Here is a 57,671-nt window from a genome sequence, read left to right as displayed (position 1 = left end):
CGACCGGAAATTTCTGCGCTATCGAATGGTGAGGAGGCGGAAGCGATGTACGACCAGTACGTGGCACGTGAACAGCGGGACGAACCCCAGGCTCACCTCAGCGTAGTCAGCGACGCGTCGCAGACCGATTCCCGAGTACGCGCGGCACGAGGCGACTACGGGAACCGTATGAACGACAAGACTTTTGCGACACATGTAGATAGCGGCCGCTCGGATGCATTCGCTGTCGGTGTAGCTGCAGCGGACGAGGACCTCGGCCGCGATTCTGTGGTGCAGGGGTCGGTAGATTCCGACGATCGGGCCGATTCCGATTCAGGTTCAATGGTTTCCAGCGCTTGCGGTGCCGATCGCGATTCCGTGGCGCTTGTCTCCGCGGACGTGGATTTCGAGGATGAAGACGACTCGGTGGGGGAGGGAACGGCTCTGCCAGTTCGTGTTCCGGAAAAGCCGTTCCTGAGCGCAGTCGCCGGATTCGATCGAATGTTCGAGGAGATCGAAGATCAGTGGCAAGAGCGTGCGCTGTGCGCGCAGACCGATCCTGAGGCATTTTTTCCCGAGAAGGGTGGATCGACTCGGGAAGCAAAACGTATCTGCCTCGGTTGCGATGTCAAGGGCGAATGCCTCGAGTACGCGCTTGCCAAGGATGAGCGTTTCGGAATCTGGGGAGGACTGTCGGAGCGGGAGCGTCGTCGGCTCAAGCGGGGTATCGGCTAGATCGAAATTCGTGCCGAATCCTTCGGCTAACGTTCCTCTTCCATACCCGGGTCGATGATGTCGGGGTCGACCCCTAGGTAGGTCGCAACCTGTTCGACAAGTACCTCGTAGAGAAGATCCTCCAGATCCTCCGGGTGCTTGGCTCTTCGCTCCAGCGGGCGCCTGAACAATACGATCCGTGCGCGTGTCGAATCACCGCGCTTGTCGATGCCGGCCGGTACCAATCTGGACAACGGAACGGGCCCCTCTGCTACCACTTCGGGAGGCCACGTGACCGATTCGGGATCTATGGCCCTGATTTTGGGTACTTCGTCGACCGCGATGTCCAGCCTCTCCAACCGCTCGTGCCACTTGTGGTCGATGCGAGCAAATGCCTCCAGCACCACGCGGTCGAATTTGTCTGCTCGCGATCGGTGCCCCGGGACGTTCGAGGGAAGCACCGGGCCGCGAACTCCGCGGCCGCGCCGGTCCGCAGATCGGGAGGTCGGTTGTCGTCCGGAGCCAGTTCGAGCCATGCCCAAGGTTATCGTCCGACCCTTCGCGGTGTGTCGGGCGGCGTGCAGTCTGAACCGAGGGATAGTCTCTTGCTCGTGAGATCACTGCGTGGATGCTGCCGGCCCGGGTGTAGTCGTTCGGCCGTCGCGACGCTCACGTATGTCTACTCGGACTCGACTGCCGTAGTGGGACCGCTTGCCACCGTCGCCGAACCCCACTCATGGGACCTGTGTGAAGTACACGCTGTGACCACCACTGCCCCCAAGGGCTGGGAAATGGTTCGCTACGAGGGTGGCTTCACCACGACGACGCCCGACGAGGACGACTTGACGGCGCTGGCCGAAGCCGTTCGCGAAGCAGGCCGCGGCGATCGTGTCCGACGCGAGGATACCGAGTCGGTGGACCGAGTTCGAGAACGGGACATCCGCGCTGACGTAGTCGGAGATCGTCGGACGTCTGTGCCGGCACGGACCGGCCGACGGGGTCACCTGCGGGTGCTTCCGGATCCCACTTCCTGACTTGTTGGTGAATCCCCGCGTTCTACCCGGCTGTTCGGCCTTTTGTTCCGTTCGCTGTTCCGTCGTCGTACGCGGCGATTGTTTCGTTCCGTCCGGTCGCATGGGGTCGGTCACAACTGGTCGGTTTTCTCGCGCTCCTCGCATCGAGTTGTGACAGATTCGACTCGAGAAGACGATGTCCGAAGGGCAAGGGCTTGGCCACAGTGCCTCGCTTCTACCGCTCACCCCACCGAAATTCCGAGGAGTCGTTCGTGGCACGAACTGCCGAGTCCGTCAATGCAGTCATCAAGGCCTATGACGTACGAGGGTTGGTGGGCGAGCAGATCGACGCAGACTTCGTGCGAGACGTCGGCGCATCGTTCGCGCGATTGGTCCGAGAGAAGTCCGTCTCCCAGGTCGTGGTCGGACACGACATGCGCGCATCGTCACCGGAGTTGTCACGGGCATTCGCGGACGGAGTGACCTCACAGGGCCTCGACGTCGTCCACATAGGTCTTGCCTCGACCGATCAGCTCTACTTCGCATCAGGTGTCCTGGATTGCCCTGGTGCCATGTTCACCGCAAGCCACAATCCTGCGGAGTACAACGGCATCAAGCTGTGCCGCGCGGGAGCCAAGCCGGTAGGACAGGACACCGGACTCGGCACGATCAAGGCAGAGCTGGTCGACGGTGTTCCGCAATACGATGGGACACCTGGAACCACATCGGATCGTGATGTTCTGGTCGAGTACGCCACTTTCGTGCGTGAGCTCGCCGATCTGTCTCAGATATCAGGTGTCAAGATCGCAGTCGACGCCGGAAACGGGATGGGCGGGCATACCGTGCCTGCTGTGTTCGATTCGCTGCCGGTCACCATCTACCCCCTCTATTTCGAGCTCGACGGAACCTTCCCCAATCACGAGGCCAACCCGCTCGACCCGAAGAATCTCGTCGACTTGCAGAAGTTCGTGCGCGAAACCGGTGCCGATATCGGATTGGCATTCGACGGCGACGCGGATCGGTGCTTCGTCGTCGACGAACTCGGTAATCCCGTCTCTCCTTCGGCCGTGACCGGGCTGGTAGCCGAGCGCGAGCTCGCCAAAGAACCCGGCGCGTCGGTGATTTTCAATCTGATCACCTCCCATTCGGTTCCGGAGTTGGTGACAAGACTCGGTGGTACACCAGTGCGAACCAGGGTCGGCCATTCGTTCATCAAGCAGCAGATGGCAGAGACCGGTGCTGTTTTCGGCGGTGAGCACTCCGCCCACTACTACTTCCGCGATTTCTGGGGTGCGGACTCGGGGATGCTCGCGGCGCTGCATGTCCTGGCAGCTCTCGGCGCTACAGACCGACCGCTCTCGGAGTTGATGAAGTCATACGAGTCGTATTCTGCGTCCGGGGAGATCAACTCGACGGTCGATGATGCTGCCGAGCGCACGAGCGCAGTGCTCGTGGCCTTCGCGGACCGTACGGTATCGGTCGACCGGTTGGACGGTGTCACCATCGACCTCGCAGACGGTGCCTGGTTCAATCTCCGGGCATCGAATACCGAACCGCTGTTGCGCCTGAACGTCGAGGCCCGCACCAGCGAAGATGTCGACGCTTTGACCTCCGAGATATTGGGCATTGTGCGAGGACAACTGGAATAGTGGACTACGAGACGCTCGCACTCACGAATGCACTCGGTCGGTGAGTGGACGTCGGTAAGGAAAGGACGGTGCAGACAGCCATGACAGCTCCGTCGTCTCTGCTGAATTTGGATGACACTGCCGCACTTGCCGCCGCCGATACCGACGGGGCCCTGCGCAGCGCCGCATTGGCAGGCGCGCAGGTCCGTGCGACCTATGCAGCCGTCGAGGAGTCCGTATCCGAACGGCTGGGCGATCTTCGTCCTCGCAGCGTTGTCTTCGTCGCGGGTCAAGGTCGCGCGGGTCGGGCCGCATCCATGCTCATCGCCGCGATCGGTGCACGCATCGGTTTTCCACTTGTGCACGCCGCGACGACGCCGCTGTGGGTCGGTCCGCTCGACGTAGTTGTGATCTCCGGCGACGACGCCGGTGATCCACGGCTCGCAGAATCTACATCCGCAGCCGTTCGCCGGGGCGCCGAAACTGTTCTCGTCACCCCGGACGAGGGACCGCTGCGCTCTGCTGCGGCAGGCCGCGCTGTGTTCCTTCCCCCGAGGGTCGCTGTGCGCGAGCACAACACGTTGATGCGTTATCTGGCTGCTGGAACGGCGGTTCTCGCTGCTGTGTCCGATGGCGCCTATCGATCTTTGCTCCCCGATCTGTCCGAAGTCGCAGATCTTCTCGACGCCGAGGCGGCTCGAAACCATCCGTCGCACGAGGTTTTTCGGAACCCGGCGAAGTCGCTTGCCGCTCAGATCTCGGGCAGCAGGGTTGTGCTGTCCGGTTCGGCAGCCGTCGACGTCGAATTGGCCCGACACGGTAGTGAGGTTTTGCTGCGCGCTGCCGGCGTCGTGGCGGGGGCGAGTGAACTCTCCGATGTCATCGCCGCCGTCGTGTCCTCCGGTCGCACGAACGGTGCAGCACCCGTCGAATACGATGCCTTCTTCCACGACGAGGAGTTCGACGGGCCCCGGCCCGAACAGGCGATTCGAGTAGTGGTCTTGGCATCCGATTCTTCCGCCGCGTCGGCCGAACGTCGGACGGCTGCGCTACCGGACTCCGTTGTGATCACGGCGGGCTTACCCGAGTCCGATCGGGGGAGCATCGATTTCGGATCGTTTTCGGAGTCTGTGGACGGCGCCGGAGGTTACCGGCGAGAAGCTCGGGGCGGTGCAGGAAACAACACGCACTCTGCCGGTGAAATAGGGGCAACGGCAGTATTGGCGACGCGGCTGGAAATGGCTGCCGCGTATCTACATTTGATGGGCGGTAAATAGTGCAACCACTGCTCGGTGCAGTCAGGTCGTATGCGTGGGGATCGAGAACTGTTCTTGCAGCTTTGCAAGGCCGGCCGGTTCCGTCCGAACATCCGGAAGCCGAAATCTGGCTCGGGGCGCACCCGGCAGATCCAGCAATGATCGCCGACGGCACCTCGACGAGGTCGCTGCTCAGCGTCATCGATGAGAACCCGGCTTTCGAGCTTGGAGCCGATACGTCCGCGACGTACCAGGGAAGGCTGCCCTTTCTGTTGAAATTGCTGGCCGCCGACGAGCCGCTGTCGCTGCAGGCCCATCCGAGCGCGACCCAAGCCGCCGAGGGATTCGCGCGCGAAGAGTCAGCACGGATTCCGATCGATTCGTCATTGCGGAACTACCGCGATGCGAGCCACAAACCCGAGCTGATCGTTGCGTTGACCGAGTTTCACGCACTTGCCGGATTCAGGTGCCCGCGGCGAACGGTCGAGTTCATCGACGCGCTGAACGTGGACGCTTTGTCCGGGTACCGATCACTTTTGGCCGATCAGCCTGACGATGCAGGATTGCGGACAGTATTCACCTCCTGGATCACCTTGCCCGGACCTGCCCTCGATGCATTGTTGCCGCTGGTCGCCGACGGGTGCATCGAGTATCTCTCGACTCGTGCGCAGTCCGACGGGGGCGAATTCGTCGCGGAGGCAAGAACACTTCTCGAACTCGGCGAGTCCTATCCGGGTGATGCGGGAGTGCTGGCGGCGTTGCTACTCAACCGAGTTACGTTGACCCCCGGCCAAGGTATTTTTCTCGACGCGGGCAATCTGCACGCCTACCTGACCGGTACCGGTGTGGAGATCATGGCGAACTCCGACAATGTGTTGCGCGGCGGACTGACCACCAAGCATGTGGATGTGCCAGAACTGCTCCGGATACTGGATTTTCGGCCGGCGGAGGTGAGGATCCTCGAAGCGAAGCCCGACATGACAGACACCGTCGCCGGGTACGAGACGCCGGCGCCGGAGTTCGCGCTGAGCCGTGCCCTCGTGTCGGACGGGTCTTCGGTGAAGTCGGACAGCGACGGGCCGTCGATCGTGCTGTGCACCAAGGGGCGGGTCGTTGTGGACGACGGTGACCGCGAGTTGGTGCTCGAGCAAGGATCGGCTGTGTGGATATCTGCGGCGGATCCAGCGTTCACCGCCGCGGCGCGATGGGGAGACGCCGAGATATTTGTCGCAACCGTCGGGTAGCCTTTCGCCCGATACTGGAACCGTCCGCGTCAGAGCTCCATTCCCTTAGGGTGTTACCACAGGGGCTCCAAGGGGCGTGTGAACAAGTCGCAAGCCCGATACCGTCAGTGACCCGATCTCGACAGGTGGAACACACGCGATGACCGAAGATCGGCCGAAGAAGAGTCCGCGAACGACAGGGCTGTTCAGGACCAAGTCCGTAGAGCAGTCCATGAAGGACACGGACGAGCCGGACACCAAACTTCGGAAGGATCTCACTTCGTGGGACCTCACCGTGTTCGGCGTGGCTGTCGTCATCGGGGCAGGAATCTTCACGCTCACCGCGCGCACCGCAGGAAACGTTGCCGGTCCCTCGGTGTCGTTGGCATTTCTTCTCGCTGCAGTCGCGTGTGGGCTGGCCGCTCTCTGTTATGCCGAGTTCGCCTCGACCGTCCCGGTGGCGGGAAGCGCGTACACCTTTTCGTACGCGACCTTCGGCGAGTTCGTAGCATGGATCATCGGGTGGGACCTCATCCTCGAGTTCGCGCTGGCGTCGTCGGTGGTAGCGAAGGGGTGGTCGCTGTATCTCGGTGAGGTCATCGGGTCGGCATCGCCGATCGTGAAGATCGGTTCGCTCGACTTCGACTGGGGTGCGTTGGTTATCGTTCTCATCATCACGGTCCTACTTGTCAGCGGTACCAAGTTGTCGTCTCGGGTGTCGTTGGTGGTCACCGCGATCAAGGTCGCTGTCGTGTTGCTCGTGGTCGTTGTCGGGGCGTTCTACATCAAATCGGAGAACTACTCTCCCTACATTCCTCCCTCCCAGGGTGGCTCCACCGAAGAGGGCATTCACCAGTCGCTGTTGTCCTTCGTCACGGGCGCGGGAAGTAGCACCTTCGGGTGGTACGGGTTGCTGGCCGCTGCCAGCCTCGTCTTCTTTGCCTTCATCGGGTTCGACGTGGTCGCCACGACAGCGGAGGAAACCAAAAACCCACAGAAGGCTTTGCCTCGTGGAATTCTCGGGTCCCTTGCCATCGTGACGGTCCTCTACGTCGCGGTAACGCTCGTGCTGACCGGGATGGTGAACTACACCGAACTCGCTGGTGACGACTCCACTCTGGCGACGGCATTCGAACTCAACGGCCTCGATTGGGCGAAGAACATTATTTCGTTCGGCGCACTGGCCGGATTGACGACGGTAGTCATGGTCTTGATGCTCGGGCAGACGCGAGTGCTGTTCGCCATGTCGCGTGACGGTCTCGTCCCACATTCGTTGGCACATACGGGCTCGAGGGGTACCCCGGTAAGAATTACGCTGCTCGTCGGCGGCGTGGTCTCGGTTCTCGCCGCATTCTTTCCGATCGGCACCCTCGAAGAGATGGTGAACATCGGCACACTGTTCGCCTTCGTCCTCGTGTCGATCGGCGTGGTGGTACTCCGGCGGACGCGTCCGGACCTTCCCCGCGGATTCAAGGTTCCCCTGATGCCATTGATTCCGATTCTGGCGGTGGCCTCGTGCGTGTGGCTGATGGTCAATCTCTCGGTCGAGACGTGGATCAGGTTCGTCGTATGGATGGCGATCGGCGTCGTAATCTACTTCGCCTACAGCCGGAAGAACGCAGACGAGACGATCCGGGCGCGCGAAGCGGCCAACGAACGCGACTCGACATAGCCCGCCAGAGCGCTCAGAGCTCATTTACGGGGCAGTAGGAATGTTATAGGCTGCTCGAGCCAACTTCGGGTCGAGTTTTAGGGGTGTGGGTTGAGTCAGGCCGACCGTAACTGCGCGGTTGTCGACGGAGTCTCCGTCGGTAGCGTCCCTCCCCGCGTAGCCCTACGTCCCGAGCGCGACGCATCGCGTGCGTCCATGCCGGCGAGCGAGGTACCGTCGATCACCGCCGCGCAGCCTGTAACAGCTGAAAACCGGCGAGGCTACAAGCGGTATTTATGGCTGCTCGGTCTACTTGCGCCCGCTTCGGCTTTGTTGCCTTCGCAGTTGGTCCTGTGGACCGGCATGCCGATATTTTGGTGGAGCGGCTTGATGGTCTTCTTCGTCATCATTCCGGTCCTCGACAAGGTGGCCGGTGAGGACGGTGACAATCCGTCCGACACCGATGTGTCGTCGATGCAGGAAGACAAGTTCTATCGATGGTGCACCTATGCCTTTTTGCCCATTCAATTTTTCACGTTACTGGTCGCGTGCTGGATGTGGTCTTTTGGAGATTTGACGATCATCGACAGGATCGGTCTGGCTGCCACGGTCGGCCTCGTCGCCGGAACTGGGATCAATGCGGCGCACGAGTTGGGCCACCGGGTCGAAAGGCACGAACGTTGGCTTGCCAAAGTTGCCTTGACGCAGACCTTCTACGGACATTTTTACGTCGAGCACAACCGCGGACATCACGTCAAAGTGGCAACTCCCGATGATCCTGCCAGTTCACGGCTAGGGGAGAATCTGTGGACGTTCCTGCCTCGCACTGTGGTTCTGGGGTTGATATCGGCGTGGCATCTGGAAACGCAGAGGTTGGCTCGCGAGAGCATCCGACCTTGGAGTATCCGTAACAACCTTCTGCACTCATGGTTGATGAGTGCAGTGCTGTTCGCGCTGCTGGCGCTGGCGTTCGGGCCCGCAATTCTGCCGTACCTCGTGCTGCAGGCCGTCGTAGGTTTCTTGTTGTTGGAAACAGTCAACTATGTCGAGCACTATGGATTGCTTCGGGAAAAGAACGCTCGGGGGCGTTACGTCAGGTGCTCGTCACGGCACAGCTGGAACAGCGACCGATTGTGCACGAACATATTTCTCTATCACCTGCAGCGGCACAGTGATCATCATGCCAATCCGTCCAAGCGTTATCAGGTCCTTCGTACCTGCGACGAGGCGCCGCAGTTGCCGGCCGGATACGCAACGATGGTGATGATGGCCGCGTTCCCACCACTGTGGCGTCGGGTCATGGACCCGCGGGTCATTGCCCACTACGGCGGCGATGTGAGCCGAGCGAACATCCTTCCCCGTAAGCGCGAGAAGATTCTTCGGGCATACGCAGCGCCCGGATGCGTGCAGGCTCGGATGACCAAATGTAGGTAGCGCGAACCCTCGGCGCGTCGACCCGATAGCCTCAATGAGAACTTCACGCAATCAGGAGAGGCAAGATGACCACCTCAGTAACGCCGGATGATCGTTCGGCCACAGGATCGGCACTCACCGCGGACAACCTCGGTGGAATCGACTTCAAGGTCGCAGACCTGTCTCTGGCGGAGTTCGGCCGTAAGGAGATCCGCCTCGCCGAGCACGAAATGCCCGGTCTGATCGCACTCCGTCGCGAATACTCCGAAGTGTTGCCGCTCGCGGGCGCTCGGGTATCGGGATCGCTCCACATGACCGTGCAGACTGCCGTTCTGATCGAAACTCTGGTCGCCCTCGGCGCCGAGGTTCGCTGGGCGTCGTGCAACATCTTCTCTACCCAGGATCATGCGGCCGCGGCCGTTGTGGTCGGACCCCACGGAAGTGTCGAGGAGCCCAAGGGCGTTTCGGTCTTCGCGTGGAAGGGCGAGACCCTCGAGGACTACTGGTGGGCCGCTGAGCAGATGCTGACGTGGCCTGAAGCCGCTGACGGAACCCCACAGCCCCCCAACATGATTCTCGACGACGGCGGCGACGCGACGATGCTCGTGCTTCGTGGCGCTCAGTTCGAGAAGGCAGGCGTCGTTCCGCCCACCGACGAAGATCAGGATTCGGACGAGTACCAGGTGTTCCTCGGCCTGTTGCGCCGCTCGCTCGAAGAGTCGAAGACCAAGTGGAGCGAGATCGCAGCATCGGTCAAGGGCGTCACGGAAGAGACGACCACCGGAGTGCTGAGGCTCTACCAGTTCGCTGCCGCCGGCGAATTGACCTTCCCGGCGATCAACGTCAACGACTCGGTCACCAAGAGCAAATTCGACAACAAGTACGGCACTCGTCACTCGTTGATCGACGGAATCAACCGTGGTACCGACGTCCTCATCGGCGGTAAAGCGGTTCTGGTCTGTGGCTACGGCGACGTCGGTAAGGGCTGCGCCGAGGCATTGAAGGGCCAGGGTGCTCGCGTCACGGTCACCGAAGCCGATCCGATCAATGCACTCCAGGCGCTCATGGACGGGTTCGACGTGCGCACCGTCGAGGAGTTCATCGAGAAGGCCGACATCGTGATCACCTCCACGGGCAATCTCGGCATCATCACCTTCGCGCACATGCAGCGGATGAAGCACCAGGCAATTTTGGGCAACATCGGCCACTTCGACAACGAGATCGACATGGCCGGTCTCGAGCGCGCGAAGGACGTTACGCGGATCAACATCAAGCCGCAGGTCGACGAGTTCCAGTTCGCTGATGGCCATTCGATCATCGTGCTGTCGGAAGGCCGATTGCTGAACCTCGGCAACGCAACGGGTCATCCGTCGTTCGTGATGAGCAACAGTTTCTCCAACCAGGTCATCGCGCAGATCGAACTGTGGACCAAGCCGAGCGAGTACGACAACGAGGTGTACCGCCTGCCGAAGCACCTCGACGAGAAGGTTGCTCGCATCCACGTAGAGGCACTCGGTGGCACGATCACCAAGCTCACCAAGGAGCAGGCCGAATACATCAATGTCGACGTCGAGGGCCCGTACAAGCCCGAGCATTACCGCTACTGATCCGGACGCGGTAGCCGTGGGAAAATTGCTGGTGATCGAGGGAGTCGACGGGGCGGGCAAGAACACCCTGGCCCGCCGGCTCGTCTCGGCATGGGAGCGCGAGGGCCTCGAGGTCGCTCGCGTCGGGTTCCCGCGGTACGGATCGTCGGTTCATGCCGATCTCGCTGCCGAGGCGTTGCGCGGTGAGCACGGCGATACCGCGGAGAGTGTGCACGCGATGGCTTTGCTGTTCGCCCTGGATCGACGGGATGCGGCAGAGATGATCCGAAAGCTGCTCTTGCGCAACGATATCGTTCTGTTGGACCGATATGTCGCCTCGAATGCCGCATATACTGCTGCGCGGCTCGAAGAGCAGGCCGACGGTGCTGGGGTCGAATGGATTCGAGCTCTCGAATTCGAACGATTCGGGGTGCCGATTCCTGATGTGCAGATCCTGTTGGACGTCCCCGTCGAGCTCGCCGCCGAACGTGCTCAGGCACGTGAGAAAGAGGATTCGACTCGCGTCAGAGACTCCTACGAGCGTGACTCCTCGCTTCAAAGCAGGACTTCAGCAGCCTATTGCGGGTTGGCCGCCGCGAACTGGGTGTCACCGTGGGAGGTGATCGGCGGGGACGTCGACCCGACCCAACTCGCCGCGCACCTGGTCAATGAGACATCTGACGGCATGAAAGTGACACCATAGGAACATGAAGCCCCGGATTCTTGTAGTCGACGACGATTCGGCTCTGGCCGAAATGCTCACCATCGTCCTTCGTGGCGAGGGTTTCGAGCCTTTCGTCGTCGGTGACGGCACTCAAGCTCTTGCCGCGGTTCGCGAGAACCGACCCGATCTGGTGTTGCTGGATTTGATGCTTCCAGGTATGAACGGCATCGACGTGTGCCGAGTTCTACGTGCAGATTCGGGAGTGCCGATCGTGATGTTGACGGCAAAGACCGACACGGTCGACGTCGTTCTCGGGCTCGAATCCGGCGCAGACGACTACATCATGAAGCCGTTCAAGCCGAAGGAACTGGTCGCTCGTGTTCGGGCGCGATTGCGCCGCACCGAGGACGAGCCGGCCGAATTGTTGTCCATTGCCGACATCGTGATCGACGTCCCTGCCCACAAGGTGAGCAGGGGGGACGAGCTCGTGTCCTTGACCCCACTCGAGTTCGATCTTCTGGTGGCGCTTGCTCGCAAACCGCGGCAGGTATTCACTCGTGAGGTGCTTCTGGAACAGGTGTGGGGTTACCGCCATGCCGCTGACACACGTCTGGTCAATGTTCACGTTCAGCGCCTGCGTGCGAAGGTCGAGAAGGACGCCGAGAACCCAGAAGTCGTTCTGACCGTGAGAGGGGTCGGCTACAAGGCCGGACCGCCGTGATCCGTTTTTCCCACTCTCGGCGGCGAATCAACGGAACGTTCTCGCCGCTGTTGCGCTGGTTGCGTTCGCTCAGTACTGCGCTCGGTCATGCGTGGCGGCGTTCGCTTCAGCTGCGCGTGGTGGTCTCGACTCTGACGTTGTCGCTGGTCGTCATCACCATTCTCGGGGTCGTTCTGACCAGTCAGATAACCGATCGTCTGCTGGAGGCGAAGATCACCGCTGCCACCGAGGAACTCGATCGTTCCCGTACCACTGTCGAAGGGTCGCTGGCCGGAGCGGACGACTCGAGCGGGCTGAGTACCCGTCTCGAGCGTGCCCGTGCACAGTTGACCAGTCGCGACGTCGATGCCGGGCAGGCATCCGGGTCCGCGGGCACGTTCGACCCGGTGCTGATCGTCGAAGGCGACGGTGTTCGCAGTGACGCCTCGGTCGGTCCCGTCGATCACATTCCGGCAAGCTTGCGTGAGTTCGTCAAGCAGGGCTTGATCAGCTATCAGTACGCGACTGTCTCCGACAACGAGGGCGGCTACTCCGGGCCGGCATTGATCATGGGTTCACCCACCGGGTCCGATATCGCCGGGCTCGAGCTGTATCTGGTGTTCCCACTCGGGAGCGAGGACAGAACACTCTCACTTGTCCGCGGAACGCTCCTCATCGGTGCTGTCGTGCTGCTGGTCCTACTTGCAGCGATATCGATGCTCGTCGCCAGGCAAGTGGTCCTTCCGATTCGCTCGGCCTCACGTATCGCCGTTCGATTCGCCGATGGACGACTCAAGGAGCGAATGCCGGTGCGTGGTGAGGACGACATGGCGCGCCTTGCCATGTCGTTCAACGAGATGGCGGAAAGTCTGTCCAAACAGATCACCCAGCTCGAAGAGTTCGGAAACCTGCAGCGGCGTTTCACCTCCGACGTGAGCCACGAGCTTCGAACGCCGCTGACGACGGTGCGCATGGCCGCAGATCTGATCCACGACGGCAGTGCAGATCTCGATCCGGCCTTGCGGAGATCCTCTGAGTTGTTGGTCAACGAGCTGGACAGGTTCGAGACGCTGCTCGGGGATTTGCTCGAGATCAGCCGCCACGATGCAGGTGTCGCCGAACTCGCCGCCGAGCAACTCGATCTACGGATGTGTGCGCGAGCGGCAGTGTCCACGGTGCGGCATTTGGCTCGGGAGACTGGCACCGAGGTCATCCTGGACATGCCCGATCGTGCCGTCATCGCCGAGGTGGATCCGCGTCGTGTCGAGCGAATTCTGCGAAACCTGCTTGCCAATGCTCTCGATCACGGTGAAGGGAAGCCGGTTTTGTTACGACTTCGAGCCAATGCGGACGCTGCGGCCTTTGTCGTTCGAGATCAAGGAGTGGGACTGCGTCCAGGTGAGGAGAAGCTCGTTTTCAATCGCTTCTGGCGTTCGGATCCTTCTCGCGTACGCAGATCGGGCGGGACCGGACTCGGCCTTGCCATCAGCGTCGAGGATGCACGGTTGCACGACGGGAAGCTCGAGGCGTGGGGCGCTGTGGGTGAAGGCGCATGCTTCCGGTTGACGTTGCCGCTCGTGCGAGGCCACAAAGTGATCGGAAGTCCATTGCCTCTGAAGCCGAGCACTCGGCGTTACTCACAGGGCCAGCCGCTTCCCTCGTCGACCTCGCGCACCGACGCGCCGCCGACGCCGGACGCAGAGCACCCGGCGTTGACGCCTGCGGTGTCCAGCGAGTCGACGGACCCTTCGAACCCGTCGGACTCATCGTGATCCGGCGGTGTTCGGCGACCGTTGCCGCTGTGCTGGTCGTTCTCCTGTCCCTCGCAGGATGCGCAAGTCTGCCCGAATCGTCGACCCCCCAGGCAATAGGTTCGATCACAGGAGGGGCAGCGTCGACTACGCCGCCACCGCCGGCGGAAGGACGTGAGCCCGATCTGCTCGTACGCGACTTTCTCGTGGCGAGCGCGAATTCGGCGAATCGCCATCAAGCTGCACGTCAATATTTGACACGCGAGGCCTCCGGTAGCTGGGATGACGGAGCCAAAACCGTCGTGGCGGACAGAATCGACCTGTTGTCCGGTCCTCGCACTTCGGATGAGTCGGAGTACACGATTCGATCCAACACCGTGGGCGTCCTCGCGTCGGGTGGTGACTATCAGGCCGGTGCAGGCACGGTTGACTCGACGATTCGGATGGTCAAGGTCGACGGGGAGTGGCGCATCGACGAGCTTCCTCCAGGCGTACTGATCGATCGCTCGCAGTTCTTCAATGCCTATCAACGCCAGTCGTTGTTTTTCGTCGATCCGCTCGGCGCTGCGTTGGTTCCCGACGTCCGGTGGCTCACCGGGTCTCCCGATCAACTGGCCAACCAGCTCGTGCAATTGCTGATCGACGGGCCGAAACAGACGTTGGCGCCGGCGGTGTCGAACGAATTGTCGAACAATGTCGGTGTTCGTGGGCCGATCACCAAGGCCGATGGTCGAACAACACAGGTCGGCGTCGGTGCAGGCGGAGTGAAAATCGATTTCGGCGGACTGCAGTCGATGGATACGAAGAATCGTGAGCTACTTGCTGCCCAGGTGGTCTGGACGTTGGCATCGGCGGATATATCCGGTCCGTACGTTCTGCTCGCCGACGGACAACCTCTCGATGACGACAAGCCGGACGGGTGGACGACCGCGGACGTCGGTTCTCTCGATCCGTTGGGGACACCCGAGACTGCAGTGGGCCTACACGCGTTGGTCGCCGGGCAACTGATGTCGGTAGAGGATTACGGTGCCGTTCCTGTTCCAGGATATTTCGGCACCGTCAACAATCTGCGTAGCGTCGCGCTGTCGAACGACGGAACGTTGGTGGCCGGCGTAGCAGACACTGGCCGCCCGGTGCCCGAGCCGTCCTCGACATTGATGATCGGTGGGTACGACAGTGGTGCCTTCCCCGTGGCGGAGGGGCAGTCGATCACCAGACCTTCCTGGGGTGCCGACAACAACGCGGCGTGGGCTGTCATCGACGGAACGAATGTGATTCGCGCAGCACGGGATCCAGCGACGGGGCAGGTGTCGGTCGTTCCGGTGGATGCCACCGCCGTCACTGCGCTCGGTGTGAGGATCACCGACCTACGGCTATCACGCGACGGCGTCCGGGCGGCCATGATCGTCGACGGGTTGGTATACGTCGCGTCGGTCGTGCGCAAGGAGAATGGCTCGTACTCCCTCATGTCTCCCAAGGCGGTCGCGAACGGTCTCGGCAGCGACGCTCTTGCGTTGGACTGGAGTACCGGCGATGCCATCGTCATCGTGCGTATCGCGACCGACGTGCCGGTAGTGCAGGTTACGACCGACGGTTCGCGCCTCGACGCGCTTCCGAGCCGGAACCTGACGACCCCGGTGCTCTCTGTCGACGCGTCGCCGACGAACGAGTACGTCGCGGATTCGCGCGCAGTGTTTCAGCTGAACAACGGAGATCCCGCCGGTGACCGCTACTGGCGTGAAGTGGCCGGACTGGCGGGAGTGAAAGCGATACCGATTCTGCCAGGCTGAGTGCCGAGACCGGCAGAAAACGCTGTCGTACCCGGCTGCTTTGATTCGCCGTATGAAAGCAACTGTCCGGACGCTGTTCGACCTCGCACTCCCTCGTGAGTGTGGTGGCTGCGGTGCTCTGGGAACCCTGTGGTGTTCACGGTGCGAGAACACGGTGTGTTCCGCCGTCGAGCGGGTATCGCCCCGTGTCGACCCAGGAGTGCCGTGCTGGGCGCTCGGGCCGTACTCCGGGCCTCGCCGAATCGCGGTCCTCGAGCTGAAGGAACGGAACCGGCACGACGTGGCCGTCCCGCTCGGTCGGGCCCTTGCCCACGCGGTCCAGAAACTGCGGATACTCGGTGAGATCGATCCGCCGGAGCTTTCTTCTCTCGTGCTCGTGCCTGCGCCCACCCGAGCACGAGCAGCGCGCGGGCGAGGTGGTGATCATGTAGAGCGCTGTGCCAGGGCGGCCGCGGCCGAGCTACGGCATGAAGTCGTGCGGATACCGTCGGTATTGCGGATGCGCAGGGGAGTGCGAGATTCGGTCGGGCTCAGTGCGTCCGAGCGGCAGGCGAACGTTTCGGGTCGGATCGACATGGCACGCTCGTACAGTCCTGGATCTTCCGGTCGTCGATATCGCCGACGCACCGAAATCCGCGATATCGCTGCGCGCGTGAGAATTCCGCGCGAGAGAACGATCCTTCTGGTGGACGATGTACTTACCACCGGTGCGACGGCAACCGAATCAGTAAGTGTCCTAACGAATTCGGGAGTGCGTGTCGATGGGGTGTTGGTAATTGCTGCGGTTCGTTAGGGGGCCTCGATAGTGCACTCCGGACACGCGGACGCACCAATTTCGAGTGAAGAGTGGCACACGAGCGGATGACAGACTAACGTCGCGGACACGACCTCGACATGTTTTACGAGGTCTCGTAGTGGAGGTGATGCAGCCGCACGTGATGCCGGTTGGTTCCCCATTCGGCATGAACATTTGCCGCACTGCGAAAAGCGGTGCAGCCTATATCGGGAGGTACGAGTGACGACCCCTTCACAAGCTTCTGTTTTCTTCGACGAGAAGCCTTCGGACGAGTCCACCAAGACCAATGCCGACATTGTGGTCAAGGGCCGCAATGTCGAGATCCCAGACCACTTCCGGGTGTACGTCTCCGAAAAACTAGCCCGACTCGAGCGCTTCGACCCTTCCATCTACCTCTTCGACGTCGAACTGCAGCACGAGCGCAACCGTCGACAAGCCAAAGCATGTCAGCGCGTAGAAATCACCGCAAAAGGCAAGGGCCCGGTTGTTCGAGCAGAAGCTACTGCCGACAGCTTCTATGCAGCACTCGAGTCCGTCACATCCAAACTGGAAGCGCGTCTTCGTCGGACCAAGGATCGCCGCAAGGTCCACTACGGAGACAAGACTCCGGTGTCGGTGGCCGAGGCAACGGCAGAGTTGGCCGAGGATGACAGTCTTGCGCTGAATCCGGACATCAAGCTGGATTCGTTCGAGGACGAGGCGACGGGACCCGGACAGATCGTCCGAACCAAAGTCCACTCTGCTGCACCGATGAGCGTGGACGACGCACTCTACGAGATGGAATTGGTCGGTCACGACTTCTACCTCTTCCATGACAGCGCCTCCGACCGACCGTCCGTCGTGTATCGGCGGCACGCATTCGACTACGGCCTGATCAGACTCACCTGATCTGGCCGAAGACATAGGTCCGACGTACGTTTCGAGCCGCATCAGTGGGCCCGACCGGGGGTTCGACCCCAGGTCGGGCCCACCAACGTGTGGTGGGCCTACAAAGCACTCAGCATCAGCGCCTACCATGGACGCGTCGGTCCGCTGCTGACATGAGACTTTCATGTGAGTGCAGCGCAACCGTTGCTGCCGTAACGCCCCGCTACGACGTAGATGACCAGTCGATATCTTGTAAGCCGATATCCGTAACCGAGGATCGAGGACGAGAAAGCCCGTGCCTTCGCTGTCGTTTTCCAAGCTGCTCCGTGTTGGTGAAGGTCGCATGGTCAAGCGGCTCAAGAACATCGCAGACCATGTGTCCACCCTGTCTCCGGACGTCGAGCGGCTGTCCGACGCCGAACTGCATGGCAAGACCGCAGAGTTCAAGAATCGATTCGCGTCCGGTGAAACTCTGGACGAGCTGCTGCCGGAGGCTTTCGCCGTCGCCAGAGAAGCATCGTCGAGAGTGCTGTCGCAGCGACATTTCGACGTCCAGGTGATGGGCGGAGCAGCTCTGCATTTCGGGAACATCGCCGAGATGAAGACAGGCGAGGGCAAAACTCTGACCTGCGTTCTGCCTGCATATCTCAACGCGATCTCCGGCAACGGGGTGCACGTGGTGACCGTCAACGACTACCTGGCCAGGCGAGATTCGGAGTGGATGGGCCGAGTCCACCGCTTCCTCGGCCTCGAGGTCGACGTCATTCTCTCGGGAATGACGCCTACCGAGCGACGTGCGGCCTATTCGGCCGACATCACCTACGGAACGAACAACGAATTCGGATTCGACTACCTCCGCGACAACATGACGCACTCCCTCGACGATCTGGTGCAGCGGGGTCACAACTTCGCTGTCGTCGACGAGGTCGATTCGATCCTCATCGACGAGGCGCGCACGCCGCTGATCATCTCGGGTCCGGCCGACGCGTCGTCGAAATGGTACGGGGAATTTGCCCGAATCGTGCCGATGATGAAGGTCGACGTGCACTACGAGGTCGACATCCGTAAGCGCACCATCGGTGTCCACGAGGCGGGCGTCGAATTCGTCGAGGACCAGCTCGGCATCGACAATCTGTACGAGGCCGCCAATTCTCCGTTGGTGAACTACCTCAACAACGCGATCAAGGCGAAAGAGCTCTACGCCAAGGACAAGGACTACATCGTCCGCGACGGCGAGGTCATCATCGTCGATGAGTTCACCGGCCGCATCCTCGTGGGGCGTCGATACAACGAGGGTATGCACCAGGCCATCGAGGCCAAGGAAAAGGTCGAGATCAAGGCCGAGAATCAGACTCTCGCCACGATCACGCTGCAGAACTATTTCCGGCTGTACGACACCTTGTCCGGCATGACTGGTACTGCCCAGACCGAAGCGGCCGAGCTTCATCAGATCTACGGGTTGGGCGTCATTCCGATTCCGACCAACCGCCCGATGGTTCGCGTCGACAATGGCGACCTCATCTACAAGACCGAAGAGGCGAAGTTCGATGCGGTGGTCGCCGACGTCGTCGCACGGCACACCAAGGGGCAGCCGGTTCTTATCGGAACGACGAGTGTCGAGCGTTCGGAGTACTTGTCCAAGCAGTTCACCAAGCAAGGCGTAGTGCACAGCGTGCTCAACGCGAAGTTCCACGAGCAGGAAGCCACCATCGTGGCCGAGGCCGGCATGCTCGGTGCCGTCACTGTGGCAACCAACATGGCGGGACGTGGCACCGACGTCGTGCTGGGTGGCAACCCCGACATCATCACCGATCTGCAACTGCGTAAGCAGGGTCTGGACCCGGTGGAGACACCCGACGCCTATCAAGATGCGTGGGAGCTTTCGCTGGAGACGGTGAAGGCCCAGGTGAAAGCCGACGCAGCGACCGTGCGTGATGCAGGCGGGCTGTACGTCCTCGGTACCGAGCGGCACGACTCGCGACGGATCGACAACCAGCTTCGTGGCCGCTCCGGTCGTCAGGGTGACCCGGGGGAGTCCCGCTTCTATCTGTCGCTCGGTGACGAGTTGATGCGTCGATTCAACGGTGGCGCACTCGAATCGATCATGACTCGTCTCAACTTGCCCGATGACGTGCCGATCGAGGCCAAAATGGTCTCGAAGGCCATCAAGAGTGCGCAGACCCAGGTCGAGCAGCAGAACTTCGAGATCCGCAAGAACGTCCTGAAGTACGACGAGGTCATGAACCAGCAGCGCACCGTCATCTACGAGGAGCGGCGCCGCATCCTCGAGGGCGCAGATATGGAAGGCCAGGTCGAGGGGATGATCACCGATGTGATCACCGCCTACGTCACCGGGGCCACTGCTGACGGGTACGTCGAGGATTGGGATCTCGAGCAGTTGTGGACGGCATTGAAGACCTTGTATCCGGTTGGTCTGGATTACAAGGAGCTCTCGCAGGAGAACGAGTTCGGCGAAAAGGGTGATCTGAGCCGCGAGGAGCTCTTGGAGGCGTTGCTTGCCGACGCTCGAGCCGCGTACGCGACGCGTGAGAAGAACATCGAAGAGATCGCGGGCGAGAACGGAATGCGTGAGCTGGAGCGTCGCGTGCTGCTCTCGGTGCTCGATCGAAAGTGGCGTGAGCACCTCTACGAGATGGACTACCTCAAGGAGGGCATCGGCCTGCGCGCGATGGCGCAGCGGGATCCGCTGGTGGAGTACCAGCGCGAGGGGTACGACATGTTCCAGGGAATGTTGGAGGGGTTGAAAGAGGAATCCGTCGGGTTCTTGTTCAACCTGCAGGTCGAGGCGACCCCAGCGCCCGCAGGTCCTGCGGTGGGGGCAGGCCTGGCGGTCGCGCCCGGTCTGGCATCTCCGATCGGTACGGCCGGCGCCTCGATGCAGAAGTCGACAGCTGCCCAGAAGGCACCGATTCAGAATCCGCTGCCGGCACAGGACAACCTCGCACAGCCTGCGCAGGGTGCGGCACCGAGCGCCGTTCGTGCGAAGGGCCTCGACGAACGCCCCAGTGGGAGGTTGACGTTCTCCGGTCCGGACGAAGACGGCGGTACCGAGGTACGGCGTTCGGGCGGATCCGGTCAAGGGGGATCAGCGACTGCAGGAACACCGGTCACCCATGAAGGGACGCGCAGGGAGCGCCGAGAGGCAGCTCGCGAGCAGTCGAAAACCTCCAACAAGTCCGGTAGGTCCAAGAAGAAGCGTTGAGAACCTGCAGTCGTTCGGGTGAACCTCAACGGATCCTGACCGAGGTGACCGTCCAGCCCGAGTGTCGTGCAGTCTTTCGATATTCGAGGCGGGCGGCTACCGCAAAGATGCGCGGTCCGCGAGCATAGGTGCCGAACACCTCCGCGGAGTGCTTTGCGCATCGACTCACATGTACCCGTCGGAGTGACGCGGCGCCGAGACTCCGGCCGGGTGGCGGCGAGTTCACAAGGGTCTTGAGGGATTCGACAACAGTGGGGGTGAACAGGGCGCCCAGCCTGGCGGGTGTTCGGCGCCTGTCGAGAATCTCCAGGATCAGTCGCAACGCGTGCTCTGCACCCCGCTGTGCGTCTTCGGAAGCCTGACGCTCGGCTGGGTTCACAACATTCGATCCAGTGGTGCTCGCGTGAGCGTGGTTTCCAAGACTTCGCTGAAAGGGGCGACATCGACGGTCCGACTGGCTGCCGGCGTGTACGTGTGCAAGATGGTGATCGAGACGATTCCTGGCGCTCGCGGCGGCACTTCCAGACGCAGTCGGAGGCTCGAAAGGGCGGGCGTGCGATAGAAATGTATGACGGTTCGACACGGGCGGGTTGTCCATTTTTCGCATCCCTTACGTCGCGGTGTATGCATCCTCTAGTGAGAGAGACGGAACCGGAGGCCGTACGGTTCCATCGTCGTCTTTCGTGCAGCAGGTAGAAATGGCTGTAGCGTTTTGCTTCATCCAAGTTCGATCGACAGGGTCGGTTCGAGCGTCGGGCAGAACTAGCCGGTACCGGCGAACGGAAACGGGGATCAGGATTCGCGATGGCGACAAGGCTGACTACGCAGGACGCGTCTTTCTACTTTCTCGAGGCCAGTAGCTCTCCCATGCATTTGGGATCGTTGGCGATTTTCCGCACACCGCGCAGCGGTTTCAGTCACAAAAGTTTGCTCGAGCTTGTCGAGGAGCGCCTGGTTCTCGTGCCCCGCTATCGGCAGAAAGTTCGCGAGGTCGCGTTCGGGCTGGCGCGCCCGGTATGGGTCGACGATCCGGAGTTCGACATCACTTACCACATTCGTCGGTCTGCGCTACCGAAACCGGGTTCCGATGATCAGCTCCACGATTTGATTGCCCGGCTCACTTCCCGACCCCTCGACCGAACGCGTCCACTGTGGGAGATGTATCTCGTGGAGGGGCTGTCCAAAAACAGGTTCGCCATCTTCACCAAATCGCATTCTGCGCTCGTGGATGGAGAGACGGCACTCGAGCTCGGTCAAGTCATCCTCGACGCGAGCAAAAGCCCCCCTGTCATGGCCGAGGAACTGTGGATGCCGGCGCGCGAGCCCAAGGACACAACGCTTGTCCTCGAAGCCATCACCGAGATGATCGTTCGCCCCAGTGAAGGCGTCGAAGCCGTCCGAGGGGCGTTCCGCGGCATCACCGACGTGGCGAGTGAGGCCGTCGTCGCGACGGGCAAAGTGTTTTCCGCCGTGCGCAAGGCGGCGCAGGTTGCGCCCTCCAGCCCGCTGAATACTCCGATATCTCGGAATCGTCGGTTCGCGGTGGCGAAGACAGAACTGTCCGAATACCGAAAGATCCACACCCGATTCGGTTGTTCGATCAACGATGTCGTGCTCGCCGTGGTGACGGGTGCCCTGCGCAACTGGCTTCTCTCGCGCGGCGAACCGGTGACCGAGTCGTCGACGGTTCGGGCACTGGTGCCGATGTCGGTGTACGTCGCCATCGAAGCGGCAGGACACCTCGAGCACGCCGCCAGGCTGACCGGTGAGCCCGAAGCCGAGGTGCAGCGCAGCGAAGTGTCGTCGTTTCTCGTAGACCTGCCCGTAGGTGAGCCCAACGCGGTCGTCCGGCTGTCGCATATTTCTCATGCGACCGAAGCTCATGCGCGACAGTCACCCGGAGTGACGGCTCAAACTCTGATGCGAATTTCGGGATTCGCTCCCGCCAGCTTGCATGCGATGGGCGTGCGAGCAGGTAGTCGGCTATCGAAGCGACTGTTCAACCTGATCATCACCAACGCGCCGGGGCCGCAGTTTCCACTGTATGTGGGTGGGGCGCGCATGCTGGAGATGTATCCGGTGCCGCCGCTCTTCGAGAATCAGGCCCTCAGCATCGGTCTTACGTCGTACGACGGCTCCGTGTACTTCGGGCTGAACGCCGACCGAGGTGCGATGCCCGACGTCGACGTAGTGACAGCACTGCTACTCGAGTCTCTGGAAGAGCTGATCGATGCCAGCAACGAGTCGAGAGTGTAAGGGGTTCAACTGTGAGGGTGTACATACCGGCGACGGTCGCGATGCTGAGAACGCTGGTGGAAGAAGGTGAATTCCATCCGGTGAGCAGGACCGCGTTCGCGGTGACGCCGTCTCTACGAGAGGCGTACTCCTCGGGTGACGACGAGGAGTTGGCCGAGGTCGCCATGAACGAGGCCGCCAGGGCGTCGTTGCGGCTCATCGCTGCAGGCATCGAAGACGAGACGGATGCGGGGGTAGTGGACGGGGGAGTGGTGCATCGACGTGCGGTCATTGCCGCGGACGTCAAGGATCCGACCCTTCGTCCCGATCTCGACGACGCGGTCGTTCGGTTGAAGAACCCGTTGCGCATGGACGAGGTGGCCTCGGTTCACCTCGATTTGGAGGGCGCGGAGGATGCAGTAGGAAAAGCTGTTGCAGTAGTCGACGCGGCCGACGTCGGTGATCCCGACGCAGAGTTCGTCCTCGGCGATGCCGAGGACCACATTTTGGCGTGGTACGCCACGCAGGAGTTGCCGTTCTTGCTCGCGTTGCTGTGACGGCGGTGTAACCCACATCGCTTTTGCGTATCGTCAACCTACGGTAGCGTAACTTACAGCAACGTATCGTTGCCTAGAGCGAGGGGATGACCAACCGGATGGACCTCAAGAAGTGGCTGGAAGCACCTGCTGCGGACGTATCTGCGCCCAAGCGGCCCAAGCTGAACATGCTGCGCGGAGCGTTCACCAGGATTACGACCCCTCTACTTCCCGACGACTACCTGCACCTCGCCAATCCGTTGTGGTCGGCGAGGGAGCTGCGCGGACGCGTCGTCGAGGTGAAGCAGGAAACTGCAACCGCGGTGACGCTGGTCATTCAACCGGGGTGGGGTTTCAATTTCGATTACAAGCCCGGCCAGTACATCGGCATCGGTCTTCACCTCGGAGGAAGGTGGCATTGGCGGTCGTATTCGCTGACGTCACCGCCGAACTGGGACGAAAAGCGTATTTCGATCACTGTGAAGGCGATGCCCGAGGGTTTCCTCTCGAGCCACCTGGTCGGTGGAGTCCCGCAGGGGACGATTGTGCGACTGGCTGCACCGAAAGGGAATTTCGCGCTTCCGACGCCGCCTCCGGAGAAGATCCTGTTCATCACCGCCGGTAGTGGCATAACGCCGGTGATCTCGATGCTGCGAGCGCTCGACCGTCATGGAGAATTGTCGGACACCGTGCACATTCACTCGGCACCCACCGAGGACGAAGTCATGTTTGCAGACGAACTCTCTGCACTCGCCGAGGCGCATCCGCAATTTCATTCGCATATTCAGCTGACACGGTCCGATGGCAAGTTCGCGCTGGCCTCGCTCGACGAGCTGTACCCGGACTGGCGTACCCGTGAGACATGGGCGTGTGGTCCCGCTTCGCTCCTCGAAGAGATCGAGCGCGTGTGGAAACACGAGGGGTTGGAAGGCAAGCTTCACCTCGAGAGATTCGAGATTTCACGCGCTGATACTTCCGGTAAGGGCGGCACGGTGACGTTCGGCAAGTCGGACCGTTCCACCGAGGTCGATGGCGCGACGAGTCTGCTCGAGGCAGGCGAAAATGTCGGTGTCCAGATGCCTTTCGGATGCCGGATGGGGATTTGTCAGACCTGCGTGGTTCCGTTGACTGCAGGCCATGTCATCGATCTCCGCTCAGGCAAACAGCACGGTGAAGGTGATCGAATTCAGACGTGCATCTCGGCCGCGGCCGGCGACTGCACTCTCGACCTGTAAACACCTGTGCGCTGCGGGGGAGCATATCTACCTCTCAGTATCTTCGGTTATTATTTGGCTAGGCGCGCTGACGCCTAACAGACATTCGGGCTAAGCCATCAGTGCTAGGCCCAGGACCACTGGAGGACCACGATGGCCATTTCGGACATCAAGGAGTTTGCTCACCTGACCGAAGCCGATATGGAAGCCTTCGGACGCGAACTCGACGCGGTACGACGTGATATCGAGGACAGTAGGGGTGCCAAGGATGCCGCCTATATCCGGCGGACCATCCGGGTCCAACGCAGTTTGGAGCTCGGGGCTCGAATTGTGCTGTTGGGCAGCAAGTATCGACCCGCGTGGTTGGCCGGAACAGCGATGCTCACTGTTGCAAAGATCATCGAGAACATGGAGCTCGGGCACAATGTGATGCACGGGCAATGGGATTGGATGAACGATCCGGAGATTCATTCCGTCTCGTGGGAGTGGGATCAGACGGGGCCGTCGGAGCAGTGGAAGCGAGCGCACAACTACTCGCATCACACGTACACGAACATCGTCGGAATGGACGACGACATCGGTTTCGGCATTCTCCGTATGACTCGCGACGAGCCATGGAAGCCGATCAACCTGATCCAGCCCTTGGCCAATGTGCTCCTCGCCATGACCTTCGAGTGGGGCATCGCCCTGCATGACCTGGATGCGAAGAAGGACCTCGACGGCGAGACCCATCAGCGCTTCTGGCAGTCTGCGTCCAATCGGCAGTTCGGTCGCAAGATCGCGCGTCAGGTAGGCAAGGATTTCGTTCTCTTTCCCGCGTTGACCGGACCCGCGTGGAAGTCGACTTTGACGGCCAATGCGACGGCGAATCTCGTGCGCAACCTGTGGACGTACGTAGTGATCTTTTGCGGACATTTCCCCGATGGTGCAGAGAAGTTCACCATCGGTCAGTTCGAGAACGAGACTCGCGCCGAGTGGTACATGCGTCAAATGCTGGGAAGTGCGAACTTCGAGGCGGGCAAGGTCATGGCATTCATGTCGGGCAACCTGTGCTACCAGATCGAGCATCACATGTTCCCTGATCTTCCGAGCAACCGGTACGCGGAGATCTCCGAACGCGTCCATGCGCTCTGTGAGAAGTACGACCTGCCGTACACCACGGGCTCGCTGGGTAAGCAATACCTGTTGGCGCTTCGTACTATTCACAAGCTTTCACTTCCGGACTCCTGGTTGCGGGCTACCTCCGACAATGCGCCTGAAACGAGCTCTGAGCGACGTTTCCGCACGGGCGAGGTTCCTGCCGTTCACGCGCTCCGGATCGATCCGATGACCGGTGAGCGGCGTGGACTTCGTTCGGCTATCGCCGAAGCACGGGTCTCCCTTCGAAACGCCAAAAAGGAAGCCAAGCGGCAGGCGAAGGCGATGCGCCGAGCGTAGAGGGGTGAGTTCACTCACACCTACGCGCGCGTAACCTACGCAACCGTAAGTTGCGGTACGGTCGCTTCAAGAACGTGTACGAAGTACACCTCGACGACTGCCAGGAGGGCCGTATCCTATGGCGATTTCGGAAATCAAAGAATACGCACATCTGACCGACGCCGACGTGGAAGCGCTCGGAATCGAACTCGACGCGATTCGTCGGGACATCGAGTCTTCGCGGGGCGAGCGTGATGCGAAATATATTCGCAATACGATTCGCTTCCAGCGCGCACTCGAGATCAGTGGCCGCGCAACACTTTTCTCGAGCCGACGACGCCCCGCATGGCTGCTTGGTGTGGGCTTGCTCAGCGCTGCCAAGATCATCGAGAACATGGAACTCGGTCACAATGTGATGCACGGGCAGTGGGACTGGATGAACGATCCGGAGATCCACTCCACGTCGTGGGAGTGGGACATTGTCGGACCCTCCGAGCACTGGAAGCAGACCCACAACTACATCCATCACAAGTACACCAACATCGTCGGAATGGACGACGACGTGGGCTATGGCCTGCTTCGCGTGACCCGTGATCAGCGCTGGAAGCCGTTCAACCTCGCCAACCCGATCTTCAATCTGCTGCTGCAACTGTTCTTCGAATACGGCGTCGCAGCACAACACCTCGAACTCGGCAAGGTCGCCAAGGGACGCATCGATCGCGAGGAGTTCGTGCAGAAGCGTCGTGAGGTGCTCGAAAAGGTCGGCAAACAAATTGCCAAGGACTACGTAGTTTTCCCGGCGTTGACCGGTCCTGCGTGGAAGTCCACGATGTCGGCAAATTTTGTTGCCAACATGATCCGCAACGTGTGGACGAATACCGTCATTTTCTGCGGTCACTTCCCGGACGGTGCAGAGAAGTTCACCAAATCCGACATGGAGGGCGAGACGCAGGGTCAGTGGTACTTGCGCCAGATGCTCGGCAGTGCAAATTTCGATGCCGGTCCCGTCATGGAGTTCATGAGCGGCAACCTTTGCTACCAGATCGAACACCACCTTTTCCCGGATCTGCCCAGCAACCGCTTACGTGAGATCAAGTCTCGGGTGGTGCCGTTGGCTGAAAAGTACGATTTGCCGTACACCACCGGCTCGATCGCGAAGCAATACTTGCTGTCGTGGCGAACCATCGCCAAACTCTCGCTCCCGAACAAGTACCTGCGCGCAACGTCGGACGACGCCCCGGAGACGGCCTCGGAGCACAAGTTCGACGGCGAGCCCAAGGGACTGATGACCATCGATCCCGAGACCGGGAAGCGTCGTGGCCTTGCAACGGCGATTCGTGAAGCCAGGAAGTCCCGCGGACTGTTCGGGCGAAAAGGTAAGTGAAGTAATACTTTCGGTTCGATACCACGAACGACGTCTGGTGATCTACTGCCAGGCGTCGTTCGTGCGTACGGCCTCGAGCAGCCCGCGAACGGCGCGAACGCGACGGGCCGCGTCACCGGTCAAGTCATCGAGCGCACATTCTGGATCGGCGGGCGGTCCGAGATGAGTGCACCCTCTTGAGCACTCCTCGATGGCGTCGGCCAGGTCGGAGAAGGCAGCCACGACGTCGTGCGGTGAGATGTGCGCGAGGCCGAAGGATCTGATTCCCGGGGTGTCGACGACCCATCCGCCGCTGGGCAAGGGCAAGGCAACCGACTGCGTCGACGTGTGACGTCCCTTGCCTACGCCCGATACGACGCCGACGGCGCGATGTGCGTCGGGAACGAGTCGATTGACGAGGGTGGACTTTCCGACTCCCGAGTGCCCGATCAGTGCGGTCAGTTTGCCCCGCAACGTTGCCGTCAGCTCGGTGAGGTCCTCGCTTTGGCCGGCGAGAACCACAGGTACGTCCAAATCGGCGAAAGACGCGGTGAAGTCGGTCGGATCCGCGAGATCGCTCTTGGTCAGGCACAGAATCGGTGACAGCCCGCCGACGTAGGCGGCAACCAGCGCGCGCTCGACGAAGCCGGTACGCGGTGGCGGATCGGCCAACGCAGCGACGATGAGTAGTTGCTCGGCGTTGGCGACGACGACGCGTTCGAATGGATCGGTGTCATCGGCTGTACGGCGCAGCACCGTGCGACGCTCGGCGACGCGGACGATACGAGCGAGGGTATCGACCTTGCCGGTCAGATCTCCGACGATGTCGACGTCGTCTCCGACGACGATCGGAGTTCGCCCCAGTTCACGTGCACGCATGGTGACGACGGGCCGGTTCGGGTCGCCTCCCAGAACGCATCCCCACCTGCCTCGATCGACCGCCACGACCATGGCCGATTCGGCATCGGCATGTTCGGGCCGGGTCTTGGTCCGAGGTCGTGAGCTTTTTCCCGGACGTATGCGTACGTCCGATTCGTCGTACCGGCGCGGCGTCAGGACATGGTCCCGTCGGTCTCGAGGCACGACTGTGAACCGGCGAGCATGTCGGACCACAGGGTCTCGAACCCGGGCAGCGTCTTCGCCGTGGTGCCGATGTCGTCTACCTGCACTCCGGGTACGCGGAGTCCGAGTATTGCGCCCGCCGTTGCCATTCGGTGATCGGCGTATGCCTGCCAGAGTCCGGCGGTGAGGGGAACCGGCGTGATCTCGAGACCGTCAGCGGTTTCGACGGCTCTTCCGCCGAGCCTGCCGATTTCCGTTGCGAGTGCTTTCAGCCGATCGGTTTCATGGCCGCGCAGATGGGCGATCCCGCGAAGCCATGACGGTCCATCGGCGAGCGCGGCCAGTGCTGCCACTGTGGGGGTGAGCTCGCCTACCTCGTGCAGGTCGATATCGATTCCGTGCAGCACCTCCGGTCCAGACACGACGAGGGTGCCGTCGGTGAGCTCGACCTCGGCGCCCATGGACCGAAGAATCTCACGGATCGCATCGCCCGGCTGCGTCGTTGCGGCCGGCCACTGGGGTACGCGTACTTCACCGCCGGTGACCGCGGCTGCGGCCAGAAACGGTGTGGCGTTGGACAGGTCCGGTTCGATGACCCAGTGCACCGGGGCGACCGGACCCGGGTGAACACGCCAGGTGTCGGCGTCGCCACTGTCGTGGGGGGTGTCCACTCGTACTCCGGCCTGCCTGAGCATGTGCACCGTCATCTCGATGTGTGGCATCGACGGCACCGGCTTGCCTACGTGATGAATGGTGATGCCGTCGTCGAATGCCGCGGCGGACAGCATGAGCCCGGACACGAACTGTGAGGATCCGGATGCGTCGATGTCGACGACGCCGCCACTCAGGCGCCCAGTGCCTGTCACGCTGAACGGGAGGGAGTTACCGTCTACTTGCGCGCCCACCGACCGTAAGGCTCCCAGAATGGTATCCAGAGGCCGCGAACGCGCTTGCTCGTCGCCGTCGAAGAAGACTGCACCGTAGGCGAGCGTGGCGAGCGGTGGAACGAACCGCATGACGGTTCCGGCGAGACCACACTCGATCGAACAACCGTGGAGTGGGCCGGGAATGATGTGTAGCTCGGTCGGATCGTCTTCATCGATGTCGATCCGAACTCCGAGGTCGCGCAGAGCGGCGATCATCAGATCGGTGTCTCGGCTCCGCAATGTTCCCGACACCGTGGACGGGCCTGTGGCAAGAGCGGAAATGATCAGTGCTCGGTTCGTCATGGACTTGGATCCGGGCAGGATCACCGTTGCATGTACGGGCTCTGTGGTCGACGGCGCTGTCCAGGTGCTCACGGCTTCATCTTTGCGCATCGACGTTCACTCCGTCGCGATGGGAGCCGTGACCGCCTTGCAGAGCCGAATCAGTTCGCGAGGATCGAGCTCGATTTCCAGTCCGCGCCTACCTCCACTGCACAGCACCCGGTCCCACGAGAGTGCCGAGTCGTCGACGATGGTGGCCAACGCCCGCCGTTGCCCCAACGGTGATATCCCACCGAGCACGTACCCGGTGGATCGCTCTGCCCGAGCCCGATCGGCCATGGTGACCTTACGAGTGCCGAGGGCAACTGCCGCACTCTCGAGGGACAGCGTCGTGGTGACGGGGAGTACTGCAATCGCGAGCGTGCGATCGGCGCGCTCGACCACGAGGGTCTTCAAAATCTGCCCAGGCGCCAAGCCGAGTCGCGCAGTCAGAATGTCTGCGGCTTCGGTTCCGTACGAGGAGGAGCTCGGGTCGTGCTCGTAATCGTGCAGTCGGTGATGCACCTTCGCCTCGGCCAGCAGGGTGACGGCAGGAGTGGGGGCGGCGCGCATGCGCGCAACCCTATCGACGTCGTCCTATCGGAACTGGGTTCGAGGGAACACGTGGCGTCCCGCCGGTGTTGAACACGCAAGAATCTCTAGCTGGGAAGGAAGGGATCTGCTGTGACGGTTTCGACAACAGAGCGCCCCTCGCGCATATCTGTCGGCAAGGAAGCGATCTACGTTTTGGGGCTGCCCTCGCCCGCGGTAACCTGGTCGAACATGGCTACCGAAGGGATCAGCGTGGAGGATGTCGAGCCTAAAGCTCAGGCGACAGCTGAATCGGCGACCGAGCTGACCGAGCGTTTCGAACGTGACGCGCTCCCGATGCTGGATCAGCTGTACGGTGCAGCACTGCGAATGACCCGCAATCCTGCCGATGCGGAAGATCTGGTTCAAGAAACGTATGTCAAGGCGTACACGGCGTTCAGGTCGTTCCGTGAGGGCACGAACCTCAAGGCGTGGCTGTATCGCATCCTGACCAATACCTACATCAACTCCTATCGCAAGAAGCAACGCCAGCCGGCTCAATACCCGACCGACGAGATCACGGATTGGCAGTTGGCCGCCACTGCTGAGCACTCGTCCATCGGTTTGCGTTCTGCCGAGGTGGAAGCACTGGACGCGCTTCCCGACGACGACATCAAGGCCGCGTTGCAGTCTCTGCCCGAGGACTTCCGAATGGCTGTGTATTACGCAGACGTGGAAGGTTTTCCCTACAAAGAGATCGCCGAGATCATGGGAACGCCGATCGGAACGGTGATGTCGCGTTTGCATCGTGGTCGTAAGCAACTGAGGGGCCTGCTCGCCGGTGTAGCCCGCGAGCGTGGATTCAACCGCAACGGCGCGGTCGATGCGTATGAGCAGGAGGTGTCGAAGTGACGTCCGAGGCAACTCCCGACGATGCGGGGAAAAGCGAGTTCGACAATCTCGACTGCTCGGCGGTGATCGCTGATGTATGGCTGATGCTCGACGACGAGTGCGACGACGCCAGTCGGCAGCGACTACAAAAGCACATAGACGAGTGCGGGTCGTGCTTCGCGGCCTACGGTATCGAAGAGAAGGTCAAGAACCTGATCAGCCGTAAGTGTGGGGGAGATCAAGCTCCGAGTGGTCTGCGCGAGCGCCTCAGCATCGAGATCCGGAGAACGGTCCTGATCCGCCAGGCCGAATCCGACTGAGGAATTCAGGACTACGTCGAGTCGATAGAAACGGAAAAAGGCCAGGAAGCGTTTCGAGCTTCCTGGCCTTTTCTCGGTTCTCGGCCCGAGCGTCAGCTGTTCGGACGCTTGCCGTGATTTGCCTTGTTGTTCTTGCGACTGCGCTTCTTACGCCCACGCTTACCCATGTGTAGCTCCTCTCGTATGTTCACTACAGTCTTTCACGTGTGATTGGCTGTCCTTCTACGGGTGCCCGATGAGTTGGCGGCGCTTGTGGTGTGGATCACCGAGCGAGAGGAAAATTCATGGCCGAAGACGTGCGGGCAGAGATGGTGTCGACTGTCTTCGAGATCGTTGTCGCAGAGGGGGACACGGTCGCTCACGGCGACACTCTCGTCGTTCTCGAATCGATGAAGATGGAGATTCCGGTGTTGGCCGAAATCGCGGGCACTGTAACCACAATCGACGTGAAAGTCGGTGATGTCATCAAACAAGGTGATCTCATCGCAGTGGTGTCCTGAGCCCGATCGCCGTACACCGTGTCGACTCTCAGTGACCTTCTTGCCGAGCACACCGATCTTCCCGGAGATGCCGTCGATCATTTGCAGCGAGTGGTCGGGGAATGGCAGCTTTTGGCCGACCTGTCCTTCGCCGATCTGTTGCTCTGGGTCGGCACCGGAAACGCGGCAGATCGCCCCGATGCCGAAGTCCTCTGCGTTGCCCAGTGCAGGCCGACGACGGCTTCTACGGCCTTCACCGAGGACATGGTGGGGTCGATAGTCTCGGAGTCGCAACACCCGACCGTGATCGACTCGTTGATCACTCGTGACATCGTCCGCGGCGGTGCTTCCGGCACCGAAAGCGTGCCGGTGAGGTGTGGTGATCACGTCATCGCCGTCCTCACTCGCGATATAAATCCCGCCCAGCAGCGGCCTCCCAGCGCACTGGAGAGCGCGTACCGAGACTGTGCCGATGACCTTTGCCGGATGATCAGTGAAGGAACGTTTCCGACGCCGGCCGAACGCACCGACGTGAACTCGTCCCCGCGTGCAGGCGACGGTTTCATTCGGCTCGACACCGATGGTCGGGTTGTCTATGCCAGCCCCAACGCGCTGTCGGCGTATCACCGGATGGGATTGGCGACCGAGCTTTCGAGCCGGGATCTTGCCTCGGTGACGCGGTCCTTGATCACCGACCCGTTCGACTCCCAGGAAGTTGCCGACCACATTGCAGCCTCCACTTCGGGAGATGCAGGTCATCGCATGGAAGTCGACGCGCGCGGCGCGACCGTACTGATTCGAACGCTTCCGCTCCGACCTCGCGGTGAATCTGTCGGTGCAATAGTGCTGGTCCGCGACGTCACCGAAGTCAAAAGACGCGATCGTGCTCTGCTGAGCAAAGATGCGACCATCCGCGAGATTCACCATCGGGTGAAGAACAACTTGCAAACCGTCGCTGCGCTGTTACGGCTGCAGTCGAGACGACTGGAGAACGAAGAGGCGCGCACTGCGCTGTCGGAATCGGTGCGCAGGGTGACCTCGATCGCACTTGTTCATGAAATGCTCTCTATGTCGGTGGACGAGGAAGTCGACCTCGACGAAATAGTCGACCGGTTGGTGCCCATCATGTTGGACATCGCGACAGTCAATCCGCGCGTTCACGTGGTGCGGGAGGGCGCGCTGGGGGTCTTTTCCGCCGAACGTGCAACGCCGCTGGTCATGGTGCTCGCAGAGTTGGTCCAGAACGCCATGGAACACGGTTTCGTGGCAAGCACCGATGGCGTGGTCCGCATCACGGCCGATCGGTCGGCACGGTGGCTCGACGTCGTTGTCCACGACGACGGTCCGGGCCTGCCTCCTGGCTTCGCCCTGGAGAAGTCCGAGGGACTCGGGCTGCAAATCGTACGGACGCTCGTCTCGGCAGAGCTGGGTGGATCGCTGGGGCTGCATCGCGCGACAGGCGGCGGAACCGACGCCTCGCTTCGCGTGCCATTGGGCAGACGCGGTCCGCGGATCTGATCCGAGCGTGTTCGCGCAGAAAAAAACTCGGTCCGATATGGACCGAGTTTTTGCCTGCTCTTGTTCCTGGGAACGTCAGACGGAGCTACGTGCTCGCGTGCGAGCATTACGACGCTTGAGTGCGCGACGCTCGTCTTCGCTCATACCGCCCCACACGCCCGCATCCTGGCCGGACTCGAGTGCCCATGAAAGGCAATCAGCCGTGACAGGGCATCGCGTGCAGACGACTTTGGCATCGGCGATTTGTGCGAGTGCCGGGCCACTGTTTCCCACGGGGAAAAATAGTTCCGGGTCTTCGTCGCGACAAATAGCGTTGTGGCGCCAGTCCATCCTCTGCTCCTTACCGGGCGCCGAAGCACCGTTTTCCGTTTCATTGATGTTCGCGAGTGCGTAACCAATGTTTCCGCTCTGTTGCTTGTGAATGCTTTCACGAACTCAGGGGAAGTCAATAGATTGCCGCGTGACCGTGGTCAAGCTCACTCTGTTAGGCTGCTTCAAGCCTGCTGTGCTCCTTTGTACCCCTTACAGCGAATTCTCGCTATCCTCCGTTGTCGCTGCCGTGGTAAACGCGGCTGAAAACAGGCTGGACGAGCCTGGCCGGACGACAGTCGAGCTGCCTGCTCCACCCCTCGGCTCCGGGGTCATCGGGGCGGCGGGGCTATGACTTCCAGCGCAGACGGAGTGGCGAAGACTTCGGCTTCGGTGCGCTCCCCGAGGTAGTCGCCGTCCATCTGCAGACCGATCGGTTCGGTCGAAGTGATCTTGATTCGAGGTACGTCGTCGATGCGAAAGAGCTTGCGAGACTTGGGTTCTGCGCCCGTGGACAAAAGTTGTCGCGATACCAGAAGGCTGGGTACCACCTTGGTCGTCCGCATGGCGAACAAGCCGAGTCCGGTATCGAAGGTCGTCCCGGGATTGGTGTGAACCGGCCTGGCATTGAGGTAGGTCCACGGACTCGAGTTGGAAACGAACGCGTAATGCACGCCGGTGATCGGGTCGCGGTCCGGCACCTCGACGGTCAACATCGGCTCGTGACGCTTGTGCCGAAAAAATTCGCGGACGGCCGACCGAACGTAGCGAGTGGCAGAAACGGGGCGTCCGTCCTTGCGGCTCGCGTCGATCGCGCGACATACGTCGGCATCGAGTCCGAGGCCGGCATTGAATGTGAACCACCGGTTGTCGCAGTGGGCGAGACCGATCGTCCGTCTCGACCGCGACGCAAGAAGCTCGATGAGCTGATTCGTGGCAGCCACCGGGTCGGATTCGATTCCCAGGGAGCGGGCGAAGACATTCGCACTGCCTCCAGGCACCACGGCCAAAGCCGGGATGGCCCCGATGGCTACTGATCGCATCGACGTCGGAAGTGGAACACCGAGAAGCCCATTGATGACCTCGTTCACCGTGCCGTCACCACCATGGACGATGACCAGGCCCATACCGTCCTCCCGAGCTTCGCGTGCCAGTTCGGCCGCGTGATCTCGGTGCGTGGTGTGGGCGACCGTGACGCGAACTCGGCTCGACAGCGCATGCGCCAACAGGTCACGGGCAGCAGGAGTGGTCGATGTCGCATTGGGGTTGACGATCAGAAGCGCGCGCACGGGGCATCAGCCTAGCGGTCCGACGGCGGTGTTCTAGGCTGGCCGGGTGTCAACGCCTTCGCAGCCCCTGGTGCCGCCTTCGACCTTCCGGTCCGCCGGGGTGCTCGTCGCCCTTCAAGGGCTCGTGGCGTTGGTCGTTGCCGTCGTTCTACTTGTCCGCGCTGTCGGCGGCGTCGAGAATTCCGCCGCGAACGGCTACGGAACGGCCGGATGGTTCGCAGTGGTCGGAGTGGCTGTAGGCGCTGCGGGTGCGGCACTGGTGGCGGGTAAGCGTTGGGCGCGGGCCATCGCACTTGTCGTGCAGTTCCTACTATTGCCTGTTGTCTGGTCACTGCTCACCGACTCACACCAGCCGCTGTACGGCGCGTTACTCGGTCTTGTCGTGGTAGCGATCTTGGTGCTGCTCTTCAGTCCACCGTCGTCGAGATGGATGGCCGCCGAGTACGGGGACGTCGACGAAGAAAGTTAGATAACGACGGCGACACGCAGATGGATGTTCGGTAGGCCGGACGACTACTCGGTGGAGTTGGACGTGTTCGCCAGGGCCGCCAGTGCATCACCGGTCATCCGGAACGTCGTCCACTCGTCCTGAGCGATTGCGCCGAGTGAGCGGTAGAAGCCGATCGACGGGGTGTTCCAATCGAGCACCCACCAGCTCAACCGGGTGTACTCCTTGTCGATGCACTCTGTAGCCAGTGCGGCGAGTAGAGCTCTGCCATGGCCCGCTCCGCGAAATTCCGGTTTGACGTAGAGGTCTTCGAGGTAGATGCCGTTGACGCCATCCCAGGTGGAGAAGTTCAAGAACCACAGAGCTACGCCCACGATCTCGCCGTCGTTCTCGGCGACGTGCGCGAAGACCGAAGGTGCAGGGCCGAACAGAGCGGCAGCGATCTGCTCGGGTTTCACACGGCATTGTTCGAGCAATTTCTCGTATTCGGCCAGTTCGTACACGAGCCCGGTGATGGCGTCGACATCGTCCTCTTTCGCCCGTCGGATCATGTTGCTCACTACCTCTTTCTCCCGGTTCGCACCGACGGATTGATGTTGTGGACGGCAAGCTGTCGGTACGAGTGATCGAAGCCCAGCACCGAGTATGCCGCAGGAGCCATCGCGAAGCGTTTCCCCTCGGTGACAGGCAGTTCCAACCATCGAGTGAGCAAAGCCCGCGAAAAATGGCCATGTCCGACGAGGACGACGTCGCGCTCGACCAAGACCGGCAGCACGACTGAGAGCACGAGGTCGGCACGGGAGCCGAAATCGTCGATCGACTCACCGTGCGGGCACGGGTGCGTCCACACGGTCCAGTGCGGCACGGTTGCGTGTATTTCGGGAGACGTCAGGCCCTCGTAGTCTCCGTAGTCGACTTCGGAGAGCGCGTCCCACTCGCGGTCGACCGTCAGGCCGGCGAGCTGTGCGGTCCGCTGAGCCCGCGCGCGTGGGCTCGACAGGACCAGCGGGTCGCGCAGCTCGAGTTCGATGATGAGTTCACCTGATGCAACGGCCTGCTGCTCGCCGACTGCTGTCAGTGGGACGTCCGTGGTTCCGGTGTGGCGGCCAGTGGTTGCCCATTCGGTTTCGCCGTGCCGAAGGAGCACGACACGGCCGGTGTCGCCGGAGTTGGAGATCGTCATACCCGCAATGATGCCGTGTCGGGTTTCACAGTCCATGCGGTGGAGCCGCCGAGAAAACCGATTGAGCACAGCGCTGCGACAGGGATTGCTGGTCAGGTGTTGTTCGTCGGCACGCGCTGCACTCTTCGACCGTGTCGGACGAATCTGCCAGAATTTCTCACCAAGATTCGACGATGCTTTCGCGTGACGCTGTGTGAATCGGCCCGGTGCGAGTACAACCCAGCGCTCGCCGCGGGGACACTTGCAGACCGGATAGGACCCGGGAAGGTCGTGCTCGTCGGAATTGGGTTCATCTCTGCAGCCATGGCAGTGTTCACCCAGGTCGGCCCGGACACCTCGTACGTCCTTCTGTTGGGCGCACTGTTCGTGATGGGCATGGGGCTCTGATCCACGATGATGCCCGATCCTGACTGCCGCGCTGCAGACGCTCACCCATCACGAGGTCGCGCGTGGATCGACATTGATGAACATCGTGCAGCAGACAGCGGGGTCCATCGGTACGGCCGTGATGTCCGTGGTGCTGACCAATCAGATCGAGAACGTTGCACAAGCCACGTCACCGGCGGATGCGCTCGACATCTCCGCGAGCGCCGTCGGTTACGACGTTCACGGTGGCGCTCATTCTCATCTTGCTGACCTTCGTACCAGCATACTTCCTTCCGCGCAGCAAGATAGAGGCGCGCGCGGTTGTGGATACCGAGACCCCTGAAATGCTGCACTGAGATCGTTTCGAGGACGGTTCATTCCCGCGATGTGGACGCATCCGATTCGGTTTCGACGCGCCCACATTCGCATTCGCCTGGCTCTGGCGTCTTTTGTGCGCAAGGATCGGAGATGTGACGACAGTACTGGCAGTGGCCAATCAGAAGGGTGGAGTCGCGAAAACGACGACGGTTGCGTCGCTGGCGGCCGCACTTCACGCGCTCGACCAGCGTGTTCTCGTGGTCGACCTCGATCCGCAGGGGTGCCTGACGTTTTCGTTGGGTCACAACCCTGACAAGCTCGATTCATCGGTGCACGAAGTCCTGACCGGCGACAAGAATGTCTCCGACGTGCTCATCGAAACGGACGAGGGCATCGTGCTGCTCCCCGCCACGATCGATCTCGCCGGTGCCGAAGCGTTGCTCCTCATGCGTCCCGGACGAGAATATGCCCTCAAGCGAGCGCTGGCGCCGGTGATCGACAATTTCGACGTCGTCATCATCGACTGCCCTCCGTCACTGGGAGTGTTGACCCTCAACGGCCTCACCGCTGCCCAATCGGTGCTCGTTCCATTGCAATGTGAAACTCTGGCGCATCGTGGTGTCGGACAGTTACTTCGGACCGTCTCGGAAATTCAACAGATCACCAATCCCGATCTGACTCTGCTCGGTGCACTGCCGACTCTGTTCGATGCGCGGACCACCCACAGCAGGGATGTACTAGGCGACGTATCCGATCGATACGATCTGCCGGTTCTGTCGCCACCGATCCCTCGAACTGTCCGCTTCGCGGAGGCGACGGCTTCGGGTTCGACAGTGCTTTCGGGCCGAAAAAATAAGGGCGCGCAGGCATATCGCGAACTCGCAGCGAATCTTCTGGCACATTGGCAGCACGGGACCGCATTAGCCACCTATTCTCCGAACACACCAGACTGATCGGTTTCGGTAGCGCCGCTTCAGCGTGCCGATAGTGCAACGAGGTCGTCACCGCGCTGCTCGATGACTACATCGCCGATCACCGACATACCCACCGGCCCGGTGTAACCGGTTCGGTCCACTTCCAAGGTCCGTTCTACGGTGCCTTCGGCAGGGTCGATCACTGCTGTTCCGTCTGGTACCGGCACCAGTAGGCGGCCGGCCATGACCGTGCCGGGTCCGAGTGCGCCGGGGATCGACCACATCGGGGCCAGATCGGTCAATCCCAGTGCCACGGTTCCACTTCCAGTCCACCAGCTGAAGACCGATGCTGCCTTGACTACCGCTTCGGCTGTGGGGGAGTGGTTTTCGTCGACGATTGCTGCAGGAAGATCGAACTCGGACAAGGGCTGTGCGTTGCCATCGAAGACGGCGACCCTCGGTCGTTGTGATGAATGCGCTGGAATGGACACTGCCACACGGTCACCCGAAGCAACCAGAATCGATGCACCTGTGACGGGGCCGTCGGGTCCGATCAAGGCCGCCACGACGGAAGAACCGTATTCCTCCGGCTGCTGGGCATCCTTCGGAGCTGGATTCATCGTTGTCAGTCGGGCTCCGGACTCGCCTGGGCACTGCTCGAGAACTGCGACGCGAGAGCTGTTGGAAGCGGAGGACAATAGAGTACAACCCGATCTGGGTTGACTACTCGGATTGACCGGCGCGTCGACGCGGCCGTATTCGAGTGTTCGGACTAGGTCCGAGCGCCATAGCTCCATTCGAGTGTCACCCCGCGCGGTGACGTAGGTTCCGTCCTCGCTCAGCGTGACATTTGCATCAGCGTCGCTGCTGCGTTGCGCTTTTCGCGTACCACTGGAGCCGTCGAGTGCGGTTACCTGAGAGCAACCCCTGGCGTCCTGATAGACCGCGACGATCGTATTCCATGCATCCGTAACGGCACAGAGCTTCCGATCTCGGACGTAGCTCCATGCAATCGAGCCGTCGAGCGGGTCTCGACCGGAGACCGTGCCACCGTCGCCCGTGACGACGGCGCTGCCAGTGGTGACGGGTGCCGACGTGACCGGACTCGATGCACGCCAAGCTTCGGTCAGTGCGTCCGGAATCGACGTTGCCACATTCGCTCGAGGCAAAGGGGATTCCGCAGGGGCAGATGTCGTGCCGTGCGCGTCGCTTCGGAGCCACACAACTCCGAGAACGAGCACGGTCACGACTGCGATCGCTGCGGCAACAGCGATATCCGATCGGCGCCGACGTTCGGGTGCAAGCACAGCTTGGGAGACTACTCCGACGCGGCCGCACCGGACGAGGCAGACGCGGAGGAGCGGCGACGGCGTCGTCTACGTGGTGGAGCCGTCGTCTCTGTCCCTGTGTCACCGGTGGATTCGGTGGCTACCGGCCCGGTGGTGTCAGCGACGGAATCCGCCTCTCCGGTGGCGGGCTTGCCTGCTCTGGTGCGCGAGCGAGAGCGGGAGCGGCGAGGCTTGGACTCACGCGGCTCCGCATCGGAATCGGTCTTGTCCGGTCCCTTTTCTTCCGAGGTCTCATCGGTCGACGCGCTACCGTTCGAGTCCTTGGGAGACTTGGCTTCGGAGGTCTTGTGGACTGTGCTGCCGACACCGGTAGGGATGTCGAGTTCTTCGAACAGGTGCGGGCTGCTCGAGTAGGTCTCGACGGGGTCTGGTGTCCCGAGGTTGAGAGCTTTGTCGATGAGCTGCCACCGGGGGATGTCATCCCAATCGACCAACGTCACGGCGATGCCGGTACGGCCCGCGCGGCCCGTACGGCCGATGCGGTGAACGTATGTCTTCTCGTCCTCCGGGCACTGATAGTTGATGACGTGCGTGACGTCGTCGATATCGATGCCTCGGGCGGCCACATCGGTGGCCACGAGAACGTCGATTCCACCGGTGCGGAACTTCTTCAGTGCTTTTTCACGTTGGACCTGCCCGAGGTCACCGTGCACCGAGCCGACGGCGAACCCACGTTCTGCGAGCTCGTCTGCAACTTTCTGGGCAGTGCGTTTGGTGCGGGTGAAGATCATGGTTGCGCCGCGGCCGTTTGCTTGGAGCACCTTGGTCACCATCTCGACTTTGTCGAGTGCGTGGGCTCGGTAGACGTGCTGGGCGGTGCGATCGTGCACTGCCGACGACTCGGCCTCTTCGGCGCGGATATGCGTCGGCTGGGTGAGGAACGTACGGGCGAGGGTGATGATCGGTCCCGGCATCGTCGCCGAGAACAACATCGTCTGCCTTTTGTCCGGAACCATTCCGAGAATGCGCTCGATGTCCGGCAGGAATCCGAGATCGAGCATCTCGTCGGCCTCGTCGAGCACCAGGACGCCGATCTTGCCCAGAATCAGGTGACCCTGCTTGGCAAGGTCCAGCAGGCGCCCGGGTGTTCCGACGACGACGTCGACGCCGTTCTGCAGGGCATTGATCTGTGCCTCATAGGGGCGCCCGCCGTAGATCGAGAGCACCTTCACAGGTCCAGTCGTCGAGCGGAGGTGTTTGGCAGCATTCTGGAGATCGGAGGTGACCTGCACGCATAGTTCGCGGGTAGGCACGATGATGAGCGCCCGGGGGGTGCCGTCGAGGGCCGTGGTGCCGGAGTCCGATGTGGAGATGCGCTGCAACAGAGGAACGCCGAACCCGAAGGTCTTGCCCATTCCGGTGCGCGCCTGACCGATGAGGTCGTCGCCGGCGAGAGCCAGGGGGAGAGTCAATTCTTGGATTGCGAAGGTCCGCTCGATCCCGATGTCCTTCAGGGATCGGACGATCTCCTCGCGCACGCCCAGTTCGGCGAATGTCGGGGGTACGTGCGTGTCGTCGAGCTGGGCGGACAACATCGTGTCGCCGGTCTCGTCTTCTTGGTCGATGATGATCTTGCTCAGGGGTCTGGCCTTCCTCGTATCGAGAACGTACGCACAAGGAAGGGCACAGGCCTATTGCCGGCCGAAGTCGATGCCCTCAATCCGATGTGATGTCGCGTCGAGCCTCAGCCGCGATCGTGTTCGGGCCCGAACACGATGGGCGAAGCAGTCGTAGCGACCCGGATCAGGTGCGCACACATTGTCACTGATCTCCGCGTGAGTCGGTCCGTATCGATCGGTCCGTGCATTGATCTGAGCACCATGGTAGCTTGCCGAGCGCTCATCCGGTGTATCGAGTGATTTCCAGTACCTTCGCGGCCGTGCGCGCAACCCGACACTCGTCGCCGGTCTGCGCTGATGCATGCATCCTGACGCGACTACGATCGTTTTCTATGGGAGCCCACTCGTCTGATCTGTCTACCTCTGCCTCACCCACTGAAGAACCGTCCGGTACCGGAGATTCATCCGAGATGGCGTTGGTCGCGTACGACCACCCCGGAGTGTCGGACCTCTTTGCGGTGCTGGCGTACGGCGAGATTTCCGCATTCTATCGGCTGGCCGAGGACGCCCGAATGGCTCCGTCGATGCAGGGTCGCGTCGCGCTGGCAAGTATGGCGGCGGCGGAGATGAACCACTTCGAAACTGTGGTGGGCGCACTGTCGGAACGAGGAGTGGACGTATATACCGCGATGGACCCCTTCGTCCGCGCACTGGACGAGTACCACGCGTCGACCAACCCGTCGACGTGGATGGAAGCCTTGGTCAAAGCGTACGTCGGCGATGGGATTGCGGCCGACTTCTACCGCGAGATCGCCCACACGCTCGATCCCAGGGTGGCGGGGATCGTCCGCGAAGTACTTGCCGAGACCGGTCATTCGGAATTCGTGGTTCACGAGGTCGCGGTCCGGGTGCAGGAAAGCTCTCAGGACAAGGCACGCCTCATGTTGTGGGGCCGGCGACTACTCGGTGAAGCGATCACCCAGGCACAGCACGTCTTGGCACAGCGCGAGAGCCTCACCGACTTGGTGATCGCAGTGTCCGGCGATCTCAACGGGGTCGCAGCGTTGTTCGACCGAATGCAGGAGCAGCACTCGAAACGGATGCGCGTGCTCGGGCTCGTGTAGCAGAGAACACGGTGTTCGCTGACAGCACAGGCATGGAGTGAGCTCCTGAGGTGTCGGCTGCACTAGCCTGAATGAAGCAGCCTTAGTTGTCTATGAGTTCGGAGGTTGGCCGTGGAGGTCAAGATCGGTGTGTCGGAAAGCTCTCGCGAGCTCGTGGTGAACAGTGCACAGTCGCCGGACGAGGTCGAGAAGCTCGTTGCTCAGGCTTTGAGTGGCAAGGACGGCGTGCTGTCCCTCGTCGACGAGAAGGGCCGCAAGTACCTCGTGCAGGCCGCGAAGGTGGCGTACGTGGAGATCGGCCCAGCCGATCCTCGCAAGGTCGGATTCGCGACCTAGGTTTTCTGGATCTGGAACGCGCGAGGCCCCGTATCGGAAGATCGATACGGGGCCTCGCGCGTTCCAGCCAACTCTAGGGAGACTGAAGAGGAACGTGGGACAGTCCGCCCCAGGCGAGTGACACCGTGGTGTCGACAGCGTCCTCTTTGGAAATCGGACGGTCGGCCTCGAGCCAGTATCGCGCAGTGAACTGGCTGGCACCGACCAGACCGACGGCAAGTACGCGTGCTCGGTACGGGTCTAGGCCCGAGTCGTGGGCGACGAGGTCGAACACTGCGTCGACGCAAGCTTCTGTTGCCTGCTCGACGCGGGCGCTCACCTGGGGATCGCCCATGAGATCCGATTCGAACACCAGACGAAACCCTTGTGTGTCGGTGTCGACGAAGTCGTAGAACGCCAGTACCGCAGCGCGCACGCGCTGTCGGTTGTCGGTCGTCGAACGTAACGCCTGTCTGACCCCTGAGATCAGGGTATCGACGTAACTCTGCAGCACGGCGAGATACAGCTCGAGTTTGCCGGGGAAATGCTGGTAGAGCACCGGCTTACTGACTCCGGCACATTCGGCGATCTCGTCCATTCCTGACGCGTGATAGCCACGGGTCACGAAAATCTCGCTTGCTGCAGCCAAGAGTTGCGCGCGTCGCGCCTCGCGCGGCAAGCGCGCGCTGCGGCGGCCGGCTGGAGGAGTCGGACGGTCCGAGGACATCCGATCCGCGAGTTCTGTCATAGTGCTTGATCCCATCCGCATAGGTCACTGCGCCGGTGTCGGCTGCCCGTGGGTGCCCGTGTCCGGAGGCGTTGGGTACTTGTAGCGCAGATCGTTGGCAACGATACCTGTCGAAGATGTGACCGAAGGGACTGCGGGTCGCCCTCGTTTTTCGAGTCACATCGCTATACAGGTCGATCATCCTGATAACAGGGCTGAAATCGAGCATCGAGTTTGTTCGAAGGCGGAATTATCGGCGCGGCGAGCGGCGTACGCGCCAGACTGTGAGATTCTGGCGGAGTGACTGACCGAGGAGGGCCGAGACGAGGAGGTGCATACCTCCCACCCGATCAGCGGTCACGTCGGTTCGAGGCCACAGAAGGCCGCCGTACCGACGGCGATCGCCCTACGGAGACCGCTCGAGCACGAGAGTATGACGGCTCTGCTCGACGGTATGAAAGCGGTCCGGATGATCTCCCGCGTGAAGTTGGCGGCGCAGGTTCTTACCAGCCGCTGCGGGCCCAGTGGGACCCCACTACCAGAGAAGAAACACGACGTCCGCGAACACCGCGTCCGGAACGTCAGGTCAGAAAACAGAGCAAGCTCGGAAAGTTTGCGTCCGTCTACGGCTGGCGCGCCTATGCAATTCCGCTGCTTCTGGTGGTGACCACTTTGGTCGTGGTCGACGCAGTGCGCACCGGCGATCCCACCACCACCGCGACTGGAAGCCTTTCACTGCCTGCGGATCCGGGATTCGGAGCGCTCAGCTCGGACACTAGCGGTTCCGGAGTGATCGGGGTTCCGCCGCAAGCCGATGGCAACTTCGCTGCATCCATTCCCTCCGGTGAGCTACCGGACGGCGGGTCGTTTGCTGTCGATGGCGCGGGTACCTGGCACCTGGTCCCCGGATCGTCGAACCAGGTCGGTCAAGGGACCGAGCGCACCTTCACCTACACCGTCGAGGTCGAGGACGGCATCGATACGGCAGGATTCGGCGGCGACGAGTCGTTCGGGAGGCTGGTCGATCAGACACTCGGCAACCCGAAGAGTTGGACCAACGACCCTCGGTTCGCATTCCGCAGAATCGAATCCGGTGATCCTGATTTTCGAATCTCGCTGACCTCGCAGATGTCCATCCGTAAGGCCTGTGGTTACGACATTCAGCTAGAGGTGTCGTGCTACAACCCTGGAATCGGACGTGTCGTGCTCAACGAGCCCCGGTGGGTACGTGGTGCCATCGCATTTCAAGGTGATATCGGCTCGTATCGTCAATATCAGATCAATCACGAGGTCGGACACGCGATCGGCTATCAGCAACATCAGCCCTGCGAAACCGAGGGAGGCCTGGCCCCGGTCATGATGCAGCAAACCTTCGGTACCTCGAACGACGACATCGCCCGCCTCGATCCAGAAGGCGTCGTGCCTATGGACGGCAAGACCTGTCGGTTCAACCCGTGGCCTTATCCCCGTAGCTGAACATTCGTCTTGCGATCGCGGACCGATGCGAGCGGTGGATCACCGAAGCGGTGGCGAGTGGGCAGTTCGGTAACGTGAGGTGACAGAACGTGGCATACGGCCACTGACGGAGTGCCGTCGAGGAGTGCATGTTTCATGACGCAGTTGCCCCCACTTGTCGAACCGGCAGGAGAGCTCACGCTCGACGAGGTGGCTCGATACAGTCGCCATCTGATCATCCCTGACGTAGGAATGACGGGGCAGCGACGGTTGCGGAACGCCCGAGTGTTGGTGATCGGCGCCGGAGGACTCGGCTCGCCGGCATTGCTCTATCTCGCGTCGGCAGGCGTGGGGACGCTGGGGATCGTCGAGTTCGACGACGTCGAATTGTCCAACCTGCAGCGACAGGTCATCCACGGCAGTTCCGACGTCGGGCGCCCGAAAGGGGAAAGCGCTCGCGATTCGATTCGCGAAATCAACTCCGGTGTCGAGGTCAGGCTGCACAATGTGAGGCTGGATCGCTCGAATGCGGTGTCTCTCTTCGAGCAGTACGATCTCGTTCTCGACGGAACCGACAACTTTGCCACGCGCTACCTCGTCAACGATGCCGCCGCTCTGGCCGGTAAGCCCTACGTGTGGGGGTCGATCTACCGTTTCGAAGGTCAGGTTTCGGTGTTCTGGGAGGATGCGCCGGACGGGGCCGGTTTGAACCTTCGAGATCTGTATCCGGAGGCTCCGCCGCCTGGAATGGTTCCCTCTTGTGCAGAGGGCGGCGTGCTCGGGGTCCTGTGTGCTTCGATCGGGTCGGTCATGGTGACCGAGGCGATCAAGCTGATCACCGGCATCGGTGACACTTTGCTGGGGCGATTGTTGGTGTACGACGCTTTGGCCATGAGCTACCGCACCATCCGCTTGCAGCGAGATCCGGACCGAATTCCGATCACCGAACTCATCGATTACGACGCGTTCTGCGGTGTCGTGTCCAACGAGGGTGCGGCTGCGGCGGAAGATTCGACCATTACGCCGAACGAGCTGGCAGTGTTACTCGAGGCTGGTGCCGATATCGCGCTGATCGACGTTCGCGAGCCGGTGGAGTGGGACATCGTGCATATCGAGGGGGCAACCCTGGTGCCGAAGGGCGTGATCATCTCCGGGGATGCGCTCGCGTCGCTGCCCCACGATCGACGCATCGTGTTGCATTGCAAAACGGGAATTCGATCGGCAGAGGCACTTGCCGTCCTGAAGCAGGCGGGTTTCGCCGATGCAGTTCATCTGCAGGGCGGCATTCTCGCCTGGGCCGGTCAGATCGATCCCAGCTTGCCGATCTACTAGTCGCACGTCGGCACGGTTCGGCCGGTCATATCTCCACGCGCGCCTGCGGAGCGGTGCGGCTCGTCGGCGGTAGCGTGAGAGTTGTGAGCTCAGTGGAACCCCCTCAACACGTGATCTCCACATTCGGGTTGCGAGATGTACCGCCCACGCCGCTCGGTGCCGACTGGGACGGCGGGTGGCGACTCGGTGATGTCGTGCTTTCGCCTGTCGCAGATCACGCGCGGGCTGCGTGGTCGGCGAAGGTTCGCGAGACCCTGGCCGTCGACGGTGTCCGGCTTGCGCGTCCCGTCCGGTCGACGGACGGGCGTTACGTAGTGAGTAGTTGGCGCGCTGACACCTTCATCGAGGGGTCGCCGGAACCGCGGCACGACGAGGTCGTGTCACTGTCGATGCGGCTTCACGCGGCAACGGCCCAGTTGGAGCGCCCTCGCTTTCTGGTGCAGCCCCCTGTCGCCCCGTGGGCGGATGTGGATGTGTTCGTCGCGGCAGATCGGGCGGCTTGGGAGGCTGTACCTTTGCGGGCGGCGCGGGGTGCGGGCGCTCCAGAAGTGACCTCCGAAGACGGTCGTCAGAGTCTCGAATTGATCAAGCAGTTCGCGAGTCTGCGCAGACCTGTCGAGTCGGTAGACCAGTTGGTGCACGGCGATCTGTTCGGGACGGTGCTGTTCGACGGCAGCGAAGCGCCTGGCCTCACCGACATCACCCCGTATTGGCGTCCGACTTCGTGGGCCGCAGCGGTGGCCGTGGTCGATGCCATTTCGTGGGGTGGAGCGGACGATGCTTTGATCGGGCGCTGGGACGATCTTCCCGAATGGCCACAAATGTTGTTGCGCGCTTTGATATTTCGGTTTGCGGTGCACGCGCTGCATCCGCGCTCGACGCCCGAGGCTTTCCCCGGGCTCGCGCGGACGGCCGATCTGGTTAGGCTGATCCTCTAGTTCAGTGATCCGCCCCGAGTTCACGGAAGAACACACGTGCTGCCTCGCCCGCACGTAGAGGGTCGCCTGCCGCTACGGCCTCGACCAGCGCGGCATGTTCGTCAAGATAGTCGTTGTCGTGCTCGGCAGCGTGATGATGCATAGCCCGGCGGATCACCGGCAGTAGCGAATCGTAGAACTCCAGATAGATGGCGTTGTGGGAAGCAGCGACGATCGCGCGATGAAACTGTGCATCGATATCGATGGCGTCGTCGCGAGACCGAGTTGTCCAGGCGAGGTTTCGTGCGGCGAGTGCCTCTCGCAGTGCGCTGATGTCGTCTCCGTCGGCTCGCTCGGCGGCAAGCGCGGCCGCGGTGACCTCGAGGGTGCGTCGTAGCTCGGTGACATCACGATCCTGCGCGTCGGCGAAGTATTTCCCCAGCGCGCCGCCTAGATCCGACACCGTCATCACATACGTGCCCGATCCTTGCCTTCGCTCGAGCATTCCAGCGTGGACAAGCGCCTGCACGGCTTCGCGGACCGTGTTTCGACCGGTACCGGTCAGTTCGCACAGCTCGGGTTCTGCCGGAATACGCGAACCGACCGGCCAACGCCTGGCCACGATCTCCTCGCGAAGCTGCGCAGTGACCTGTGAAATCAGGCTGGAACGCTGAACCTGCTGCACGTGTGACTCCCCGTTCTTTTCTCGATGTGTGGGCCAGTTTAAAGCTTTGCGTCAGATGATCCGGTCATCCTATGATTTGGTGGTGAGTCCCGCAGCAGTAACAGAGTCGAACGACCGGACCCACGCTCGGCATCTGGTGCGAGGACGTGCACTCGTCTTCGCGGCCATCATCGTGTCAGCGCTGACTTTGCGTGCCGCCGTGACGTCGATCAGCCCACTGTTCGGTCGTATCGGCGACGAACTCCACTTCGGATCCACGGTCGTTGGATTGGTGGGAATGCTTCCACCGGCGATGTTCGCCGTCTTCGGCCTTCTGACACCCCTCATCGTCAAGAGAATCGGCCTCGAGCGCGCCGCCCTCGTGGCAATGTTGGCGACGACCCTCGGAATGGCTACCCGAGCATTCGCGCCGGGGACCGGCTCGCTCCTCGCCTTGTCGGCACTCGCGCTGGCAGGCATGGGAATCGGAAACGTCGTCCTCCCGCCGCTGGTGAAGCGCTACTTCTCCGATCGTCTGGCAGTAGTCAGCACCCTCTACATCTGTGCCATGCAGATCAGCACGATGGTTCCTCCGCTGGTGGCAGTTCCCCTCGCGGAGGCATACGGCTGGCGCACCTCGATCGGGATGTGGGCCGTCGTGGGGGTGGCGGCAGCAGTGCCGTGGCTCGGTGTCGTTCTCTCACGCCGTGAGCGTGACGGGAGGGAAGCGGCCAGCGCAGCAGCAGTTCAGGAGCGTTCGGAAGGCAGGATCTGGCGCTCGTCGTTGGCATGGGGAATGGTCGGCATGTTCGCGATGACCTCGTTCATCACTTACTCGATGTTGACTTGGCTACCGACGATCCTCACCGATTCGGGCATCAGTGAGGCCTTCGCCGGTGCCTCGGTCGCAGCGTTCGGCGGCATGGGTCTGATTTCCTCGCTGGCCGCCCCGTCGCTGTGCGCGCGCCTGCGCAACCCGTACGGCTTGGTCATCGCGGCTGCCGTCTTCTATCTCATCGGGTTCGCCGGACTGTATTTCTCGCCGACCGCCGGAACCGTTCTCTGGGTATGCCTCATCGGACTCGGTACGATGACATTCCCGATGTCGTTGACACTCATCAATCTCCGCACCCGCACCCATGCCGGATCCTCGGCACTCTCGGGATTCACACAGGGCCTCGGATACGTCGTATCGGCCACCGGGCCGCTGTCGTTCGGATTGCTGCACACACTCTCCGGGGGCTGGGGAATACCGATGCTGCTCCTGACCGGATGTGTTGCGGTGCTGCTCGTCGGCGGGTACCTGTGCTGCCGCCCGCGCATGCTCGAAGACACCTGGTGACCGCGGGGTCGTAACCGCAGGATCGTAACCGCAGGGTCGTAGCGCCGACGACCTCACGGGCACCGGTTTCGCCCCGTGAGAGCAAGTTAATCGACAGGTCACCGCAGGCAGCGCCCACGCAACACGGTTTTTCTACCTTTGGGTCTCCCACGCGATCAGGAGGCCCACGTGACCAGCATTCCCGAGGCACCACCAGCCCAAGATGCTTCGACAACGACGCCCGAGCGAGGAAGCGTTCCGGTGTCGATCAAGCACCGCATCAGCCACTGGAACTCCGAGGACGTCGAGGCGTGGGAGGCCGGGGGCAAGACGATCGCGAAGCGGAATTTGATCTGGTCCGTCGTCGCCGAGCACGTCGGATTCTCCATCTGGTCGATCTGGTCCGTGATGGTTCTGTTCATGCCGGTGTCGGTCTACGGCATCGACGCGGCAGGCAAGTTCTTCCTCGTCGCGGTGCCAACGCTGGTCGGAGCGATCCTTCGGATTCCGTACACGTTTGCGACAGCCAAATTCGGCGGTCGTAACTGGACGATCTTCAGCGCCCTCGTCCTGCTGATCCCGACGATGCTGACCATGTACTTCATGCTGAACCCGGCGTCGTACACCACCTACATCGTCGTCGCAGCCTTTGCCGGCCTCGGTGGCGGCAATTTCGCGTCCTCGATGACCAACATCAACGCCTTCTATCCGCAGCGCGAAAAGGGGTGGGCACTCGGGCTGAACGCCGGCGGTGGAAACATCGGTGTGCCTGTCATTCAACTCATCGGCCTGTTGGTCATCGCCACGATCGGCAACACGGCTCCCGAAATCGTGTGTGCCGTCTATCTCGTCTTCATCGCGATCGCCGCCGTCGGTGCCGCACTCTTCATGGACAACCTCGAGAACCAGAAGACCAACGGCCGCTCGATGATCGACGTTCTCAGGTTCTCCGATTCCTGGTGGATCGCGTTCCTCTACGTTGGAACGTTCGGCTCTTTCATCGGTTTCAGTTTTGCGTTCGGTCAGGTTCTGCAAATCAATTTCCTTGCCGGAATCACCGACGGCGCGCCCGCTACCGCAGCCCAGCAGGCACAAGCGTCGTTGCACGCAGCTCAGATCGCGTTTCTCGGACCTTTGCTCGGATCGATTTCACGACCCTTCGGTGGCAAGCTCGCCGACAGGATCGGTGGTGGCAAGATCACGCTGTACACGTTCGTGGCGATGGTCTTCTCCACCGGGATCCTGGTTGCCGCAGGCACGTGGGACGACAACACCGCAGGCGCTGCCACCGGAACCATGATGACCCTCTTCGTGATCGGGTTCATTCTTCTGTTCCTTCTGTCCGGCATCGGCAACGGTTCGGTCTACAAGATGATTCCTGCGATTTTCGCCGCCAAGTCTGTAGAACTGCAGGGCATGAGCATCGAGGAACAGCAGCATTGGTCGCGCAGGATGTCCGGCGCGCTCATCGGAATTGCCGGTGCCGTAGGGGCTTTGGGTGGTGTGGGAATCAACCTCGTGCTGCGAGCTTCGTACTCGGGCGCGGCGAAGTCCGCGACCACGGCCTTCTGGGTGTTTCTCGTCTTCTATGTCGTGTGCTGTGCAGTGACGTGGGCCGTTTATCTGCGTACGCCGCGGGTTCTCGAAGGCGAGAAGACGAACGCGTCCGTCGCGATCTGACTTCTTTTCTCCTCGAACATTGTTCGACACGAAATTCTGGAAAGGACAACTCACGTGAAGAACGCGGTGGTTGTAGGACACGGCATGGTGGGTCACCGATTCGTGGAGGCGCTCCGCGCGCGAGACACCGCGTCCGACTGGACGGTGACAGTGCTCTGCGAGGAGGCATTGCCCGCCTACGACAGAGTGGGGCTTTCGTCCTATGTGGGCGCCTGGGATCACCGGGAGCTCGCGCTGGCGGGCAACGACTATCTCGATGACACAGGCGATCTCGGTAACACCGCCGTCGATCTGCGAATCGGTGTGCGAGCTGAGCACATCGACCGCGCAACTAAGACGGTCACGACATCGACCGGAGAGACCGTCGACTATGACGCCCTCGTATTCGCTACCGGTTCCTACCCTTTCGTTCCTCCGATCACCGGGCACGATCGCCCGGAGTGCTTCGTCTACCGCACGCTCGACGACCTGGACCGGATCAGGACCTGCGCGGACGCTGCGGGTCCAGGCGCGGTCGGTGTCGTGGTGGGCGGAGGTCTACTCGGACTCGAAGCAGCCAACGCGCTACAGAAGATGGGCATGACGCCCCATGTCGTCGAATTCGCTCCGCGACTGATGCCGCTTCAGGTCGACGAGGGTGGTGGCGCGCTGTTGGCACGTCTGGTCACCGACCTCGGGCTGACCGTCCACACCGGTGTCGGTACCTCGTCGATCACCGAGAATGCCGATGGGGCAGGGCTTTCGGTGGAGTTGTCCGACGGCAGTGTCATCGATGCAGCGCTGCTGGTGTTCTCGGCCGGTGTGCGGCCACAGGATCGACTTGCTCGGGACTGCGGCCTCGAAGTGGGTGCGCGCGGTGGAATTTTGGTGGACGTCGGTTGCCGCACGGTCGATCCCGATGTCTACGCCATCGGTGAATGTGCCGCGGTCGAAGGGACTTCCTACGGGCTCGTCGCCCCTGGCTATTCGACGGCAGAGGTTGTGGCCGACCGATTGCTCGGCGGTGAGGCTGAATTCCCCGGTGCCGATATGTCCACCAAGCTCAAGCTCATGGGTGTCGACGTCGCCAGCTTCGGCGACGCCATGGCTTTCACACCGGGAGCGTTGGAGGTTGTCTTCAGTGACGCTCCGAAAGGGACGTACGCCAAGTTGGTCGTCTCCGACGATGCGAAGACATTGCTCGGTGGAATCCTCGTCGGGGATGCTGCCGCGTACTCACTGCTTCGCCCTTTGGTCGGAAGGGAAATTCCCGGCGATCCAGCATCGTTGATTTCCCCAGCTGCCGAGGATGTTGGGATCGGTGCGTTGCCGATTGATGCCGAGATCTGTTCGTGCAACGGTGTGAGCAAGGGTGCGATCTGTAACGCGATCGCGGAGGGGGCCGGTGATCTCGCCTCGGTGAAGAGCTGCACGAACGCAGGCACGACGTGTGGGGGATGCCTTCCGTCGATCAAGGCGCTTCTTTCCGCATCGGGTGTGGTGATGTCGAAGGCGCTGTGCGAGCACTTCGGTCGCTCTCGTGCCGAGCTGTTCGAGATCGTTCGGGCGACGAACACCCGCACGTTCTCTTCGCTGATCGTCAAGTACGGCAGGGGGACTGGATGCGACATCTGCAAGCCGGTCGTAGCTTCGATCCTGGCCTCGACGTCCTCGGACCACATCCTCGACGGTGAGCAGGCATCTTTACAGGACACCAACGATCATTTCCTGGCCAACATTCAGAAGAACGGCACCTATTCCGTTGTTCCACGTATGCCGGGAGGGGAGTGCACGGCGGAACAACTCATCGTCATCGGTGAGGTGGCACGAGATTTCGGTCTGTACACCAAGGTCACCGGCGGTCAGCGAATCGACATGTTCGGAGCCCGCGTGGAGCAGCTACCCGCTATCTGGAAGCGGTTGGTCGACGCGGGCATGGAATCGGGTCAGGCCTACGGTAAGTCGTTGCGCACGGTCAAGAGTTGCGTCGGATCGAGTTGGTGTCGTTACGGTGTCCAGGATTCGGTGGGGATGGCCGTTGACCTCGAGAATCGATACCGGGGTCTGCGCTCGCCCCACAAGATCAAGTTCGGTGTCTCCGGTTGCGCTCGCGAATGTGCGGAGGCACGGGGTAAGGACGTCGGCGTCATCGCTACCGAAGGTGGTTGGAATCTTTACGTCGGCGGCAATGGTGGCCAATCGCCCAAGCATGCGCGGTTGCTCGCATCGAATCTCGACGACGCCACCCTCGTCAGCTACATCGACCGGTACCTCATGTTCTATGTACGGACCGCGGACCGTTTGCAGCGGACGGCGCCGTGGCTCGATGCGCTCGAGGGTGGTCTCGAGCATCTGAAAGCCGTCGTCTGCAAGGACAGCCTGGGGATCGGCGCCGAACTCGAGGCCGATATGGACCGCCATGTGGCCGGCTACAAGGACGAATGGGCAGGCGTTCTCGAGGACGAGGAGAAGTTGGGCAGATTTGTCTCGTTCGTGAATGTGCCCGAGGCGATCGATCCGACCATTGCGTTCGACGAGTCGGGTGAGCGCAAGGTTCCGGTGTTGATGGGGATGCCGGCCTTCGGCGGTTGAGATCACGCTCACACCGTTGTAGGGCATCGGATCGCATGTGCACACCTCAGTAACCGCTACTTAACGATCAAGAAACACGGGCAACGTGCAATAGCACCAGGAGGTACGTGATGACTGTCATCGAGTCTCGAACCAGCACCACCAGAAACAGGAACCAGCAGTTGCCCGCGACATCGGGCACCGAATCCGCGCGCTCGTGGACTGCCGCGTGCACTGTCGACGCGATCGTTCCTGGACGAGGCGTCGCCGTTCTGCTGAGAGGAGGCACCCAAGTGGCGTTGTTCGCATTGCCCGATGCGCGTGTATTCGCGGTCGGCAACATCGATCCGTTCGGCCGGGCAGCAGTCATGTCCAAGGGGCTCGTCGGCGACCGGAGCGGTGAACCCACCGTGGCCTCGCCGTTGCTCAAGCAGGTCTTTTCTCTTCTCGACGGCCGATGCCTCGACGCTGTCGAAGTCTCGCTCGGATCTTTCGAGACCAAGATCTCGGGCGGCGTGATTTTCGTGCGTGGCGCATCGACATGAGCTCGACTGCCGAGTCCGGGGAACCTCTGGCTGGATTCGCCGTCGGGATTACCGCGTCGCGGCGCGCCGAGGAGTTCGCGACGCTACTCGTTCGGCGTGGAGCCTCGGTAATGCACGCACCGGCCATCCGGATCATTCCGCTGTCCGACGACGCCGAATTGGAACGCGTCACCGCCGCCATCATCGCCGATCCGCCGACGATCACCGTTGCAACGACGGGAATCGGATTTCGAGGCTGGATCGAGGCGGCCGACGGGTGGGGGCAGGCCGAAAGCCTCGGTGCAGCACTCGCGTCGTCGCGACTGCTGGCTCGTGGGCCGAAAGCTAAGGGGGCAATCCGCGCAGCCGACCTACGCGAAGAGTGGTCACCGGCATCCGAATCTTCGACAGAAGTGCTCGAACATCTTCTCGCAGAGGGGGTCGAAGGTAAACGGATTGCTGTGCAACTCCACGGCGCAACAACGGAGTGGGAACCGGTTCCGGACTTTTGTAAGGCATTGCGTTCCGCCGGAGCGGAAGTGGTGCCCGTACCCGTGTACCGCTGGATCGCACCGGACGACAGCGTTCCGATGGATCGCATGATCGAAGCAGTCATCGTCGGAGATCTCGACGCCATCAGCTTTACGAGTGCGCCCGCAGTGGCGTCGCTGCTGATGCGAGCCCACGAGAACGGCGTTCTCGAACCTTTGCTGCAATCGATGCGTACCCGGGTGTTGCCGGTATGTGTAGGACCGATTACCGCCGCACCTCTCGAACAACTGAACGTCGCGACGACACAGCCGGCACGTGCTCGCCTCGGGGCGATGGCGCGTCATATCGCGGAGGAACTACCGCGACGCTCCCAACTCATGAGCGCGGGTGGCCACCTACTGAGCGTGCGCGGTAAATGTGTCGTTGTCGACGGCGAAGTGCGTTCGGTATCACCAGCAGGCATGGCACTGCTCAAGAATTTGTCGAAGCGGCCTGGGCGAGTGGTATCCCGGGAAGATCTACTCGCATCGCTGCCCGGCGGCGGGGGAGATACTCACGCCGTCGAAACAGCCATGACTCGACTCCGCTCCGCCCTCGGCGCACCGAAGGCCATTCACACCGTGGTCAAGCGAGGCTACCGGCTGGCGGTCGACGAACCCGAGGTCACCGAGGAGTGTGAAGAGTCCGAGATGCCCGAACGAACTTCCATGTCCGTCATGCCCAGCTGCGAAGGGAGCAAGTACTAGATGAGTTCAGGTCCTGCCCTTGTCCTGGTAGCCCACGGGACCAGAAATCCGCGCGGCGTGGAGATGATCGCCGAATTGGCTGATGCCGTGAGCGGACAGATCGGGGTGTCGCGGGTCGCTTTCGTCGATGTCCTCGGACCCTCTCCATCCGAGCTTCTTCGCGAGGTCCATGGGTCTGCCGTCGTGGTCCCGGCATTTCTGGCCTCGGGATACCACGTGCACACCGACGTACCCCGTGAGGTCACAGTCAGTGGCCACCAGAGCGTGAAAGTCACTCGCGCACTCGGACCGGATCCGGTGCTCGCCAGGGTGCTGCTGGAACGACTGAGCGACGCAGGATGGCGCCCCGGGGACGCCGTCGTCCTCGCGGCGGCAGGTTCGTCCGATGCCCGGGCACAACTCGAGCACCGACGTGCCGCTGACATGCTCGCGAGGATCGCGCACGTCGAAGTCACCGTTGCCCATATCGCCATCGCGGCCCCCGCAAACAAAGTCGTCCCGGACGCAGTCAACGCCCTGCGTGCACAGGGACACGGCCGAGTGTTCCTGGCCTCGTATCTACTTGCGCGCGGCCTCTTTCACAATCGACTCGCCGAGGCAGGCGCCGACGGCGTCGCCGAACCACTGGGTGTGCACCCCGCCATCGTCGACCTCGTCGTGGATCGATACCGCGAAGGTGCTCGGCAGTTCAACGCACGATCGGCAGCAGTTCCACCGGTTCGGTCGAGCTGACTTCGGCAGGCACCACGGCCAACGCCTCGTGATCGATCAGGTGGAGCAAATGTGCTGTGCGAACCGCGGTGTCCGCTCGCCATCCGGTACCGTCGCGCATCACCGGAACGATCCGAGCCGTCGGCGAACATACGGCTTCCGGGTTGGTCAGGTTGCCGACGCGAGGGGCGCTCGAAGTGCTGTCGGTCAATGCTTCGACCACGGTGGGTGCAACGAGTAGCAGAGTTCCGATGGCAGCCAGTGGATTACCTGGTAGCCCCAGCACCACTCGCCCGCTCGGCAGTACCGCGGTGATCTGAGAGCCGCCCGGGCGCACCAGGATTCGACCGATCACTGTTTCGGCATCCGCGTGGACGAGTGCTGTGCGGAGTTGATCCGCGGCACCCCCTCCGGTTGCACCGACGACGATCGTGAGGTCCGCTGCCGTCGACGTGGTCAACAAATCCTCGAACGCAGTCGGTGAATCGGGGAGGTACACGGTGTCGACGACGGTGATTCCGCATGCGTGGAGATACAGGGGCAGAATTGGTCCGAGTGCGTCACGTGTCTGCCCTGCTTCGAGTGGACCAATCGCTCGTATCTCGTTGCCGCTCAGCACTATTTGCGCGCGAACGGGGCCGCGTACGGTCAGCTCGGCAACCTCTGCGCTCAAAGCGACCGACATGACTGCAGGCGAGACGGACGTGCCGACAGGCGCCAACTCGGCACCGGCGTGCCAATCCTCACCGCGGCGTCGCGTGTCGTCCTGCTGCGTGACGTTCGGTGACAGGCGCAACTTTCCGGAGGAATCGAGCTCGACGAATTCGTCGCGGACCACCGAGGTTGCGCCTGCGGGAACGTGTGCGCCGGTAGCGATTCGAACAGCGTGGCCCTGGGCAACCGCCGCAAGTCCACTGGTTCCGGCATAGGCGATGTCCCCTCGGACAGTCCACGGTCCGTCGCCGGACACCGCATAACCATCCATTGCCGATATATCGACGTAGGGGAGGGGCCGGGTAGCGATCATCGGCTCGGCCAGTACCGTTCCATGCGCCTCCAACGGTGGTACTCCTCGGGGTGCGACAGGGGCGAGCCTTTCCTGAATTCGTGTGCGGGCCTGATGGATGGTAAGAGCCGGCGGTATGCAATCGGCGGCGGCGCGTCGTGCTCGAGCCCGGTGTAGATCCTCGACGGTATCGCAATCACCGGATACTTCGGAAAGGTCGAGAACTGCATAGTCGTCGGGAACGATCGATCGCATGGATCGGTTCGCAAGTGCGTCTACTCGGGCCAGTGTCGCCACCAGCTTCGAGCGATCCCACACACCGAAAAGATATTGTGTTCGGCCTGTTTCGTCACGGACGAACGTCGCACCCGCCGAGCTGGACAGTGACGCAGCGAGAAGGGAGTCGACGCTGTTCGCGTCGACGAGCGGTAGGTCCGCGGCGAGGATGACCACCACGTCCGCCACTGATTCCCGTAGTGCTCTCAGACCGGCTGCGACCGCAGCGACCGGCCCCGATCCGGCCGGAGACTCCTGCGTCTGGAGGACACGAGAATTCAGTTGGTGCCGGGTAGGTCCCACCGTCACGATCAGGCCGGCCCGCCGCACGGCCTCCACTGCGATCCCGATCATGCTTCGACGTCCGACGGTCAATGCAGGTTTGTCGACCCCGCCCATCCGCGAGCCGCGTCCGCCGGCCAGGACGATCGCGTCGAACGTCGGATTCTCGCTGCTCACGCCGGTAGTGGGACGTTCTGCAACCGAACCTGGCCGCGTGCAATTGCTTTACCGCTGTCGGATGCAGTGATGGTGACGAGCCACAGTTGCTGAATTCTGCCTTGCTGCAACGGTTCCGCCAGTACATCGACGCGACCGCCCTTGCTGGCGCGAAGGAAGTCGGTTGCGTTGTGGACCCCGACGGCGAACTCGCCTCGTTCTTTCACCGCTTCGCTGGCTCCGATACTCGCAGCCGACTCCACCGCAGTCGTGTAGACCCCGCCGTGCACCACTCCCCATGGGGTGAAGTGTTCCGGGGTGAGCTCGATATGACCTACGACGCGAGTACCCGAGACCTCCTCTACGACCAATCCGGCGATCACGAGGAAGGGGCTCGCAGTGGCAAGTGCGTACTTCGCGGTCGGACGCGGATCGAATTGTCCCAAGTTCATTCTTTCAGGTTAGCCTCGATCTTTCTTCCTGCTGATGTGGTGGCCTGATCGGTTCGAGATTGTCGTTTTCGGCTGCGTTCACGTCGATCGGGCGCGATGTGTCGGCCGATGTCGATCGGTTGAACGCTCGGTTCCACGGC

53 protein-coding genes and 1 pseudogene are annotated in these 57,671 nt (G+C 61.8%); 38 read left to right on the top strand and 16 right to left on the bottom strand.

Annotation, left to right across the window (positions count from 1 at the left end):
* Positions 1–480 precede the first annotated feature (480 nt).
* On the top strand, positions 481–714 hold the full coding sequence (locus tag QMK32_RS15450; RefSeq protein ID WP_269303718.1) for a WhiB family transcriptional regulator: 234 nt from the start codon (positions 481–483) through the stop codon (positions 712–714).
* Positions 715–740: 26 nt separating this feature from the next.
* Here QMK32_RS15450 and QMK32_RS15445 read toward each other — a convergent pair whose 3' ends face one another.
* Complete coding sequence (locus QMK32_RS15445) at positions 741–1,229, bottom strand: metallopeptidase family protein (protein ID WP_283475940.1); 489 nt, start codon at positions 1,227–1,229, stop codon at positions 741–743.
* A 75-nt stretch (positions 1,230–1,304) separates the two neighbouring features.
* Here QMK32_RS15445 and QMK32_RS15440 point away from each other — a divergent pair, with 75 nt between their 5' ends.
* The 14 genes from QMK32_RS15440 to secA all read left to right on the top strand — a co-directional run bounded on the left by QMK32_RS15440 (position 1,305) and on the right by secA (position 20,254).
* A complete protein-coding gene (locus tag QMK32_RS15440) occupies positions 1,305–1,727 on the top strand; it encodes a DUF3499 domain-containing protein (protein ID WP_269303218.1) in 423 nt (140 codons plus the stop codon).
* Positions 1,728–1,978: 251 nt separating this feature from the next.
* Positions 1,979–3,355: a phosphomannomutase/phosphoglucomutase gene (locus tag QMK32_RS15435; protein ID WP_283475939.1), complete on the top strand. Its 1,377-nt coding sequence runs from the start codon at positions 1,979–1,981 to the stop codon at positions 3,353–3,355.
* 80 nt (positions 3,356–3,435) lie between these two features.
* Positions 3,436–4,611 carry a tobH protein gene (locus QMK32_RS15430; RefSeq protein ID WP_283475937.1) on the top strand — a complete coding sequence of 392 codons (1,176 nt, stop codon included), beginning with the start codon at positions 3,436–3,438 and terminating at the stop codon, positions 4,609–4,611.
* Positions 4,611–5,834: a mannose-6-phosphate isomerase, class I gene (gene manA, locus QMK32_RS15425; protein ID WP_283475935.1), complete on the top strand. Its 1,224-nt coding sequence runs from the start codon at positions 4,611–4,613 to the stop codon at positions 5,832–5,834. The genes QMK32_RS15430 and manA overlap by 1 nt, the downstream gene beginning before the upstream one ends.
* Positions 5,835–5,973: 139 nt before the next feature.
* Positions 5,974–7,485 (top strand): amino acid permease, encoded by a 1,512-nt coding sequence (locus QMK32_RS15420; protein ID WP_283475933.1) that lies wholly within the window; start codon positions 5,974–5,976, stop codon positions 7,483–7,485.
* Between the two features lie 195 nt (positions 7,486–7,680).
* Positions 7,681–8,898 carry an alkane 1-monooxygenase gene (locus tag QMK32_RS15415; RefSeq protein ID WP_502943642.1) on the top strand — a complete coding sequence of 406 codons (1,218 nt, stop codon included), beginning with the start codon at positions 7,681–7,683 and terminating at the stop codon, positions 8,896–8,898.
* 65 nt (positions 8,899–8,963) lie between these two features.
* The gene (gene ahcY, locus QMK32_RS15410; RefSeq protein WP_283475931.1) at positions 8,964–10,484 is read left to right on the top strand and encodes an adenosylhomocysteinase; all 1,521 of its coding nucleotides are present in this window, start codon (positions 8,964–8,966) and stop codon (positions 10,482–10,484) included.
* 16 nt (positions 10,485–10,500) lie between these two features.
* Complete coding sequence (locus tag QMK32_RS15405; protein ID WP_283475930.1) at positions 10,501–11,166, top strand: dTMP kinase; 666 nt, start codon at positions 10,501–10,503, stop codon at positions 11,164–11,166.
* Between the two features lie 4 nt (positions 11,167–11,170).
* Positions 11,171–11,848 carry an MtrAB system response regulator MtrA gene (gene mtrA, locus QMK32_RS15400; protein ID WP_084346856.1) on the top strand — a complete coding sequence of 226 codons (678 nt, stop codon included), beginning with the start codon at positions 11,171–11,173 and terminating at the stop codon, positions 11,846–11,848.
* Positions 11,845–13,599, top strand: coding sequence for an MtrAB system histidine kinase MtrB (gene mtrB, locus QMK32_RS15395; protein WP_283475929.1), 1,755 nt, complete (start codon positions 11,845–11,847; stop codon positions 13,597–13,599). Before mtrA ends, mtrB begins: the two co-directional genes overlap by 4 nt.
* The gene (lpqB, locus tag QMK32_RS15390) at positions 13,599–15,368 is read left to right on the top strand and encodes an MtrAB system accessory lipoprotein LpqB (RefSeq protein WP_283476135.1); all 1,770 of its coding nucleotides are present in this window, start codon (positions 13,599–13,601) and stop codon (positions 15,366–15,368) included. Before mtrB ends, lpqB begins: the two co-directional genes overlap by 1 nt.
* A gap of 52 nt (positions 15,369–15,420) precedes the next feature.
* Entirely contained in the window at positions 15,421–16,161 is a 741-nt protein-coding gene (locus QMK32_RS15385) for a ComF family protein (protein WP_283475927.1), read from the top strand.
* Positions 16,162–16,383: 222 nt separating this feature from the next.
* Entirely contained in the window at positions 16,384–17,052 is a 669-nt protein-coding gene (hpf, locus tag QMK32_RS15380; RefSeq protein WP_283475925.1) for a ribosome hibernation-promoting factor, HPF/YfiA family, read from the top strand.
* A gap of 274 nt (positions 17,053–17,326) precedes the next feature.
* Positions 17,327–20,254, top strand: a complete 2,928-nt coding sequence (gene secA, locus QMK32_RS15375; RefSeq protein WP_283475924.1) for a preprotein translocase subunit SecA — start codon at positions 17,327–17,329, stop codon at positions 20,252–20,254.
* Positions 20,255–20,279: 25 nt separating this feature from the next.
* Here the strand turns inward: secA and QMK32_RS15370 are convergent, their stop codons facing one another.
* Positions 20,280–20,633: an Rv3235 family protein gene (locus tag QMK32_RS15370; protein WP_283475923.1), complete on the bottom strand. Its 354-nt coding sequence runs from the start codon at positions 20,631–20,633 to the stop codon at positions 20,280–20,282.
* A gap of 425 nt (positions 20,634–21,058) precedes the next feature.
* Here QMK32_RS15370 and QMK32_RS15365 point away from each other — a divergent pair, with 425 nt between their 5' ends.
* From QMK32_RS15365 to QMK32_RS15345, 5 genes are all read left to right on the top strand, one after another.
* The gene (locus QMK32_RS15365) at positions 21,059–22,510 is read left to right on the top strand and encodes a WS/DGAT/MGAT family O-acyltransferase (protein WP_283475921.1); all 1,452 of its coding nucleotides are present in this window, start codon (positions 21,059–21,061) and stop codon (positions 22,508–22,510) included.
* Between the two features lie 11 nt (positions 22,511–22,521).
* Entirely contained in the window at positions 22,522–23,046 is a 525-nt protein-coding gene (locus QMK32_RS15360; RefSeq protein WP_283475918.1) for a DUF6912 family protein, read from the top strand.
* 98 nt (positions 23,047–23,144) lie between these two features.
* Positions 23,145–24,260 carry a ferredoxin reductase gene (locus QMK32_RS15355; protein ID WP_283476133.1) on the top strand — a complete coding sequence of 372 codons (1,116 nt, stop codon included), beginning with the start codon at positions 23,145–23,147 and terminating at the stop codon, positions 24,258–24,260.
* 132 nt (positions 24,261–24,392) lie between these two features.
* Positions 24,393–25,676 carry a fatty acid desaturase family protein gene (locus QMK32_RS15350; protein ID WP_283475916.1) on the top strand — a complete coding sequence of 428 codons (1,284 nt, stop codon included), beginning with the start codon at positions 24,393–24,395 and terminating at the stop codon, positions 25,674–25,676.
* A gap of 118 nt (positions 25,677–25,794) precedes the next feature.
* A complete protein-coding gene (locus QMK32_RS15345; protein WP_283475915.1) occupies positions 25,795–27,039 on the top strand; it encodes a fatty acid desaturase family protein in 1,245 nt (414 codons plus the stop codon).
* 42 nt (positions 27,040–27,081) lie between these two features.
* On the opposite strand, the gene rsgA is transcribed toward QMK32_RS15345, so the two are convergent.
* Genes rsgA through ybaK form a run of 3 tightly spaced genes read right to left on the bottom strand, consistent with a single transcriptional unit; the run spans position 27,082 to position 29,900 of the window.
* Positions 27,082–28,101, bottom strand: a complete 1,020-nt coding sequence (gene rsgA, locus QMK32_RS15340; RefSeq protein ID WP_283475914.1) for a ribosome small subunit-dependent GTPase A — start codon at positions 28,099–28,101, stop codon at positions 27,082–27,084.
* Positions 28,071–29,399: a 3-phosphoshikimate 1-carboxyvinyltransferase gene (gene aroA, locus QMK32_RS15335; protein WP_283475913.1), complete on the bottom strand. Its 1,329-nt coding sequence runs from the start codon at positions 29,397–29,399 to the stop codon at positions 28,071–28,073. The genes rsgA and aroA overlap by 31 nt, the downstream gene beginning before the upstream one ends.
* A 6-nt stretch (positions 29,400–29,405) precedes the next feature.
* Complete coding sequence (ybaK, locus tag QMK32_RS15330) at positions 29,406–29,900, bottom strand: Cys-tRNA(Pro) deacylase (protein ID WP_283475912.1); 495 nt, start codon at positions 29,898–29,900, stop codon at positions 29,406–29,408.
* A gap of 210 nt (positions 29,901–30,110) precedes the next feature.
* Here ybaK and QMK32_RS15325 point away from each other — a divergent pair, with 210 nt between their 5' ends.
* The gene (locus QMK32_RS15325) at positions 30,111–30,770 is read left to right on the top strand and encodes a sigma-70 family RNA polymerase sigma factor (RefSeq protein ID WP_269303724.1); all 660 of its coding nucleotides are present in this window, start codon (positions 30,111–30,113) and stop codon (positions 30,768–30,770) included.
* On the top strand, positions 30,767–31,069 hold the full coding sequence (gene rsrA / locus QMK32_RS15320) for a mycothiol system anti-sigma-R factor (RefSeq protein ID WP_283475911.1): 303 nt from the start codon (positions 30,767–30,769) through the stop codon (positions 31,067–31,069). Before QMK32_RS15325 ends, rsrA begins: the two co-directional genes overlap by 4 nt.
* Before the next feature lie 92 nt (positions 31,070–31,161).
* Here the strand turns inward: rsrA and QMK32_RS25385 are convergent, their stop codons facing one another.
* Positions 31,162–31,236, bottom strand: coding sequence for a 50S ribosomal protein bL37 (locus QMK32_RS25385; protein WP_099052202.1), 75 nt, complete (start codon positions 31,234–31,236; stop codon positions 31,162–31,164).
* A gap of 117 nt (positions 31,237–31,353) precedes the next feature.
* Here QMK32_RS25385 and QMK32_RS15315 point away from each other — a divergent pair, with 117 nt between their 5' ends.
* Complete coding sequence (locus QMK32_RS15315; RefSeq protein WP_269303248.1) at positions 31,354–31,569, top strand: biotin/lipoyl-binding carrier protein; 216 nt, start codon at positions 31,354–31,356, stop codon at positions 31,567–31,569.
* An 18-nt stretch (positions 31,570–31,587) separates the two neighbouring features.
* Complete coding sequence (locus tag QMK32_RS15310; RefSeq protein WP_283475910.1) at positions 31,588–33,066, top strand: sensor histidine kinase; 1,479 nt, start codon at positions 31,588–31,590, stop codon at positions 33,064–33,066.
* Between the two features lie 75 nt (positions 33,067–33,141).
* Here QMK32_RS15310 and QMK32_RS15305 read toward each other — a convergent pair whose 3' ends face one another.
* Both QMK32_RS15305 and QMK32_RS15300 read right to left on the bottom strand, forming a co-directional pair.
* Positions 33,142–33,396 carry a WhiB family transcriptional regulator gene (locus tag QMK32_RS15305; RefSeq protein ID WP_136169420.1) on the bottom strand — a complete coding sequence of 85 codons (255 nt, stop codon included), beginning with the start codon at positions 33,394–33,396 and terminating at the stop codon, positions 33,142–33,144.
* Positions 33,397–33,707: 311 nt separating this feature from the next.
* Positions 33,708–34,664, bottom strand: coding sequence for a diacylglycerol/lipid kinase family protein (locus QMK32_RS15300; RefSeq protein WP_283475908.1), 957 nt, complete (start codon positions 34,662–34,664; stop codon positions 33,708–33,710).
* Positions 34,665–34,710: 46 nt separating this feature from the next.
* On the opposite strand from QMK32_RS15300, the gene QMK32_RS15295 reads away from it, so the two are divergent.
* Positions 34,711–35,133 (top strand): hypothetical protein, encoded by a 423-nt coding sequence (locus QMK32_RS15295; RefSeq protein ID WP_269303254.1) that lies wholly within the window; start codon positions 34,711–34,713, stop codon positions 35,131–35,133.
* A 44-nt stretch (positions 35,134–35,177) separates the two neighbouring features.
* On the opposite strand, the gene QMK32_RS15290 is transcribed toward QMK32_RS15295, so the two are convergent.
* Together QMK32_RS15290 and QMK32_RS15285 are read right to left on the bottom strand one after the other, a co-directional pair.
* Positions 35,178–35,663, bottom strand: a complete 486-nt coding sequence (locus QMK32_RS15290; RefSeq protein WP_283476131.1) for a GNAT family N-acetyltransferase — start codon at positions 35,661–35,663, stop codon at positions 35,178–35,180.
* 8 nt (positions 35,664–35,671) lie between these two features.
* Positions 35,672–36,295, bottom strand: a complete 624-nt coding sequence (locus QMK32_RS15285) for an acid phosphatase (protein WP_283475907.1) — start codon at positions 36,293–36,295, stop codon at positions 35,672–35,674.
* A 231-nt stretch (positions 36,296–36,526) separates the two neighbouring features.
* Between QMK32_RS15285 and QMK32_RS25270 the strand changes: the two are divergent.
* Both QMK32_RS25270 and QMK32_RS15270 read left to right on the top strand, forming a co-directional pair.
* Positions 36,527–37,017, top strand: a pseudogene (locus QMK32_RS25270) (MFS transporter); the annotation flags it as partial.
* Positions 37,018–37,131: 114 nt separating this feature from the next.
* Positions 37,132–37,932, top strand: a complete 801-nt coding sequence (locus QMK32_RS15270; RefSeq protein ID WP_269303260.1) for a ParA family protein — start codon at positions 37,132–37,134, stop codon at positions 37,930–37,932.
* Between the two features lie 20 nt (positions 37,933–37,952).
* Here the strand turns inward: QMK32_RS15270 and QMK32_RS15265 are convergent, their stop codons facing one another.
* On the bottom strand, positions 37,953–39,200 hold the full coding sequence (locus QMK32_RS15265; RefSeq protein WP_283475903.1) for an Rv3212 family protein: 1,248 nt from the start codon (positions 39,198–39,200) through the stop codon (positions 37,953–37,955).
* An 11-nt stretch (positions 39,201–39,211) separates the two neighbouring features.
* Positions 39,212–40,777 carry a DEAD/DEAH box helicase gene (locus QMK32_RS15260; protein ID WP_283475902.1) on the bottom strand — a complete coding sequence of 522 codons (1,566 nt, stop codon included), beginning with the start codon at positions 40,775–40,777 and terminating at the stop codon, positions 39,212–39,214.
* 416 nt (positions 40,778–41,193) lie between these two features.
* Here QMK32_RS15260 and QMK32_RS15255 point away from each other — a divergent pair, with 416 nt between their 5' ends.
* Both QMK32_RS15255 and QMK32_RS15250 read left to right on the top strand, forming a co-directional pair.
* Positions 41,194–41,925, top strand: a complete 732-nt coding sequence (locus QMK32_RS15255) for a ferritin-like fold-containing protein (protein ID WP_442972320.1) — start codon at positions 41,194–41,196, stop codon at positions 41,923–41,925.
* A 111-nt stretch (positions 41,926–42,036) separates the two neighbouring features.
* Positions 42,037–42,261: a DUF3107 domain-containing protein gene (locus QMK32_RS15250; RefSeq protein ID WP_269303265.1), complete on the top strand. Its 225-nt coding sequence runs from the start codon at positions 42,037–42,039 to the stop codon at positions 42,259–42,261.
* 73 nt (positions 42,262–42,334) lie between these two features.
* Here the strand turns inward: QMK32_RS15250 and fasR are convergent, their stop codons facing one another.
* Positions 42,335–42,988 (bottom strand): HTH-type transcriptional activator FasR, encoded by a 654-nt coding sequence (gene fasR / locus QMK32_RS15245; RefSeq protein ID WP_136169412.1) that lies wholly within the window; start codon positions 42,986–42,988, stop codon positions 42,335–42,337.
* Positions 42,989–43,480: 492 nt separating this feature from the next.
* Between fasR and QMK32_RS15240 the strand changes: the two genes are divergently transcribed.
* The 3 genes from QMK32_RS15240 to QMK32_RS15230 all read left to right on the top strand — a co-directional run bounded on the left by QMK32_RS15240 (position 43,481) and on the right by QMK32_RS15230 (position 46,692).
* Positions 43,481–44,443, top strand: a complete 963-nt coding sequence (locus QMK32_RS15240; protein ID WP_283476129.1) for a DUF3152 domain-containing protein — start codon at positions 43,481–43,483, stop codon at positions 44,441–44,443.
* 135 nt (positions 44,444–44,578) lie between these two features.
* Positions 44,579–45,754 (top strand): adenylyltransferase/sulfurtransferase MoeZ, encoded by a 1,176-nt coding sequence (gene moeZ / locus QMK32_RS15235; protein ID WP_283475901.1) that lies wholly within the window; start codon positions 44,579–44,581, stop codon positions 45,752–45,754.
* Positions 45,755–45,837: 83 nt separating this feature from the next.
* Positions 45,838–46,692, top strand: coding sequence for a TIGR02569 family protein (locus tag QMK32_RS15230; protein WP_283475900.1), 855 nt, complete (start codon positions 45,838–45,840; stop codon positions 46,690–46,692).
* Position 46,693: 1 nt separating this feature from the next.
* Here QMK32_RS15230 and QMK32_RS15225 read toward each other — a convergent pair whose 3' ends face one another.
* Positions 46,694–47,356, bottom strand: a complete 663-nt coding sequence (locus QMK32_RS15225; protein WP_283475899.1) for a FadR/GntR family transcriptional regulator — start codon at positions 47,354–47,356, stop codon at positions 46,694–46,696.
* 82 nt (positions 47,357–47,438) lie between these two features.
* Here QMK32_RS15225 and QMK32_RS15220 point away from each other — a divergent pair, with 82 nt between their 5' ends.
* The 6 genes from QMK32_RS15220 (at position 47,439) to QMK32_RS15195 (ending at position 55,380) form a co-directional block, all read left to right on the top strand.
* On the top strand, positions 47,439–48,677 hold the full coding sequence (locus QMK32_RS15220; RefSeq protein ID WP_283475898.1) for an MFS transporter: 1,239 nt from the start codon (positions 47,439–47,441) through the stop codon (positions 48,675–48,677).
* Positions 48,678–48,923: 246 nt separating this feature from the next.
* Positions 48,924–50,336 (top strand): nitrate/nitrite transporter, encoded by a 1,413-nt coding sequence (locus QMK32_RS15215; RefSeq protein WP_283476127.1) that lies wholly within the window; start codon positions 48,924–48,926, stop codon positions 50,334–50,336.
* A 54-nt stretch (positions 50,337–50,390) separates the two neighbouring features.
* Positions 50,391–52,907 (top strand): nitrite reductase large subunit NirB, encoded by a 2,517-nt coding sequence (nirB, locus tag QMK32_RS15210; RefSeq protein ID WP_283475897.1) that lies wholly within the window; start codon positions 50,391–50,393, stop codon positions 52,905–52,907.
* Positions 52,908–53,017: 110 nt separating this feature from the next.
* Positions 53,018–53,431, top strand: coding sequence for a nitrite reductase small subunit NirD (gene nirD, locus QMK32_RS15205; protein WP_283475896.1), 414 nt, complete (start codon positions 53,018–53,020; stop codon positions 53,429–53,431).
* Positions 53,428–54,648 (top strand): uroporphyrinogen-III synthase, encoded by a 1,221-nt coding sequence (locus tag QMK32_RS15200; protein WP_283475893.1) that lies wholly within the window; start codon positions 53,428–53,430, stop codon positions 54,646–54,648. Before nirD ends, QMK32_RS15200 begins: the two co-directional genes overlap by 4 nt.
* Positions 54,649–55,380 carry a sirohydrochlorin chelatase gene (locus tag QMK32_RS15195; protein WP_283475891.1) on the top strand — a complete coding sequence of 244 codons (732 nt, stop codon included), beginning with the start codon at positions 54,649–54,651 and terminating at the stop codon, positions 55,378–55,380. It abuts the gene before it with no gap.
* Here QMK32_RS15195 and QMK32_RS15190 read toward each other — a convergent pair.
* Together QMK32_RS15190 and QMK32_RS15185 are read right to left on the bottom strand one after the other, a co-directional pair.
* A complete protein-coding gene (locus tag QMK32_RS15190; protein ID WP_283475890.1) occupies positions 55,337–57,100 on the bottom strand; it encodes an NTP transferase domain-containing protein in 1,764 nt (587 codons plus the stop codon). The genes QMK32_RS15195 and QMK32_RS15190 overlap by 44 nt on opposite strands.
* The gene (locus QMK32_RS15185) at positions 57,097–57,531 is read right to left on the bottom strand and encodes a PaaI family thioesterase (RefSeq protein ID WP_283475889.1); all 435 of its coding nucleotides are present in this window, start codon (positions 57,529–57,531) and stop codon (positions 57,097–57,099) included. Before QMK32_RS15185 ends, QMK32_RS15190 begins: the two co-directional genes overlap by 4 nt.
* Positions 57,532–57,671: the final 140 nt, after the last annotated feature.

The sequence above is a fragment of the Rhodococcus sp. H29-C3 genome, assembly GCF_030063405.1.
Classification (GTDB): domain Bacteria; phylum Actinomycetota; class Actinomycetes; order Mycobacteriales; family Mycobacteriaceae; genus Rhodococcoides.
This window is presented reverse-complemented; position numbering and strand designations above follow the sequence as displayed.

Coding starts and splice junctions, on each gene's coding strand:
- QMK32_RS15450 (WP_269303718.1), top strand. CDS start 481: ATGTTCGAGGAGATCGAAGATCAGTGGCAAGAGCGTGCGCTGTGCGCG.
- QMK32_RS15445 (WP_283475940.1), bottom strand. CDS start 1,229: ATGGCTCGAACTGGCTCCGGACGACAACCGACCTCCCGATCTGCGGAC.
- QMK32_RS15430 (WP_283475937.1), top strand. CDS start 3,436: ATGACAGCTCCGTCGTCTCTGCTGAATTTGGATGACACTGCCGCACTT.
- QMK32_RS15420 (WP_283475933.1), top strand. CDS start 5,974: ATGACCGAAGATCGGCCGAAGAAGAGTCCGCGAACGACAGGGCTGTTC.
- QMK32_RS15415 (WP_502943642.1), top strand. CDS start 7,681: ATGCCGGCGAGCGAGGTACCGTCGATCACCGCCGCGCAGCCTGTAACA.
- ahcY (WP_283475931.1), top strand. CDS start 8,964: ATGACCACCTCAGTAACGCCGGATGATCGTTCGGCCACAGGATCGGCA.
- mtrA (WP_084346856.1), top strand. CDS start 11,171: ATGAAGCCCCGGATTCTTGTAGTCGACGACGATTCGGCTCTGGCCGAA.
- QMK32_RS15385 (WP_283475927.1), top strand. CDS start 15,421: ATGAAAGCAACTGTCCGGACGCTGTTCGACCTCGCACTCCCTCGTGAG.
- QMK32_RS15365 (WP_283475921.1), top strand. CDS start 21,059: ATGGCGACAAGGCTGACTACGCAGGACGCGTCTTTCTACTTTCTCGAG.
- QMK32_RS15355 (WP_283476133.1), top strand. CDS start 23,145: ATGGACCTCAAGAAGTGGCTGGAAGCACCTGCTGCGGACGTATCTGCG.
- QMK32_RS15350 (WP_283475916.1), top strand. CDS start 24,393: ATGGCCATTTCGGACATCAAGGAGTTTGCTCACCTGACCGAAGCCGAT.
- QMK32_RS15345 (WP_283475915.1), top strand. CDS start 25,795: ATGGCGATTTCGGAAATCAAAGAATACGCACATCTGACCGACGCCGAC.
- aroA (WP_283475913.1), bottom strand. CDS start 29,399: ATGCGCAAAGATGAAGCCGTGAGCACCTGGACAGCGCCGTCGACCACA.
- ybaK (WP_283475912.1), bottom strand. CDS start 29,900: ATGCGCGCCGCCCCCACTCCTGCCGTCACCCTGCTGGCCGAGGCGAAG.
- QMK32_RS15325 (WP_269303724.1), top strand. CDS start 30,111: ATGGCTACCGAAGGGATCAGCGTGGAGGATGTCGAGCCTAAAGCTCAG.
- QMK32_RS15315 (WP_269303248.1), top strand. CDS start 31,354: ATGGCCGAAGACGTGCGGGCAGAGATGGTGTCGACTGTCTTCGAGATC.
- QMK32_RS15305 (WP_136169420.1), bottom strand. CDS start 33,396: ATGGACTGGCGCCACAACGCTATTTGTCGCGACGAAGACCCGGAACTA.
- QMK32_RS15290 (WP_283476131.1), bottom strand. CDS start 35,663: ATGATCCGACGGGCGAAAGAGGACGATGTCGACGCCATCACCGGGCTC.
- QMK32_RS15285 (WP_283475907.1), bottom strand. CDS start 36,295: ATGACGATCTCCAACTCCGGCGACACCGGCCGTGTCGTGCTCCTTCGG.
- QMK32_RS15260 (WP_283475902.1), bottom strand. CDS start 40,777: ATGTTGTCCGCCCAGCTCGACGACACGCACGTACCCCCGACATTCGCC.
- QMK32_RS15255 (WP_442972320.1), top strand. CDS start 41,194: ATGGGAGCCCACTCGTCTGATCTGTCTACCTCTGCCTCACCCACTGAA.
- fasR (WP_136169412.1), bottom strand. CDS start 42,988: ATGACAGAACTCGCGGATCGGATGTCCTCGGACCGTCCGACTCCTCCA.
- moeZ (WP_283475901.1), top strand. CDS start 44,579: ATGACGCAGTTGCCCCCACTTGTCGAACCGGCAGGAGAGCTCACGCTC.
- nirD (WP_283475896.1), top strand. CDS start 53,018: ATGACTGTCATCGAGTCTCGAACCAGCACCACCAGAAACAGGAACCAG.
- QMK32_RS15200 (WP_283475893.1), top strand. CDS start 53,428: ATGAGCTCGACTGCCGAGTCCGGGGAACCTCTGGCTGGATTCGCCGTC.
- QMK32_RS15195 (WP_283475891.1), top strand. CDS start 54,649: ATGAGTTCAGGTCCTGCCCTTGTCCTGGTAGCCCACGGGACCAGAAAT.
- QMK32_RS15185 (WP_283475889.1), bottom strand. CDS start 57,531: ATGAACTTGGGACAATTCGATCCGCGTCCGACCGCGAAGTACGCACTT.